Raw genomic sequence first — 57671 nt, 5'->3', positions numbered from 1 at the left:
AAAGCGCCGCGCCAACTCGTTTAACACATCCTGATGATCCAGCTCCAGGTGAGAGAGCATAACCAGCGTATGGAACCAGAGGTCGGCGGTTTCCGAGACCAGAGCCTGGCGCTGCTCGTGGCTGCCGTGTTCTGCATCCTTTGCGGCAAGCAGCGTCTCGGTGGCTTCTTCACCCACTTTTTCGAGTATCTTGTTCAAACCCTTATGATGCAAGGAGGCAACGTAAGAATCTTCAGAAGAAGCGCTGCGCCGCTGCTTTAGTGCCTCGGCGAGGGTGTCCAGTACGGGGGCGTGATTAGACGTTAAAGAGGTATTCATGAGTCTCCTTTACAACAGTGAGCATCATCATTCGTAAGTGAAAGTCCCACCACGTGCGAACGTCCAACCACGTTTATAACAACGCTATTGCCATAACAGTAGCAGCAAGCCAATGGCGGCTGCGCCTAAAATCGGCCAATCTTGAGTAGCGGCCCAACTGACAAGCGGCTGCCAGGCCAGTGCAATCGCTACCAGGAGCAGGCCAATCCGTAAGCGGTGATGGCGTTTTCCTTGATCCGCCATTTGGCGCTGCATGTGATGAATCGAGTCGACCTGTTGGTGACGCTGGCGATGTTCAACTTCCATCCGGGTCAGCGCCTGGTGGGCAAGAACGGGCAGTTCAGGCAACTGATGAGAAAGCTCAGGCGCTTGGCGCTTTAACGACTCCCACAGCCCGCTAATGCCCGCGCGGTCTTTCATCCACTGCTCAAGATAGGGCTTGGCAGTGCTCCATAGATCCAGTTCCGGATAGAGCTGGCGGCCAAGGCCTTCAATATTGAGCAGGGTCTTTTGCAGCAGTACCAACTGAGGCTGGACTTCCATATTAAAGCGCCGAGCCGTTTGAAAAAGCCCTAACAGTACTTGGCCAAAGGAAATGTCTTTTAAAGGCTTTTCAAGGATCGGCTCGCAAACGGTGCGGATGGCCGCGGCAAACTCATTCGCGCGAGTATTCTCGCCCACCCAGCCAGATTCGATGTGCAGCGCGGCGACTTCATAATAGTCTTGATGGAAAAATGCCAAAAGGTTACGCGCGAGATAGTCCTGATCCTCGCGGGTTAAACTGCCCACAATCCCACAGTCGATCGCAATGTATTGAGGATCTTCGGGATTATCGCAATTAACAAAAATATTACCCGGGTGCATATCCGCGTGGAAGAAGTTGTCGCGAAATACCTGGGTAAAAAAGAGTTCTACGCCGCGCTCAGCGAGTTTCTTTAAGTTGACCCCACGGGCGGTCAGCGTCTCCATATCCGCGACGGGTACACCGCGAATACGCTCCTGAACCATCACGTGTCGACGTGTGAAAGGCCAATAAATAGTCGGTACAAACAGCAGCGGCGAATCCTTGAAGTTACGCTTGAGCTGTGAGGTGTTAGCCGCTTCTTTATAAAGGTCCAGTTCGTCGAATAGCGTGGCCTCATAGTCGCGAATCACTTCGACCGGGCGCAGTCGGCGGGCTTCAGGCACCTTGGCAAACAGTTTGGCAACTTGATACATCAGCGCCATGTCCTGGCGCATGATGCGGTCGATACCGGGGCGGATAATTTTAACCACCACCTCTTCGCCGGTATGTAGCTTGGCCGCATGTACCTGAGCGATGGATGCCGAGGCAAGTGGCGCCTGCTCGAATTCAGCGAACGCTACATCAAGTGACATCTCCAGCTCTTTTTCGACCCGGGCGGCGGCAAGTTCGCCCGGAAAGGGCGGCACCTGATCCTGTAGGCGCCTAAGCTCGTTGGCGACATCATCCGGCAAGAGGTCTCGACGCGTGGAGAGCATCTGGCCAAATTTGATAAAAATAGGCCCCAGCGCTTCCAGCGCCAGGCGCAATCGCTCGCCACGACTGCGATGACCAACCGAAAAAAGTCGCAGCGGTGAAAACCATAAAAGCGCTCGCAGCCAAAACGGCAGCCGCTCCATGGGGATCAGAGTGTCTAGCCGGTGGCGCGCAATAATCCAAAGAATTTTGAACAGACGCAGGCTCATGCCGACGGCTCCTGTGAGGCAAGCGATGAGTCACGCACCAGGCGGCGATGGAGTCGGTTAAAGCGGGCTTCCAAACGGTCAGTTGCCACTTCAAGTTCGGTTAAGTGGTCACGCAGCACATCACGCTGCTGACGGCCTGGCAGTAAACGCGCTTCTTCAAATACATACTCTGAGACATCCTGAAGAAGCTCATTTTTGGTACGCAGCCCCCAGCGCGTCAGGCGGCGCACGCCTTCGGCCAACGAGTGAGCGGGGATATCGCCCAACCAATTGGCAAGCTCGGCTTCCCAGTCGATATCCAGGTCAAACAGCAGGTCGCGGGTAGCTTCCAGTAGATGAAGGCGTCCGCGCACCGCGAGCTTGCCGTCAAACATGAGCCGCTCAATGGAGGCGCCGCTGATCCATTCAGAGAAGGTTTCAGGCGTGAGTTCTACCACTGCGTCGACATCGGCTTCGTCTACGTCATCGCCACGGAGTAGGTCAATACCCGCCAAATGGTAATGCAGTACCAGTTGCAGATGCGGCTTTTCCAAACGCACCAAAAGCCGACTGCCCGCCAGGGCCGCTAAGCGAGCCGGTGCGGCAGGGTCGCGAGCGAGCAGGGCATTAAGCGTACGTTCACAACCAGCCAACACAAGTGTCGGGGTTAACAGCATGCTGACCTCGTGATCGTTGATACCACTATCGACGATAACGTCATAACTTGATGCCACGGTGCAGGGCCACAATGCCGCCCGTCAGGTTGGTGTACTCCACCCGCTCAAGGCCTGCTGCTTCCATCATCGCTTTAAGCGTTTCCTGATTCGGGTGCATGCGAATGGACTCCGCTAAATAGCGGTAGCTTTCGCCGTCTCCGGCGACAAGCTCGCCCATTTTAGGCAGCAGGCGGAAAGAGTACTCATCATAGGCTTTAGAAAGCAGCGGGTTATTGGGCTTGGAGAACTCCAGCACCAGCAAGCGGCCACCCGGCTTTAGCACGCGGGCCATGGAGCGTAGCGCGGCGTCTTTGTTGGTCACATTACGCAAGCCGAACGCAATCGTAATACAGTCAAAGCTATTGTCAGGGAAGGGCAAGCACTCAGCGTTGGCCTGAACGTATTCAACATTGCCACCGACGCCATTATCCATCAGCTTGTCGCGGCCAACCTTCAGCATGGAGGCGTTGATGTCGGCAAGCACGACTTTGCCGCGTGGGCCAACAATACGTGAGAACTTAAGGGTTAAATCACCGGTCCCCCCCGCGATATCTAAAACGTGGTGGCCGGGGCGAACGCCCGCACGCTCAATGGTGAAGCGTTTCCAGACACGGTGGATGCCCATCGACATTAAATCGTTCATAACGTCGTAACGGGCGGCGACCGAGTGGAATACATCCGCTACACGTGATGCTTTCTCGTCGACCGGGACTTCTTGATAACCAAAATCGGTGGTGCGCTTTTCCGTGGGGCTCATGGGGCTTTAGCTCCCGAGTTCGAGGCGGTAACAATCGACCAGATGGTCGTCGTATAAAAAGGTTGGCGATATTGTAGCCTTGTCTGCCCCAATTTGTCTGCGCCTGGTCGGATGCGCTGGGTCATGGTTTTTGAGTTTGGTTCTTGGCTTATGGTTCTTGAAGCATGCTTCTCGAATCACAGCTGCTTGAATTGGATACCTGCCGGCTCGCGCGATGCACTGGCTTCTTTTAGCCGCTGCAGATAGTTCTCCCAATAGGCTTTTTGATGCGTGGCGAGTTCAAACAGGTATTCCCAGCTATAAATGCCGCTGTTATGCCCGTCATCAAAGTAAAGCTGTAGCGCATAGTTGCCTGTCTGGACGATGTTTTGTAGCCCAACATCCTTTTTACCGACTTGAAGCACAGCGGTATCACCGCCATGGCCACGTACCTCTGCAGAGGGCGAGTAAACCCGCAAAAACTCTATCGGCAGCCGGAAGCTCTCACCGCTGGCATAGCCAAGCTCAAGTTCGCGGGCCTTTTTATGATAGTGAACCCGGTTGGGGGCGGGAGCGTTCATGCACAAACCTCTTGGCTCATTGCCGAGATAGCTTGCCCACCTTCTGCGCCCCATTGAAACAGGCATCAGTGGGCAAGCGATTTAAGCGATCATTACAGGATATAGCGCGACAGGTCTTCGTCGACAGCCAGTTCACCTAGTTGGGCATTCACATAATTGGCATCAATGACCAGCGGGCTGTCCATATCGCCGCCCTTGAACGAGGCTTCTTCCAGCAAGCGCTCCATCACGGTGTGCAAGCGGCGAGCGCCGATGTTTTCGGTGCCTTCGTTAACCTGCCAGGAGATCTCGGCGATACGCTCAATCCCGTCAGGGGTGAACTCAATACCCAGCCCTTCGGTTGCCAGCAGCGCCTGGTACTGTTTGGTCAATGATGCGGATGGCTCGGTCAGAATGCGCTTGAAGTCGCCCGGCGTTAGCGCATCAAGCTCCACGCGGATCGGCAGACGGCCCTGTAACTCGGGGATCAAGTCAGACGGACGCGCCAAGTGGAAAGCGCCGGATGCGATGAACAGGATATGGTCAGTTTTTACCATGCCGTACTTGGTGGAAACCGTAGAGCCTTCGATCAACGGTAGCAGGTCACGCTGAACACCTTCACGAGAAACTTCACCACCGCTGGATTGTCCGCTGCCCTTGGCAACTTTGTCGATCTCATCGAGGAACACGATGCCGTGCTGCTCTACGGCCTCAACGGCACGCGCTTTGATTTCATCTTCATTCACCAGCTTGCCGGCTTCTTCATCGCGCAGTAGTACCAGCGCTTCTTTGACCGTTACGCGGCGCTGCTCGCGTTTCTGCTGGCCCATGTTGGAAAACAGGCTCTGCAGTTGATTGGTCATCTCTTCCATGCCGGGCGGCGTCATGATGTCGACACCCGCGCTCTGGGAAGATACCTCTATATCTATCTCTTTATCATCCAGCTGGCCTTCGCGCAGTTTTTTGCGAAAGCTTTGACGCGTGCTGGAGTCTTCACGAGGCTTGTCTTCCTGGCCGCGGGGCGGCGGCAGAAGCGCATCAAGCACGCGATCTTCAGCGGCATCGTCGGCACGATGGCCGACTTCCTCTTTGGCATGCTCGCGCACCATTTTCATGGCCGATTCCATCAAATCACGAATGATGGATTCCACATCGCGGCCAACGTAGCCTACCTCGGTAAATTTAGTAGCTTCTACTTTGATAAACGGCGCACGGGCGAGTTTCGCTAAACGGCGCGCAATCTCGGTTTTACCCACACCGGTCGGCCCGATCATCAAAATATTTTTCGGGGTTACTTCAGGACGCAGGTCGTCGTCAAGCTGCATGCGGCGCCAGCGATTGCGCAGCGCAATGGCAACGGCGCGCTTGGCGTCTTGCTGGCCGATGATGTATTGATCAAGCGCGTGGACGATTTCGCGGGGTGTCATCTGAGTCATTAAGTCAGCCTCAACGTTCGTTGGTATTCAGCTCTTCGAGCGTCACGTGATGGTTGGTGAATACACAGATGTCACCGGCAATTTGGAGCGATTTCTCGGTGATTTCACGCGCGGAAAGCTCGGTATTCTCAAGCAGCGCTCGGGCACTTGCCTGGGCAAAGTTGCCGCCTGAGCCAATCGCGATAATGCCGCGTTCAGGCTCAACCACATCGCCGTTGCCGGTAATGATCAGCGAGGCGCTGTGGTCAGCGACGGCAAGCAGCGCTTCCAACCGGCGCAGGGCACGGTCGGTGCGCCAGTCTTTGGCTAGCTCAACGGCCGCCTTGGTCAAGTGACCCTGGTACTTTTCAAGCTGGGCTTCAAAGCGCTCAAACAGCGTAAATGCGTCAGCGGTGCCGCCTGCAAAACCGGCGAGCACCTTGCCACGGTAAAGGCGACGCACCTTGCTGGCGTTGCCTTTCATCACGGTGTTGCCAAGTGATACCTGGCCGTCGCCTGCCAGGGCAACCTGATTACCGCGACGTACGGATACGATAGTGGTCATGGAGATAACTCCTTGGGGGAGGCGTGCTCCCGATAACTGAACGGCCGCTTAAACGATGATAGAGCGACCGCCTATAAAAGACGATGAACAATAAAATGCGGGCGGCTGATAAAAAATCAACCGCCCGCTGGGTAACGCCTACCGCTTTATTCGTTTGAGGCCCGGTTATTAAAATCAGTTTTGCAGCTGTATCAACAAGGGTTCAATGCCTTGCGTGGTCATTAAATCCTGGGCGCGGTTCAACTCGCGTGTGTCTTCGTAAGGGCCTACCTGGACACGGTGCCACGTATCGCCGCCTGCTTGCACTTCGCTGATTTGCGCCAGTAGGCTCAAATTACGTAACCGGCTGCGTAGTTGCTCGGCATCGCTTAGCTCACGAAACGAAGCGGCCTGCAATACGTAGCGATTAGGCGCGCTGGTGCTGGCGGGGGCTGTCGGCTGCGCGGTACTTGCCTGCTCTTCCGGCCGCGTGTTGGCCGCAATCACCTGAGCGATAGGGTCGTCAGTTGATGACGTTTGGGTTGAGGCGCTCTCGGCGGCTTGCACATCAACTTGCTCGGCAACTTCCGGGCGGGTAACGCTTGAAGGAAGCGTGACACCCGGGGCAATGACCTCGGTTTCAGGCAGCAAGGTATAGAACTCGAACGTGGGCATCGAGGGTTCGCTTGCGGTTTCGTTTTCCCTGGCGGCGGCACGCTCGGCACTTTCGGGTTTGGAGAGTACCGTTGCCTGCGGCTGGTCACTTGGCGTGTCCTGCCAGGGCGCCGTGCCGTGCTGGTGCTGAGCAAGGAAAAAACCTGCGGCCATACCGGCAAGACCCCATACCCAGCCCGGCAGGCGAAACCCTCTGCCTTTGGTGGAGCGAGGGGCTTTACGCTGCGAGGTAGCGCCCTGGCGAGGGCGAGCAGGCTTTTTGCGCGGGCTGGCCATGGCTTACATCTCCTCGGGGGCACTAACGCCCATCAAGTCCAGGCCATTACGCAGTACCTGACGGGTTGCCAGACCCAGCGAGAGACGCACGTTACGAAGCGTATCGTCTTCGACCATGACTTTGACCGCGTTGTAGCAGGTATGGAAATCCCCCGCCAGGTCCAGTAGATACTGCGCCACTTGCTGCGGTTCGCGGTTTTTCGCCGCGTTTTGAACCACTTCTGGATAGCGCGCCAGGCGGTTAAGCACGGCTTTTTCCTGGTCGCTTCCCAGCAGCGCGAGGTTGGCAAGCGCCAAGGCATGATCAAAAGGCTGGCCCGCTGCCTCTGTTTTACGCAGCATGCTGCTTACGCGTGCGTGGGCGTACTGAATGTAGTACACCGGGTTGTCGTTGGACTGTGAGCGCGCTAGGTCAATATCGAAAGTTAGCTGTGAGTCGGCGCGGCGTGCAGCGAGGAAGAAGCGCGTGGCATCACGGCCCACTTCATCAATCAGGTCACGCACCGTAACGTAGCTGCCTGCCCGCTTGGAGAGTTTTACTTCAACGCCAGAGCGCGTGACCATCACCATCTGGTGCAGTACGTAGTCGGGCCAGCCTTTGGGAATGCCCACTTCCAGCGCTTGAAGGCCCGCACGCACACGGGTAACGGTCGAGTGGTGGTCGGCCCCCTGCTCGTTAATCACGGTGGTAAAGCCGCGCTGCCATTTATCCAGGTGGTAAGCAACGTCGGGCAGGAAGTAGGTATAGCCGCCTTCACGCTTGCGCATGACGCGGTCTTTGTCATCGCCAAAGTCAGTGGTACGCAGCCACATGGCGCCATCTTCTTCATAGGTGTGGCCGTTGGCGACGAGTTTTTCAGCCGCTTCGTTGACCTTGCCGTCCTGATAAAGCGATGACTCCAGGAAGTACACGTCAAATTCAACGCCGAAAGCCTTTAGGTCCAGATCCTGTTCGCGACGCAGCCAGGCAACGGCAAACTCTTGAATGGCCTCCAGGTCATCAGCGTCTGCCTTAGCGGTTACTTCACGGTCATCGGCAGTGACCGTTTTACCCGCCAGGTAGTCGTTAGCGACATCGGTAATGTATTCGCCGCGATAGCCGTCTTCCGGCCAGCTTTCATCATCAGGGCCCAGATTTTTGGCGCGCGCCTGTACCGAACGGGCCAGGTTGGCAATCTGCGCGCCGGCATCGTTGTAGTAAAACTCACGCGTGACGTCGTAACCGGTTGCTTCCAGCAGGCGGCACAGGCAGTCGCCAATCGCGGCGCCGCGGCCGTGGCCTACGTGTAACGGGCCTGTTGGGTTGGCCGATACAAATTCGACCTGCACTTTTTCCGCCTTACCCACCATGCTGCGGCCAAAGGCGTCGCCGCTATCCAGCACTTGCGCCACAATTTGGGCGGCGGCATCTGCGGCGGCAAAAAAGTTGATAAACCCGGGCCCAGCAATTTCGGTTTTTTGAAGTGCATCGCTTTCTGGCAGCGCGGCAATCAGCGCCTCGGCCAGCTCACGAGGGTTTTTACCAGCAGGCTTGGCCAGCATGAGTGCCAGGTTCGTGGCGTAATCGCCGTGCGCCTTGTCTTTGGTGGGGTCAACTTTGATGTTGGGCTGAAGGTCATCAGGCAGCACGCCTTGGTGCTTAAGCGCATCAATGGCGCCGTTGAGCAGGGAAACAATCGTGTCTTTCATTTAGGTATCCGGGTAACGTCGGTGGCGGCGTGTGCAAGTGCGCACTTACGAAGTGCATCAGCAAAGCGGCCATTATCAGCATTTGGCGCGCAGTTTCAAAGGTGTTGATGCGATCCTTGCATAAGTGCCCTTGGCAATCCTGGCTATTTTCAACGGCGGCGACGCAGGCTAGGCAAGCGTTTGAGGGTCGATATCAATCGACCAGCGCACCTTGCGCGCCTCGCGGTTGGCCTCAAGCCATTGCACCAGCCAACTGGCCGCCACGTGCAATTGACTGCGCTTATTGGCGGTCAGCATCAAGTGCATGTGGTAGCGATTTTGGCGTCGCTCCATGGGCGCAGGCACGGGGCCCAGGCAGTAAGTGGTAAGGCCCGACGTTTTCAGCCACTCGCGCAGCGCTTGGCCTGCCTGTTGCGCTAAGGCAAGGGCCGCCGGTTCCTGGGGGCTTTCGATCCGTAGTAGCGCCATAAACGTGAACGGCGGCAGGTGTGCCTGGCGGCGCTCTTCCAGTAAGTTTCTCGCCAATGCTCCATAGCCCTGTTCGGCCAGCAGCCCTAAGTGAGGGTCATCCGGATGCAGTGTTTGCACCAGTACCCGCCCTTGGTCGGCTGCACGTCCTGCGCGCCCGGCCACCTGTTCCAGCAGCTGCGCGCTATGCTCCAGGGCACGGAAGTCGGCGGCGTAAAGACCGCCGTCAGCATTCACCACAACCACCAGTGTGACGTGAGGCAGATGATGCCCTTTGGCAAGCATCTGCGTACCCACCAGCAGGCAAGGCTCACCCCGCTGAATCTCTTTTAGGATCTGCTCAAAGCTGTCTTTCTTGCGGGTGCTGTCGCGATCAATACGGTGCACGGTGACCTTGGGGAAAAGGCCCTGGAGCGTCTCTTCGGTACGCTCGGTGCCGCTTCCCAGCGCACGTAAGTCGCCGCTGCCGCACTCGGGGCAGGCATCCGGCAGGGCGCGACGGCTATCGCAGTGGTGGCAGGCAAGTAGCGGCGGCTGGCGGTGCAGCGTCATGCGTGAGTCGCACTGGCCGCATTCCGCCATCCAGCCGCAGGCGTGGCAGGCAAGCGACGGCGCAAAGCCGCGCCGGTTGATGAAAATCAGCACCTGCTTGCCCGAACTCAAGGTGCTTTTGATCGCTTTGATAGCACCCGGTAGCAGGCCCCCCTGGCGGCGCTGGTGGCGTAAATCAAGAAGCTCCAGCTTGGCGGGCTGATGACGGCTGGGCCGCTGAGTAAGGCGCAGGTGGCGATAACTACCGGAAAGCGCCTGCTGTAGGCTCTCAAGCGAAGGTGTGGCGCTGCCCAGCAGTAGTGGAATGCCGTGGTAATGAGCGCGTGCAACGGCCAGGTCGCGGGCGTGGTAACGCAGCCCGTCGTGCTGCTTGTAAGAGCCGTCGTGCTCTTCATCGACAATGATCGCGCCTGGGTTGGCAAGCGGGGTAAAGATCGCCGAGCGTGTTCCGATGATAATCAGCGCCCGCCCGTTTGCCGCGGCTTCCCAAACGTCCAGCCGTTCGGGGTCGGTTAAGCCGGAGTGGAGTGCCACCACGGGCACCCGAAAACGGTTTCTAAAGCGCGCCAGGGTTTGCGGCGTCAGGCCGATTTCCGGCACCAATACCAGCGACTGCTTGCCTTTGGCGGCAATTGCTTCAATAAGCTGCAGATACACTTCTGTCTTGCCGCTGCCGGTAACGCCTTCCAGCAGGCAAGGGTGGTAGCTTTCAAGCTTTTCGTGTAGCGCCGCAAGGGCGGTGGCCTGCTCACGATTGAGCGGCAGTGCCGGTGTGGCAAGCAAACTGCCACTCGGCGTCTCGGGGGCGGTCAGGGTGATTTCCTGGTGGGTGACCAGCCCCTTCTTGCCCAGTGCTAGCAGCTGGTCGCGGCTAAAGCCGTGGGCGCTGACAGCCCGTGAAGGCAGGCCGTGCGGATGCTGGCATAAAAGCGCATACAGCTCGGCTTGTTTGGGCGCTCGGCTTAAATCCGGCGGGGTATGCGTTACGGCAAACCACAGCGTTTGCGTGCGCCCAGCCATTGGGTGGCCCTGGCGCAGCCGTGCAGGCAGCGCATGATGGAGCGTATCGCCCAGGCTGTGTTGGTAGTAGCGTGCGGCAAACCGGCATAGCCACAGCCAGTCATTGGGAAGTGGTGCATCATCCAGCGCTTCGCTGACAGCACGTAACTGGCTGCGTGGTAGTTCGCTGGTGGCAGCCAGTTCAACTACCACGCCCACCACTTCGCGCCGCCCAAAGGGTACGCGTACACGAAGCCCAGGCTGCCAGCCGCAAGGGGGAGTGCGGCTGGCGGGCAGGTAATCAAACAGGCGTCGGAGTGGGGACGGCAAGGCGACTTTTAGCACCTGCAAAGAAACAGTGTCAGGCAATTGGCCTCCGGCGATAAATTTTGCTAAAATATGCGGCCGCTCTGAATCTAAACGATCAGACGGTTAACCGGTTAGTAGTTTTTCCAAACCCGTATGCGGTGCCTGGCAACGGATCAGGTGGCGGCATACCGCTTGAGAGATCATCACGATGAGACAAGGTATTCACCCGAATTACAATACGGTCACCGCTAACTGCTCTTGCGGTGCTAGCTTCCAGGTAGGCTCTACTTCTGGCCAGGATTTCTCGCTAGACGTATGCTCCAACTGCCACCCGTTCTACACAGGTAAGCAGAAGCAAGCGACCACCGGTGGCCGTGTAGAGCGCTTCAACAAGCGTTTCGGCGCTGCTGTTAAGCGCGGCTAATCCTGACGGATCAGCCACACTGCAAGTGCGGGTAAAATACCAGGTACTTGTAAGAAAAACCCACGCTACGGCGTGGGTTTTTTTATGGGCGAATTTCTATAAATGCCTGTTTGGATGAACAAATGGCGAGATGGAAGGGTTTTTCATAAATGCTGCGATACAGCAATAAGCAATGCGTTATAGCTAAAATGCTTCTGCATAAGATTCAGCAAATGGTTGGGAAAAGTAATTAACGTGAAGGAAAAATCGCTAAAAAAAGCGTTTTCTTTTTGAGTTGACGGCGCGCTTGAGGCGCCTTGGGTTTTTCTATATTCTGGAAGCACTTATATCTATTTTAGGCTAATTGGACCCTCATTATGACGGATGCAAATAAGCAGGCAGCACTGGACTATCATGCGAAACCGATTCCTGGCAAGCTATCGGTGGAGTTAACCAAACCCACCGCAACAGCCCGGGACTTGGCACTGGCATATAGCCCAGGCGTTGCTGAGCCGGTTCGCGAAATTGCCCGCGATCCTGAAAATGCTTACCGTTATACGGGCAAGGGAAATTTGGTCGCCGTTATTACCGATGGCAGCGCCATTTTAGGCTTGGGGAATCTTGGCCCGCTGGCCAGTAAGCCGGTGATGGAAGGCAAGGGCGTATTGTTCAAGTGCTTTGCCGGGATCAACTCGGTAGATGTTGAAGTAGACGCCGAAAGCCCGCAGGCGTTTATCGACACCGTTGCCCGCATTGCCGATACCTGGGGCGGCATTAATCTTGAAGATATCAAAGCGCCCGAGTGCTTTGAGATTGAAAAAGCGCTGGTTGAGCGCTGCAATATCCCCGTCTTCCACGATGACCAGCACGGCACGGCTATTGTAACGGCTGCGGGTATGCTGAACGCGTTGGAAATCGCTGGTAAAACGATAGATAGCGTGAAGATCGTTTGCATGGGGGCCGGTGCGGCAGCGATTGCCTGCATGCGCCTGCTGGTTTCGTGTGGCGCCAAAAAAGAGAACCTGGTGATGCTGGATCGCCGTGGCGTTATCCATACCGGCCGTGAGGGTATCAATGAGTACAAGGCAGAGTTTGCGCTGGATACTGACATGCGCACGCTGGATGATGCTATCGACGGCGCCGATGTGTTTATTGGACTTTCTGGCCCAGGCTTGCTGTCGGCTGAGCAGGTTAAAAAGATGGCCGCTGACCCGGTGATTTTCGCCTGCACCAACCCGGACCCGGAAATTCATCCTGACGTTGCCCGTGAAGCGCGCCCGGATGTGATTATGGCGACCGGCCGTTCAGACTTCCCAAACCAGGTAAACAACGTGTTGGGCTTTCCGTTTATTTTCCGTGGGGCGTTGGATGTGCGCGCTACACGGATTAACGAAGCCATGAAGCTTGCCGCTGTGCATGCGCTTAAGGATCTGGCCCGCGAGCCGGTTCCCGAGGAAGTGTTGAATGCCTATGAGCGTACGGAAATGAGCTTTGGTCGTGAGTACATTATCCCCACGCCAGTCGATATTCGCTTGCTGGAGCGCGTTTCTTCCGCGGTGGCCCAGGCGGCAGTAGATTCAGGCGTGGCGCGCAAACCGTACCCGGCTCACTACCCGCTCAAAACGATCGATGAGGCTTATGGCCAGTGATGTTTCGGGTGTTGTTTAACACGCCGGTTTAATCGCTACTATCAACGCCCGCACTTGCTGCGGGCGTTGTGCTTTTAAGGAGCGACGTCTAAAGGCTTTTGTACGAAGCTTAGCGAATCGGCGCGTCATGCATGCGAGTCAGCCCTTCCTGTGCGGTAGAGGCAATCAAGCGGCCATCACGGCGATAGATATGACCGCGTGCCAGGCCTCGCGAGTCGCCTGCCCAGGGGGAATCTATGACGTATAAAAGCCACTCATCCAGCCGTGCGTCCTCATGAAGCCATAGCGCGTGGTCAAGGCTTGCGATACGCAGCTTCGGGTCAGTGAACTGAATGCCATGGGGCAGTAAACTGGTGGTCAGCAGATTGAAATCAGAGGCGTAGGAGAGCAAGTGCCGGTGCAGGGCGGGGGCATTGGGTAGCGTGCCTGCAAAGCGGAACCATAAACACTGCCCGGCCGGGTCGCCGCCATCTGGGTTGCCTTTAATATGCAAAAACTCGATAGGGTGGCCCGGAAAGCGTGAGTGCTTGGCGGCGCCGCTCTCAATCAAGGCTTCCGGCGACTCGACTTGAGGCATGGCGCGCTGGTGATGAAAACCTTCTTCAGGGCTGTGAAACGAGGCGCTACAGAAGAAGATCGGTCGGCCTTTTTGAATCGCCGTAACGCGGCGCGTGGTAAAGCTCCCGCCATCGCGTACGTTATCCACCTGATAGACCACGGGGCGGTGCGGGTCGCCAGGGCGAAGAAAGTAACCGTGTTGAGAGTGTGGGTGACGCTCAGCGGGTACTGTACGTGAGGCCGCCGCGAGCGCTTGACCAAGCACCTGTCCGCCATAAAGCTGAGGAAAGCCCAGGTCCTGGCTTTGCCCTCGAAAGAGCGTCTCTTCGAGGACTTCAAGCTCAAGCAGGTTTACTAACGTATTCAGCGCGTCGGTCATTCCAGGTATCCTTGGTGCTATCTATTGTTGCCCATAGTGGCGGACATCACATACGGCGAGGCCGCCGTTGCTACCATCATTTTGCTACCTTAGCGGAGTTTGCCTTGATACGCAGCGATGAATTTTACATGCACCGTGCCCTTGAACAGGCACATTTGGCGGCTGAGGCGGGCGAAGTGCCGGTAGGGGCCGTGGTGGTGAATAGCGAAGGAGAGATTCTTGCCGCTGCCCACAATGCGCCGGTGCTGAGCTGTGACCCAAGCGGCCATGCGGAAATTCGTGCCCTGCGTGAAGCCGGGCAGCAGAGTGCCAACTACCGGCTGGAAGGGTGTACGCTGTATGTCACGCTGGAGCCGTGCATGATGTGCGCGGGCGCCATTGTGCATGCACGCCTAAAGCGTTTGGTTTATGGCGCTGCTGAGCCTCGTACCGGTATGGTGGAATCCAAGGCTAACCTGCTGGCCCAGCCGTGGTTTAATCACCATGTAGAGGTGACGGCGGGCGTGCTGGCGCCATCGGCCAGCAAGTTATTAAAAGCGTTTTTTGCGGCAAGGCGCTAGCGTGTTTTATAGCTCTCTCTGGCGTGTCACTGGATAAACATCACTTGGTGGCCACGCACAATGAGTTGCAGAGCAAAGGCTTGGAGTGCGTGAACGTGGCTATATAACGGTGATATGACCGCGTAGTGGCTTATGCCCCCGCCTCAACCTGCGTAAGCGTCGTGTGCTTTAACGCCACCAGGTCCGCGCTGCCGGTACAAAAACAGGCAACGCGCAGCTGCTCAATGAGCGTTTGAAAGTGCTCGATAACGGCATCGCTTGAGGTGGTGGCGCTGCCCAGCACCGCCGCTGCCTGACCTACCAGATGAGCGCCTAAACAGAGCGCTTTAGCCGCATCAATACCGCTGGCCACCCCGCCTGAAGCGATCAGCGGCATACCGGGCAGTGCCTGGCGCAAATCGTGCAATGCTTGTGAGGTGGGGATTCCCCAGTCGGCGAAGGCCATAGCGATGGCACGCGCTTGTGGCGTGCTGGCGCGCTCACCCTCAACGGCCGCCCAACTGGTGCCACCCGCGCCCGCAACGTCCAGCATCGCCACGCCCGCTTCGGCAAGTTGACGACCCACAGAAACAGACAGCCCAGCCCCCACTTCCTTGACCACCACAGGCACGTCCAGCGCGGCCACGGTGCGCTCAATGGCGGTGAGTATGCCACGCCAGTCGCGATCTCCACCGGTTTGCAGCGCTTCCTGTAGCGGGTTGAGATGAATGATTAGTGCGTTAGCTTCGATCATATCAACCGCGCGGCGGCCATAATCAAGCCCGCGTTCGCCTTTAATTTGGGCGGCTCCCAGGTTGGCCAGCAGTGGGATATCCGGGGCAATTCGGCGCAGTTCACTCGTGAGGCCCCAGTTGGCTTCGCCTTCAATGGCTACGCGTTGTGAACCCACGCCCATGGCAAGGCCCAGCGTTTGAGCGGCCTCTGCCAAGTGCCGGTTGATATCCTTGGCTCGGCTCGCTCCGCCGGTCATCGAACTGATGAGGATGGGTGCTTTTAGAGGTTGCCCGAACAGGTAAGTCCCCAGATCAATATCATCCAGGTTTAATTCCGGCAGCGCACAATGCTCAAAGCGCCAGTGTTCAAAGCCTGGGCGAAGGGTACTAGCGGCCTGGTTTGGGTGTAGCACGATATCCAGATGGTCGTTCTTACGCTGCGTCAGTTCGGTGTCTTTCATCGTCACTCCCTTCAACCTGAACCTGGCGGAAGCCGTCTGCCAAGTAGGAAACAGTACGTGGTCGGTTAGCTGATGGCTGTGCATGCCTTCCGGCGAAGTAATTAATGGTTTTCGATGTAACCAACTCTTATCTATCTAACCCGTTTCTATGGGTCTAACCAGACATGGCCAACTGCTTATCCAACCAGGTTGGCATAAAGTACTCAGGTACAATGCCCTGGTCGCAGGCGCAGGATAAACGCTTGTAATCGCCAGTACGTTTTTACCTGCTATTTGAAAAGCGTAATCCAAACGCCAGAAATTTTCTTTAACCACGAAGGGCAAGGTGGGGGCGAGTTGGAAGGCTCTGTAGTGAGGCTATTGATTCAACGGCGGAATTAACTCAAATGGCAGTAGGAGAGAATCGCTGGTTGCGGTTTGACCTAACTGGAAAAATTGCTGACGGCTGTGCTCAACGTACTCCAGCATCTCGTAGTAGCGCCGGATATTGCGCACATAAATGACCGGCTCACCGCCACGCGCATAGCCGTGGCGCGTTTGGCTATGCCACTCCTGTTGCTGTAACAGGGGAAGCGCCTCGCGAACATCTTGCCAGCGGTTGGGGTCCCCACCGAGCTCTTGGGTAATTTTACGGGCATCGTAAAGGTGACCAAGGCCAACATTGTAGGCCGCCATGGCCATATAAAGACGATCATCTCCGGTAATGCTTTCAGGCAGGCGGTCTTTAAGGCTGCGCAGGTAGCGGGCGCCCCCATCAATGCTTTGCGCCGCGTCTCGGCGGTTATCCACACCCATTTCGCTGGCGGTAGGGTGGGTGAGCATCATAACGCCTCGCACGCCGGTGGGGGACACCGCTTCCGCGTCCCAGTGGGATTCCTGATAACCCACTGCCGCCAGCAGTTTCCAGTCAAATCCTGTGTCACGTGCCGCCTGCTTAAACAGGTCGGTAAACTGGGGTAGGCGCGCATCCAGGTGCGCCAAAAAGGTGCGCGTACCCACATACTCTAAATAATCATCATGACCAAAGTAGCGGTTAACCAGATGGTCGAGCGTGCCATTTTCCTGAAGGGTTTGCAGGAAGTCATTGGCGGCTCCGAGCAGCCCTAAACCGCGGCCGCGAGGAAGCGCCCATACCATGGAAAGCGGGTCGCCCATTAAAAATCCGCGCTCTACATCGGGGAAAAAGAGTCGGTTAAGCCGGAACTGATGATCAAAAATAACCGCTGCGTCGAGTACGCCGCTCTCGACCTGGACAAGCAGTTCATCGACATCCAATGCGTGAGACTCTTTCCAGCTTAAGTCAGCGTAGTCGCGCTGCAACTCGCGCAGCGCTTCGCTGGTACCTGCCTGGCTTAGCGTGCCAATCTCAAGGCCTACCAGGTCGCTGGGTGCCTTTATGCCGTGTAAACCGCGCCGGTACACCAGTAGTGGTTGCATTTGAATGATGGGGCGCGTGTAGTGCACATCGGATGCGTCAGGGAGTAGTGGTAGGGCGGCAGCGCCAAAATCGCCTTGTTCACGCACGGCCGACAAGACGCTTTCAGGGTGATGTTTGGCGTTGAGATTGAGGCTTACTCCCAAATACTCGGCAAACTGATGCATCAGCTCATACTCAAACCCAGTGGGTCCCTGGCGACCCTCGTAGTAAGTCGTGGGCGTGTTGCGCGTCTGAGCCGTGATAAAATCTTTTGCTTGGATATGCGTTAAATGCTCGCCAGGTGGTACCTTGGGCAAGGTGGGCGCAAGCACCAATAAGATAATGATAATAAAGGTTAAATAGAGGCGAGTGTGCGCTAAGAAATGGGCATGGATCAATGTCAGCATAAGGTCTTGTCGGGATGAAACAAGCAGCCACAATACCCAGCCATCGTCATGCTGTCACCTTGTTGATTTCGTGTGGCCGCCGCTTTCCAGTATCATAGGGTCCAATGAGTGTCATTTTAAGGGGCCGCTTGGCGGCCTGCTATTTCCCTGCACGAATTCTCCCTGCTCTAGAGGCTTCAGGATATGCTCGAATTGCGAGGCGCGCCCGCCCTTTCTACCTTCCGTCATACACGGTTGCTAACGGTGCTGCGTGAACGTGTTCCCGAGGTGGAGGCGCTGTCTGCCCACTATGTTCATTTGATTGACCACCGTGAAGAACTCAGTGATGCCTCTCACGAGCGTTTGGCGCAACTGTTGGATTACGGCACCCCCACCCATGCCGAGATACCTGCCGACGCTCAACGTTTTCTGGTCGTACCGCGGTTAGGCACCCAGTCGCCCTGGTCATCCAAAGCGACGGATATTGCGCATAACTGTGGGCTGTCGGGCATTCGCCGGATAGAGCGTGGTGTTGATTATCGGGTAGGGTTTAGCCGTGCGCCCAGCGAAGAGAGCCTGGCTGCGCTGATGGCACTGTTGCACGACCGAATGACCGAAACCGTGCTTAATGATGCGGCTGAAGCGGCGGCGCTATTTGCTCATCACGACCCGGCACCGCTGGGTAGCGTGGATATTTTAAACAGCGGGCGCGAGGCGCTGGTAACCGCTAACCGTGAATTGGGCCTGGCGCTTGCCGATGACGAAGTCGACTACCTGGTCGATGCCTTTAACGAGCTTCAGCGCAACCCCACCGACATTGAGCTAATGATGTTCGCCCAGGCGAACTCTGAGCACTGCCGGCATAAAATCTTCAACGCGGATTGGATCATTGACGGCGAGCCGCAGACCCATTCGCTGTTCAAGATGATCAAGAACACCTTTGCGACCTCCCCTGAAAACGTCTTGTCGGCCTATAGCGATAACGCTGCGGTTATCAAAGGCAGCCAGGCGGGGCGTTTTTATCCCACGCCGCTGACCGGTGCTGAGGGAGAGCGTGCGCTGTACGGGACACATCAGGAGCCGATTCATATCCTGATGAAGGTGGAAACCCATAACCATCCGACTGCGATTGCGCCGTTCCCTGGTGCGGCGACAGGCTCGGGTGGTGAGATTCGCGATGAAGGCGCCACCGGTATCGGCGGCAAACCGAAAGCGGGCCTTTCCGGTTTTACCGTTTCCAACCTGCGTATCCCCGAGTTTGTACAGCCTTGGGAAGCGTTTGATTATGGCAAGCCCGAGCGCATGCAGTCCGCCCTTGCCATCATGCTGGAAGGCCCGATTGGCGGCGCGGCGTTTAATAACGAGTTTGGCCGCCCAAACCTTACCGGTTACTTCCGTACCTATGAGCAGGACACCCTCAACGAGGGCGGCATTGAGCGTCGCGGCTTCCACAAGCCGATCATGCTGGCGGGCGGTTACGGTAATATTCGCGCCCAGCACGTTCAAAAGGGCGATATTCCTGTTGGCGGTAAGCTGATTGTGATGGGTGGCCCGGCGATGTTGATCGGCCTGGGCGGCGGCGCGGCCTCGAGCATGTCTTCTGGCACCTCAAGTGCCGACCTGGACTTTGCTTCGGTACAGCGTGAAAACCCGGAAATCGAGCGACGCGCTCAGGAAGTGATTGACCGCTGCTGGGCAATGGGAGACAAAAACCCGATCTGCTTTATCCACGATGTGGGGGCGGGTGGTCTTTCCAACGCGCTGCCGGAGCTTGTTAAAGACGGCAACCGGGGTGGGCTGTTCGATTTACGGGCGGTGCCTAATGCTGAGCCGGGTATGAGCCCGCTTGAAATCTGGTGTAACGAAGCGCAGGAACGCTACGTACTGGCCGTTGCAGCTGAAGACCTGGCAACGTTTGATGCGTTGTGTAAGCGCGAGCGTTGCCCCTATGCGGTGGTGGGTGAAGCGCAGGCTGACCACCATCTTGAAGTGCGCGATGGCCACTTCAACAGCAAGCCGATTGACCTGCCCATGAGCGTGCTGTTCGGTAAAGCGCCGAAAATGCAGCGCAGCTTTGAGCGCCATGCACCAGAGCTTTCCGGTGTAATGCTGGATAATCTCGACCTGCGCGAGGCGCTTGATCGCGTTCTACGCCTGCCTGCCGTGGCCTCCAAAAGCTTCTTGATTACCATTGGCGACCGCTCTATTACAGGCCAGGTGGCGCGTGACCAAATGGTCGGCCCTTGGCAGGTGCCGGTTGCGGATGTAGCGGTCACAACGGCCAGTTATGACACCCATGCCGGTGAAGCGATGGCGATGGGGGAACGTCCGCCGGTTGCCTTGATTGACCCCGCCGCTAGCGCACGCCTGGCGGTCGCCGAGGCGATTACGAATCTCGCGGCAGCGCCCATAGCCAAGCTAAGCGATATCAAGCTTTCGGCTAACTGGATGAGCGCCGCTGATCACCCTGGCGAAAACCAGGCGCTTTATGATGCGGTTCACGCGGTGGGGATGGAGCTTTGCCCGGCGTTAGGTATTGCGGTGCCGGTCGGCAAAGACTCCATGTCGATGCGTACCTCCTGGCAGGATGTGAGTGACCAAGGGGATAGCGAAGAGAAAAGCGTTACATCACCGCTGTCGGTGGTGATTACCGGCTTCGCGCCTGTGACTGACGCGATGGCAACCCTGACGCCACAGATTAACCTGGATCAGGATGAGTCGGATCTTATTCTGATCGACCTGGGGAGCGGTCAAAATCGCTTGGGCGGCTCTGCGCTGGCGCAGGTATATGGTCAGGTAGGCGATACCTGCCCGGATGTCGACGACCCAGAAGATATCAAAGCCTTCTTTGAGGTGATTCAGGGGCTTAATCGTGACGGTAAGCTGTTGGCGTACCATGACCGTAGCGATGGCGGCTTGTTGGTCACGCTGTTGGAAATGGCCTTTGCGGCGCACGCCGGCCTTGAGATCAAACTCGACTGGATGATTGACGAACCCGTTGAAGCGCTTAATGCGCTGTTCTCGGAAGAGCTTGGCGCGGTGATTCAGGTCAACCGCGAGCACACCGAAGAGGTGTTGGCGCAATTTGCAGTCGCGGGTATTGAAACCTGTGGTGTCATCGCCCGGCCGCGTTACGACGACCAGGTGCGGGTAACCCTGTTTGAAGAGCCGCTGCTGGAAACCACGCGCCAACTGACACAGCGTACCTGGTCTGAAACCAGCTATCGCCTGCAGGCACTGCGCGATAATCCCGAGTGCGCTAAAAACGAGTTCGACAGCCTGCTCGATACGCGTGACCCTGGCCTCTCGGCGACGCCCACGTTTGATATTAATGAGGATGTCAGCGCGCCGTTTATCAATCTGGCCAAGCCCGCTGTTGCGGTACTGCGTGAGCAGGGCGTTAATGGCCAGGTCGAGATGGGCTGGGCATTTGATAAAGCCGGCTTTGAAGCGATTGATGTTCACATGAGTGACATTCTGGAAGGCCGTGTTGCGCTTGATGAGTTCAAAGGGCTCGTTGCCTGTGGCGGTTTCTCTTACGGCGATGTGTTAGGCGCGGGTGGTGGTTGGGCGAAATCCGTGCTGTTTAACGAGCGGGCACGCGATCAGTTTGCCGCCTTCTTTACCCGCGAAGACAGCTTCTCGCTGGGCGTGTGTAACGGATGCCAGATGCTTTCGCAGTTGAAGTCGTTGATCCCGGGGGCTGAAAACTGGCCAGGCTTTGTGCGTAACGAGTCCGAGCAGTTTGAGGCGCGGGTAGCCATGCTGCGCGTTGAAAAAACGCCCTCGGTTCTACTGGCTGGCATGGAAGGTTCCCTGCTGCCTATTGCGGTGGCCCATGGGGAAGGCCGTGCTGAGTTCCGCGATGCCGCGCACCTGCGTAGCATGCAATCCAGCAATCAGATTGCGCTTCGCTACATTGATAACTATGGGCAGGTGACCACGCGCTATCCGGCTAACCCTAACGGTTCGCCGTCAGGTATTACCGGGTTAACCACCTCCGATGGCCGCGTCACGATCATGATGCCTCACCCGGAGCGCGTTACCCGCGCGGTCACCAACTCTTGGCGTCCGGCAGAGTGGACAGAAGATGGTGCCTGGCTGCGCATGTTCCGCAACGCGCGTGTTTGGGTCGGTTAATACCGCACACCGTTAAGCCATACGTAACACATAACGGCGGCCCAAGGGCCGCCGTTATGGCTAACGCTGTTCCTGATTGCTCTTGCCCGCTTGAGCCAGCAAAGTAATTTTCTGGCTGTTGGAGTTATATGCCACCACCTGCTTTACGCCCTTACCAAACGGACGCGGTGAAACGTGTTGTTACGCATTTTCGCGCGTCCAGCGAACCCGCGGTGGTGGTATTACCTACGGGAAGCGGGAAGTCGTTGGTGATTGCCGAACTGGCCCGCTTGGCGAGAGGTCGCGTATTGGTATTGGCGCATGTACGCGAGCTGGTGGAGCAGAATCACGCCAAGTATCAGGCCTATGGGCTTAAAGCCGATATCTTCAGCGCGGGTTTAAAGCGCAAGGAGGCGTCGCGCCAGGTCGTGTTTGGCTCGGTGCAGTCGGTAGTGCGTAATCTGGAGGCGTTCAATGATGAAGGCTTCACTCTGCTGGTCATTGATGAGTGCCACCGGGTGTCGCTTGATAAAGACGCAAGCTACCGCCAGGTGATTGATCACCTGCGGGCACAAAACGCGAAGTTGAAAGTGTTAGGGCTGACCGCGACGCCTTACCGGCTAGGCCAAGGGTTTATCTACCATCGCCATTACCACGGCATGGTGCGCGGCAGTGACGCAAGCTTTTTTCGTGACTGCGTGTTCGAACAGCCGCTGCGCTTGATGGTAAAGCAAGGCTATCTTGCCGAACCCAAACGCCTGGATATGGCGATTGAAGGGTATGATTTTTCCATGCTGGCGCCTGCAGAAAACGGCCATTACCGTGAAGCCGAGTTAAATCGCGTCGTGGCAGGCAATCGCGCCACCCCCATGATTATCAGTCAGATTGTTGAGCGCGCCACTGAGCGGCATGGGGTGATGATATTTGCAGCAACTGTCGCCCACGCTGAAGAGATCATGGGGTATTTGCCTGCCGACCAGGCAGCGCTGATTACTGGCGCGACCCCGTCGGCAGAGCGTACTGAGCTGATTAATGCCTTTAAGGCGCGTGAGCTTAAATACCTGGTGAATGTCTCGGTACTGACGACCGGCTTTGATGCGCCGCATGTGGATTTGATTGCGATGCTTCGGCCTACGGAGTCGGTCAGCCTTTACCAGCAGATTGCGGGCCGGGGGCTTCGGCTCTCGCCGGGGAAGCAGGATTGCCTTATTTTGGATTACGCGGGCAACCCCTGGGACCTTTACGCACCAGAAGTGGGCGAGCCAAAGCCGCCGGGCGACAATGAGCCGGTGCAGGTTGAATGCCCGGCCTGCGGCCACGCTAATCTGTTTTGGGGCAAGCGCGACGGCGAACTGGTCATTGAGCATTTTGGGCGCCGCTGCCAAGGGCTGCTTGACGATGATAAAGGCAAGCGCCACCAGTGTGATTTTCGCTTTCGCTTCAAGGTGTGCGATAGCTGTGGCGCTGAAAATGATATTGCGGCGCGTCGCTGTCACGGTTGCGAACAGCTGCTGGTGGATGCGGATGACAAGCTTAAAGATGCACTCAAATTAAAAGATGCCCGTGTATTACGGGTAAGTGGCATGCAGTTGGACGCAACCCTTAATGGCCGAGGCCTGCCGCGTCTGAAAGTGACCTATTACGATGAGGATGGCACAACACTCTCTGAGTGGTTTGCTTTGGAAACCCCCGCCCAGCGCCGCGCCTTTTATGCCGCCTTTTTGCGTCGGCATTTGCGCGCTCCGGGCGCGCCCTGGCAACCCCTCAAGCCAGAGGACGTTATTAGCGAGCAGCGCCGCTTGCGCCATCCGGATTTTGTGGTTGGGCGCAAGGTGGGCCGACATTTCCAGATTCGCGACAAGCTCTTCGACTACGAAGGACGCTATCGTAAAGCTGCCGAAGCAGGCTAACGCACCGTGCGCCAGGCGCAACGTCAGGTGCTGACTTTGTTACACTGCTTTCTAATGCCCACTGACCAAGAGATACCGACTGAGTGAGCGACACACAAAACGCCACCGCTGATCCTGAACGCATGGCGACGTTGGCACAAGAGCCCGTCGTCGAAGCGCTTGGGCGGTTGTTCGATGAGCCGATTACTCAACTGCCGGAGGATTTGTATATTCCTCCCGAGGCGCTGCGCGTTTTTCTGGAAACCTTTGAAGGACCGCTGGATCTCTTGCTTTACCTTATTCGTCGGCAAAATTTAGATATCTTGACGATCAACGTGGCCGCGATTACCCATCAGTACATTGAGTACGTAGAGCTGATGCAGGCGATGGAGATCGAGCTTGCCGGTGAGTACTTGCTGATGGCCGCGATGTTGGCGGAAATTAAATCGCGCTCGCTACTGCCTCGGCCGCCCAAAGCGGAGGGCGAAGATGAAGAGGACCCTCGGGCAGAGCTGATTCGTCGCCTGCAAGAGTACGAGCGTTTAAAAGCCGCTGCTGAAACGCTGGATACGTTGCCTCGTGTAGGGCGTGATTGGTTTAGCGTGCAGGCGGGTTTGCCCCCGCTTGAGTCGCGGGTGATTCACCCGGATGTAGAACTGGACGAACTGCTGAGTGCGCTTTCCGATATCCTTAAACGTGCCGAATTAACCCAGTCCCATCAGATTAGCCGTGAGGTACTGTCTACCCGTGAGCGTATGCTCAAGATCATGGAGCAGCTCAGCGAAGACAGCGCGCACCAACGCTACACGCCTTTTGAAGCCCTGTTTATCCTGGAAGAGGGGCGGGCAGGCGTGGTCGTCACCTTTATGGCTATTTTGGAGCTAGCGAAGGAGGCAATGATCGAAATTGTCCAGAATGCACCGCTTTCTCCTATCCATGTGCGGGCGCGCAGCGGCGCGATAGTCGATGATGAAGAAGCCGCTTTTGAAACGCTTGCTTTAGAGGAAGCAGGCGGCGCCTTTGAAGAGCCTGCCTTTGAGCCTGATGAGGAGGCACCGTGAAGGACACCACCTTAGACAACATTATAGAAGCCGCGCTGCTCGCCGCAGGCGAACCGTTGGATGTCGAGCGGCTCGAAACCCTGTTTATCGACGATGAGTGCCCGCCGAGACGAGAGTTGCGTGACGCCTTAGCGCGCCTTGCTCTGCGCCATAAAGAGGGCGCGTTAGAGTTGGTGGAAACCGCATCAGGGTTTCAACTGCGTATTCAACCACGCCTTGCGCATTGGGTGTCACGCCTCTGGGACGAACGCCCCCAGCGCTATTCGCGTGCGCTGCTTGAAACCCTGTCGTTGATTGCCTACCGGCAGCCTGTTACCCGTGGTGATATCGAAGAAGTACGCGGGGTCAGCGTGAGCAGTTCGATCATGCGCACCTTAATGGAGCGTGGATGGGTTCGTGTGGTTGGCCACCGCGATGTGCCCGGACGGCCCGCCGTCTATGCCACTACACGAAGCTTTCTGGACGATTTTGGCCTGAAAACGCTGGATGCACTTCCCCCCATGCATGAATTGGTTAATTGGGAGGAAAGAGAAGAGGCTGAGTTACCGGTTTCACAAGAGGCTCTCCTTGAAGAGGAGGGTGAGGAATCAAGGCCCAAAGAAACACTGGACGAAGCGCCAGAAAGCGTGCAGGATGCGCCACCCAAGACGGCTGAGAGAGCCGACGACCACGCCGAGACGGCGTTAACCCAGCCGCTAAGTTTTGCTGATTTAGAAGCTCGACTTGCGGCACGTGCGCAGCGCCCACATGATGACAGCGCACGCACGCAGACCAATGATATGAGGTCAGACGATCATGACTCAGAGTAACCACACCCCTCCCGTTAGTGAAAAACTCCAGAAAGTGCTTGCCCGAGCGGGACTGGGTTCGCGGCGCGAAATGGAAACCGCTATTTCTGATGGCCGAGTAAAGGTCAACAGCCAGGTCGCCAAGCTGGGTGACCGCGTTGAAATGCGCGATAACGTAAGTTTCGATGACCGCCCCGTTACACTGCGACCCGAGAACGAAGCGCCGCGTCGCGTCATCATGTACAACAAGCCAGAAGGCGAGCTGTGCACGCGTAAAGACCCGGAAGGCCGTCGTACCGTATTTGAGCGTTTGCCACGGCTAAAAGGCGAGCGCTGGATTGCCATTGGCCGACTGGATATCAATACCAGCGGTCTGCTGCTTTTCACGACCGATGGCGAGCTTGCCAACCGGTTAATGCACCCCTCAACCCAGGTTGAGCGTGAATACGCCGTGCGCGTAATGGGTGAAGTAAAGCGCGAACACATCGTAGCGATGGTGGATGGCGTTATGCTGGAAGATGGCCCTGCGCGCTTTACCGATGTGCAAGAGTTTGGTGGTGAAGGTATCAACACCTGGTTCCACGTCGTCATTCTTGAGGGACGTAACCGCGAGGTGCGCCGCCTGTGGGAGTCTCAAGAGCTAACGGTTAGCCGCCTGAAGCGTGTGCGTTACGGCAACATCTTTATTGATAAGCGTGCTAAAGCGGGAGAATGGATAGAGCTTTCGCAAGACGAAGTCGATGATCTCGCCACGATCGCTAACCTTGAAACACGTAAGGTGCCTGAGCTGACGCCGGACGAGAAGAACCGTTGGAGCCGCGACAAAAATAAGCGTCGTCCGGTACAGACAATGCGCAAGCCTAAACGCCGCTAATTTTATAACTACCCAAACCAGGGGTGGAAAATTGGTTCGCACTGGCCAGCCATCAATCGCTTGATGGCTGGCTTTTAAGTATCTGGGTACCTTAAAACGATCGTTGTTGTAGCAGGCATGATCGTGGCGGCAGAGACTCGCATGGGCCATGAAACCCGCTTTAATTACACTGCGGGAGAAAGTTAAAAACTTCTTGCCATGGCTAATCATGGTCTGTACTATATGCATCCGTTCGAAGGGGTCGTTAGCTCAGTTGGTAGAGCAGTTGACTTTTAATCAATTGGTCGTAGGTTCGAATCCTACACGACCCACCATCGAACAGCGCGTCATTAGACATATCGCTATGTCAGCACGGTAAGCAAAAATTTGGGTCGTTAGCTCAGTTGGTAGAGCAGTTGACTTTTAATCAATTGGTCGTAGGTTCGAATCCTACACGACCCACCAAATTCAACGCCCTTGGTAGCTTGCTGCCAGGGGCGTTTTGCTGTGTGCCTGATGCGTACAGCCGCACAATATACCACTTGCAGAAGACAACAATTTGCCACCACAATGGCTTCATGCAATGTGATTAAGCAACGTTTATTAGAGAAAGCTGTTAAGAGAAAACAGCGTAGAGAAATAGTTAGTAGCGCAGTAGGCCACCGCGAGAGACGCAGCGGCCTGTTGCAATCGCGAGCGGCATGTGTGGATGACACAGGTCGCGACTAGTGTTTAACAGGGGGATTCCCTGTTCGTCACAGTGGTAGACACGATGACTATTATGACTTCTCAAGCTGAGCTTGATGCTCCGCTCCCTAGCCCGTATTGCCCTACTCGTATTCCCGCAGAAGACCAGGCGCGTGTCGAAGAGATAAAGCAGTTGCTGCACACGCACAATGCCGTCCTGGTCGCGCACTACTACACCGATGACGCTATCCAACAGTTAGCGGAAGAAACCGGTGGCTGCGTGGCAGACTCCCTTGAAATGGCGCGCTTTGGCGCTCGACATGACGCTACCACACTGATTGTGGCGGGTGTGCGTTTTATGGGGGAAACAGCCAAAATCCTTTCGCCTGAAAAACGTGTATTGATGCCCACGTTGGAGGCAACCTGTTCGCTGGATATTGGCTGCCCGGTAGATACGTTCAGCGCCTTTTGCGATGCGAACCCCGACCGAACCGTGGTGGTGTATGCCAATACATCAGCAGCTGTCAAAGCACGAGCTGACTGGGTGGTGACGTCATCCATTGCCGTTGACGTGATTGAGCACTTGCAGGCAAAAGGTGAAAAAATCCTTTGGGCACCGGATAAGCATCTGGGGGGATATATTCAGAAAAAAACCGGCGCTGATATGCTGATGTGGGACGGCGCCTGTATTGTGCATGAAGAGTTCAAGGCGAAAGGTATTGAGGACTTAAAACGCCTTTATCCTGATGCGGCGGTGCTGGTGCATCCTGAATCGCCGGACGCGGTGGTCAATATGGCGGATGTGGCGGGGTCGACGTCCCAGTTAATCAAGGCCGCTCAAACATTGCCCAATAACCAGCTTATCGTGGCAACAGATCGCGGCATTTTCTTTAAGATGCAGCAAGCGGTGCCGGGCAAGACATTGTTCGAAGCGCCGACAGCAGGGAATGGCGCTACCTGCCGAAGCTGCGCACACTGCCCGTGGATGGCCATGAATGCACTGGATAATCTGGCGGATGCGCTGCGCTACGGCAGTGGGGAAATTCATGTTGATGAGTCGCTACGCCAGAAAGCGCTAAAGCCGCTTGAGCGTATGCTGAATTTCAACGCTAAATAGGACAGCTTCACGCTGTGATCAGCCCATAAAACTCCTGGCCCTTCGCAGGCTAGGAGCTTTATGTGTGTCATTCATTTCAAAACGTTACGTCGTTAAAAGTCATCCAGCGCTTTACGGTATTCAATAAAGGCTTCTCGGCGCTGTTCAATGCGTGCAAGGGCTTGCTGGTCGTTCTCTTGCTCGGCCGCGTTGCGCGCCAGTGAGAGTTGCTGAATGCCTCGGTCAACTCGTCCTGTCAGCTGTAAATGCTCGGCGCGCGCCAAATGCCCCCAACCGTTGTGCCCGCTTCGCCCAGCGGCTTCAGCCAGCAGGTTAAAGCCTGGAGGGGATTCAGGGTTTTGCGCTGTTATGTTACGCAGGAGCTGATAAGCGGCTTCTGGGTCTCGCTGCAGCTGTGCCTCTGCCAAAATCAGTTGGGCGGGCAGATAAGATGGCATCAGCCTCAAAAGGCGCTGGCTTCGGGTAATGGCTTCATCATAGCGTTGGGCATCCAGCGCGACGCTTGCCGCAGACGCAGGCAGCATGCCGTAATCCGGTAGCTCAGTGGCCAGTTGATCGAGCATTTGTAAGGCTTGATCCGTTTGACCATTACGCGCAGTTATTAATGCCTCTAGATAGCGTCGTGCCGGCTCTTCTGCGTCATCCTGGGCAAGGCGGGAAGCGGCTTGTTGCGGGGAGTTTTGGTAAATGCTCAATAGGGCGCGAGCGCGCATCATGTCGTAAAGCGTATTGCTGGTATAGGTGCTGGCCACACTGAGCTGCGAGGCACGCCCTTGTGCATCGCTTAAGCGGCTATCTGAAACTGGGTGGGTCAATAGAAACTCAGGCGGGTTGCCGCCTTGTAGTCGCGCCAAGCGTTGCATGGCAGAAAACATGCGGACCATAGCATGAGGGTCGTAGCCAGCATCGGCCATCGCCTGTAAGCCGATACGGTCAGCCTCTTGCTCAAAACGTCTTGAGTAGCTGAGCTGGTCCTGGATCAGGGCAGCCTGTGAGCCCATGGCGGCGGCAAGGCCCGCTTCGCCACCTCCGCTGGCCGCTACCAGCATGCCCGCTAGCATGGCCGCCATGGCAGGAAGTTGTGTCTGTTCTGCTCGCGCGCTGCCTCGGGCGTAGTGGCGCTGTGATAAGTGGCCAAGCTCATGAGCAATCACCGAGACAAAAGCACCTTCATCTTCAGCAAAGGCAAAAAGCCCGGAATTGATTCCCACCACGCCACCGGGAACGGCAAAGGCATTGAGTGATCGGTTATCGACCATCACCATCGTCGTTTGCAGGTCTCCCAATTGGCTGTATGGCAGCAGGCGCGCCACAAGGCTTTCCAGGTAATCGCTTACGATAGGGTCTTGCCATTGAGGCGCCTGGGCCCGGAACTGACGTAGCCATGCTCGGCCCAAACGGAACTCTTCACTGCTGGCTGATGACGAGGGACCGCCAAGCGTGGGCAGATGATAGTCATTGAGTGCGTAGCTTGGCGGGCTTGAGACGCTAATGCTGCAAGCAACAATTAGCGCGCAGAGCCCGCGGGGATAAGCAGTCCGTATGTGCGGCATGGCATCCTCATTGATAAGGGTAAAGCGCAGCGGTTACCGCTGTGACATTGATTGATGCTGTAAAGTGCCGTTAAATCAAGTGAACAGTGATCATCGCAACATAAACAGTTTATGCAACAATGGCGAGATCATGCAGGCATTTTTAGGGAGCAGGTATGTCTGAATCATCCGTACGTTTTCATCCAGACGTGGTGCTTGATGCGTGTGGACTGCCGTGTCCGATGCCGTTACTCAAGACTAAGCAGGCGTTAGCCGGTTTGGCGGCTGGGCAGTTGCTTGAAGTGCGTGCCACTGATGCAGGCTCATGGCGCGATATAGCGTCGTTTACTGATCAAGGCAATCATGAGATGGCGGCGCGAGAGCAGCATGAAGGCACGTACTTTTTTTGGATACGTAAGGCGGGAGACGCACACTAATGACCATGCGTACTATTCTTAAAAGCTGGGTTGAACGCTATTTTTCTGATGAAGAAGCGCTCGTCTTATTGCTGGTATTGGTGGCTGGCTTTACGGCCATTATCTGGTTTGGCCACATGCTGGCGCCGTTTTTTACCGCACTGGTTCTGGCTTTTCTGCTGCAAGGGGTGGTGAGCGCTTTAACGCGAAGAGGGATACCTCATCTTTTAGCCGTTACTCTTATTTTTCTAGCCTTTATCAGTGCTTTGTTAACCCTTGCGTTCATTTTAATGCCGCTGATTTGGAATCAGTTGGTCGGGTTTGTACATGAAACGCCGCGAATGTTTGCCAGCGGCCAGGGGTGGTTGGATGAGATGCAGGCGCGCTACCCAAACCTGGTTACGCCTGATCAAATGCAGAGCTGGATCGGTGTAGCAAGCCGTGAAATTAGCCAGCTAGGCCAGCGTGCGCTGACGCTCTCCTTGGCCTCTTTGGGTAATGTCATGTCGCTGATTATTTACCTCGTCCTCGTGCCCATTCTGGTCTTCTTTATGCTGAAGGACCGCGAGGCGCTGGTTGGGTTCGCGGTTTCGCTGTTGCCACAAAAGCGTGCGCTGTTAACGCGCATCTGGCAGGAAATGGATCATCAGATTGCGAATTATATTCGGGGCAAGTTCATCGAAATCATCATTGTGGGTACGGTAGCGTTTGGCACCTTTACCTTTTTTGGCTTGCCGTATACAGCGCTGCTGGCTGTTCTGGTGGGCTTTTCGGTGCTGGTGCCTTTTATCGGCGCTGCGGTGGCTACACTGCCGGTCATGGCGGTAGCAGGTTTTCATTTTGGATTAAGCGATCAATTTATTTATGTGCTGGTTGCCTATGGCGTGATTCAGGCACTGGATGGAAACGTTCTGTCGCCAGTGCTGTTTTCTGAAACCAATAATATTCATCCCGTTTCCATTATTGTCGCGGTGCTTTTCTTTGGCGGTATTTGGGGCTTCTGGGGCGTGTTTTTCGCCATTCCGTTGGCCACACTGCTAAAAGCGTTGGTCTACGCTTGGCCGCGGGGTGTTCGTGAGCAGAATGGGGAAGAGGGTATTATCCAGGCGGAGTCATAAGACCGTATAGCCGCTGCCCGGGTGTTAACAATGCCCTTGGCTTAACACGCTGAGTCTTTTGAAAAGTTAACGCCCGCTCGGTGACGACACCGGGCGGGCGTTTTTATTAACGACTCGCGTGTAGTGCTTCAGCGGCAGCCAGCACTTCCTCTACGTGGCCTGGCACTTTAACGCCACGCCATTCGTTGGCAAGGTTGCCTGCTGCATCTATTAAGAAAGTACTGCGCTCAATGCCAAGATGCTCCTTGCCGTACATTTTTTTAAGTTTGATAACATCAAATATCGTACAGACGGTTTCATCCTTGTCGGAAATGAGCGGGAAGTTAAAATCCTGCTTGGCTTTAAAATTTTCCTGGGCACGCAAACCGTCCCGAGACACCCCTAAAATAACCGTATTGGCGTTATCGAACGCTTTTTTATGGTCGCGGAAATCGCCGCCTTCGGTGGTGCAGCCGGGTGTGCTGGCCTTGGGATAAAAATAGATAACGACCTGTTTGCCACGTAGTTCCGACAGTGTGATTGTCGTATCGCCCGTCGCACTTGCAGAAAAGTCGGGGACAGGTTGGCCTAATTCGATATGCATGCAGACTCCTAATCGTTGACGACTTATAGGGTGATTACACGCAACCTGAGGCAGCATGTCAAAGGCATGATAGGTGTGCATCACAAACTCACAGCGGTTTGCGCTGTACAGGCTCGAATCGCCTGAGTACCATTTACCCTCTGTAGGCCCAAACGGGCAGTCGCCATGATGCGTAAAAGAGTGGTTCGGCGCCTTGTCTGGATGTCCATGTTGGGCTTGGTCTCATAATTTTGTAGATGAGGAATAAACGGATGATCACAGGCAGCATCGTCGCCCTGGCGACGCCGATGAAAGTCAATGGCGACATCGACTGGGAGGCGCTTCGTCGTCTGGTGAACTTCCACCTTGATAACGGAACAGACGGCATCGTTGCCGCAGGCACCACTGGCGAGCCCACGACCATGACGTTTGCAGAGCACTTTGACGTGATCCGCAGTGTGGTGGAAGAGGTCAACGGACGCATTCCGGTGATCGCCGGTACGGGTGCTAATGCGACGTCTGAAGCCGTTGAGCTTGCTCGGTACGCCAGTGAAGTAGGGGCTGATTACTGTTTGTCCGTTTGCCCCTATTATAATAAGCCGACTCAGGAAGGCTTGTACCAGCACTTTAAGGCGGTGGCAGAAGGCAGCAAACTACCGGTTATCATGTATAACGTGCCGGGGCGTACCTGCTCTGACCTGTACAATGAAACGGTTGTACGCTTGGCAGGCGTTGATAACATCATCGGTTTGAAAGATGCCACTGGAAACCTTGAGCGCGCAGAAGATCTAATTTCGCGCTTAAAGGGCAGTGACTTTATGCTGTATTCCGGTGATGACGCGACGGCCTGCGAGTTTATGCTGATGGGTGGGCATGGTGATATTTCGGTGACGGCGAACGTTGCCCCTAAGGCAATGCATGAGCTATGTGCGGCCGCTGTCGCTGGCGATGCAGATAAAGCGCATCAAATTAATACCCGTTTAATGCCGTTGCATACTAATCTGGGCATTGAATCCAATCCTATACCGGTAAAATGGGCGCTTAACCGGATGGGGTATATGGATGCAGGTATTCGTTTGCCACTGACATGGTTATCCGAGAAGTACCACGCCACTGTCAGTGAAGCGCTGCAACTGGCGGGCGTGATTGAGGAGTAATGCTCTTTCATTACACCCAGCGCGATACCCTTTGTTACCGGGAGCACAGTGATGTGCTGCCGGTTAACTGATTTGTTGACTGTTAAGGTGGCTTGATGAGCTTTGTGCTTGAAAAACGTGCGCTTAAATGGATACCGCTGGCACTCGTAACGGCTGTCGCTCTGGCAGGTTGCGCGCGCGATGGTTATTACCACGACCGTAACCTGGATTATACAGAAGCCGCTCCGGCGCCCCCTCTGGTGCTGCCAGAGACCCGCAATGCGCAGCGCTATCAGGATGCACTGCCCGTTCCTCAAGCAGCCATGCAGGGTGCCCGCATCGAAGAAACTGCGGAAATACGCGCTCCTCAGTCGTTATCGATTGGCAGTGGTCTAGAGCCCGAATACGTAGAACGCCGGGAAGCAGGTAGCCAAAGCTGGCTAGTGGTGGCGGCCGATACGGGCGCCGTCTGGCCGCAGTTGGAGTCCTTTGCGCGTAGCCGTCAACTAGGTGTGGAGCAAAGCGATGCGTCGCAGGGCGTTATCGTAACGTCGCAGGCCGATTTACGTCTGCAAAGTGCCATGCGTTCTGGCAGCAGTGAAGTGCGCTGTGAACGTGGTGGCCAGACCATGACGAGCTGCCTCGACGCCTTGGAAGAGTTTCTGGGGGCGCGTAGTGCGTCACAGAGCGTGGCTTCCTCCTGGAATGCCCAGCGCTTGAATACCCAGCAAACGCTACAGCTTCGTCAGCAGGGTGATGAGTGGGAAGCTGTCATTCCCCAGCCGATTGATCGTGTTTGGGCTGAACTCAATCACTATCTCGCGTTGGATTTCACCCTACAAGGTCAGCGTAATCTGCTCGCTACCAGCCCGGAGCGTCATGAATTTCTGGTGGAATACATGACCGAGACTGAGCGTGGTCGCAACCCGCTGCAAATTGTATTTAGTGCCGATGTGCGCAAGATGCCCCAGGAAATACGTATTGTGCTGCAGCCCGATGGCAATCAGACCATTTTACGCGCGGTGAATGCCAGTGAGCGTGAGTTTAATGCCGATGACCAGCGTGAGCTGTTAGAACGTGTTGCTGGCTATTTACGTTAATCTGTTTATTTGATCCCTTTCGGAGCTGTCATGGAAAAGCGCCAAGAACTTTATGCCGGTAAGGCAAAATCTGTATATCACACCGATGATCCGGATCTGCTGGTGCTGCAGTTTCGTGATGACACCAGCGCTTTTGATGGTAAGAAGAAAGAAGCGTTGGCCCGTAAAGGGATGGTCAATAACGTCTTCAACGCGTTTATTATGGAGCGTTTGCAAGAGGCCGGTATCCCTACGCATTTTGAAAAACAACTCTCCGATACCGAGAGTCTTGTTAAAAAAATGCAGATGATTCCGGTCGAGTGTGTGGTACGCAACATCGCTGCGGGTGGGCTGGTAAAACGCCTGGGCGTTGAAGAAGGTGTTGCACTTACGCCGCCTACCTTTGAGTTGTTCTTGAAGAACGACGAAAAAGGCGACCCGATGATCAACGAGTCGTTGGCAGAAACCTTTGGTTGGGCAACGCCCGAGCAGCTGGGCAAGATGAAAACGCTGACCTTCAAGGTTAACCACGTGTTAAAGCAACTGTTTGCCGAAGGCGATATGCTGCTGGTGGATTACAAGCTTGAGTTTGGCGTTTTCAAGGGTGAAGTGGTATTGGGCGATGAGTTCTCACCGGACGGCTGTCGTCTATGGGATGCCAATACCCGAGAGAAGCTGGATAAAGACCGCTTCCGCCAAGGCCTGGGCGGTGTGATCGAAGCCTACGAAGAAGTAGGTCGGCGTCTGGGAATCACCTTTCCTGCCTGATCGCCCGTACTAGCCAGTCATGATGTCGATAGCCACCACCTCTAACGTGGTGGCTTCGTCGTTGTGTAGGGCTCGAAACTTCACATCGACATCGCGCAGCCTAACGCCGTAGACACGCCCAGGCTCCTCGCTTTGCTTGTAAGCGGGGCGTGGGTCTTGCCCAAGCACTTGCTCGATCAAGGCATACAAGCTTGCGCTATCAACGCGGCGTGCCAACGTATCCAGCGCATCGTGGCTGAACGTGACGGGCAGCAATACGGGGGCTTGCGGCGCAAAACCGGCGACAGCTTCAGGGCGTGCTTCGGCCCAGGGCAGGTAGGGCTTGATATCGACCACCGGGGTGCCGCTCACCAAATCGCAGCCTTCGAGTCTTAAACGAACCCCTTGGTGTGTGTCGATACCGACAAGCGTTACCAGCGAGAGGCCCAGCCGATTAGGTCGGTGGGTACTGCGGCTGGCAAATACGCCTACCTTGCGGTTGCCCCCAAGCCGTGGTGGGCGTACTAATGGCGTCCAACGCTCTGGGCTTTGATGAAAAATAAATGACACCCAAAGATGGCTAAAATCCTCCAGCCCACGCACCGTCAAGGGGTCGTTATAGGGTGCCGTTAGCACGAGACTGGCGTTGGCCGCCTGCGCCAGGCCCGGTTGGCGGGGGATGCCAAACTTGTCCGGGTAGTCGCTAACAACGTAACCGATAGGCGTCAGCGTAAAGGACGCACTTTCAGGGGCATTGTGCATGCTACTGCCTTATGCTGAGATAGGCGGCCAAGTATAAAGCAGGCTGACGTTATACGCCGAATGCTTGATCCCCATTTCGATAACTGCTTAGAGGTGATGCATGCCAACGACCGAGGAGCTTTCTGCGCCAAAAGTCCCGGCGGCGAGGGTGACCTACCGCGCCGCTTTAGCGCGCGACGCCGCGGACCAGACAGAAGTGTTTTACCATGCGGTCATGCAAGGCGCAGCTAGCCACTATGAGCTTAGCCAGCGGCGCGCCTGGGCCAATGCGCTGCCCCGTGAAGCCAGCGCCTGGGCGGTTCGCCACGCGCTTTACACCACGCTGGTGGCGGTGTGCGACGGGCGCTGTGTGGGCTTCCTTGAGCTTGATGTGAAGGAAGGGCGTATCGAAACGCTGTATGTGTGGCCCTCGCTGACCGGGCGTGGTATTGGCACCACACTGTTGATTCATGCTGAGCGTATGCTGTTGGAGCAGGGAGTTGATCGCATAGAGATTGAGGCGAGCCTGATGCTTTATGACCGCCTGCTGCGCCGAGGCTGGGAAAACCTGGGCGAGCAGTGGGTTGAACGAAGCGGTGAGTCACTTCAGCGCTATCGGATGGAAAAGCGCCTGAGTGCGATTGAAACCTGAGCTTGAGACTAAATCTGACCCTGGCTATACGCTATAGCTGCGGGTAATTCGCATGGAGAGATCAATGGACTGGATATCTTTGGTCAGCGCGCCGCTGGAAATACAGTCGATCCCCGTATCGGCAATCGCTTTGAGCGTAGCTGCATCGACATTGCCTGAGGCCTCAAGCGTGGCGCGCCCGCCGTTCAGTTCGACTGCTACGTACAAATCTTCAAGTGCGAAATTATCCAGCATGATGATGTCAGCCCCGGCCGCCAATGCCTGGTCAAGCTCTTCAAAGGTCTCTACTTCCACCTCTACCGGCACATCCTTGGCAAGTGCCCTTGCATGACTCACCGCGGCCTTGATGCCGCCGCATGCCGAAATGTGGTTCTCCTTGATTAAGAATGCATCCCAAAGACCGATTCGATGATTGTGGCCTCCGCCACACGTAACGGCGTATTTTTGCGCCAAACGCAGGCCGGGAAGCGTTTTGCGGGTATCGAGCAGGCGAACGCCGGTACCCTCAATCAAGTTGACGTAGCGGCGCGTTGCGGTTGCCGTGGCAGACAGCGTTTGTAACATGTTGAGCGCCGCGCGCTCCCCGGTTAACAAACTACGTGCCGGGCCTTCCAGTTCCAAAAAGCCTTGGCCTTCATCCAGCAAGTCACCGTCAGCGGCTAGCCAGCGAAGCGTGACGCGCGCATCCAACTGCTGAAAAATTTCATCGACCCACGCAGTCCCACACAGCACCGCAGACTCACGGGTAATCACCGTCGCCGTTGCCCTCTGGTCCTCGGGAATTAGCTGGGCAGTAATATCGCCTGAGCCTATATCTTCGTTAAGCAGGCGAGTCACGCAGGTGCTGATCTCTTCAGCTAGCGCATTTTGGTTATTCATGGCGGTGAGCTCTCTGGGCATGATCAAATGAGACCGGCATTATAGTAAAAGAGGGCCGCTAATGAGAGCAGTGAAAAGAGCGCGACGTAAAGGAGACTTTGTGGGTGATTAATGACCAGACACACGACGGCTGGTGGGGCAGGGCGCGCAGGGTTGACTCGCCCAATTATGATGCGCGACCTACTGATGACGTATCGTTATTGGTACTGCATGCGATCAGTTTACCTCCTGGGCAATTTAGTGGTGATGCGATAGAGGCGCTGTTCACTAATCAACTGGCAACGGACCAGCACCCTTTTTTTGCCGAGATTGCCCATTTACGCGTTTCAGCGCACCTGCTTATCCGGCGTGATGGTGAGTGCGTGCAGTTCGTGAATACGGATCAGCGCGCCTGGCACGCTGGGCGTTCACGCTGGTGGGATAGCCACGCCATGCAGTGGCGGCAGGCATTGAATGACATTTCACTGGGCATTGAGTTGGAAGGTGATGACATAACGCCTTTTACCAAGGCGCAGTACCACGCGCTGGCAGAAGTCACTCAGTGGTTAATGGTTCGCTACCCAGCGCTTGATGCGTCACGAATGACGGGCCATGCGCATATCGCGCCGCTGCGTAAAACGGACCCAGGGCCCGCCTTTGATTGGGCCTACTTTTACCAATGTTTGGCGAAAATCCACCTTGATACGCTTTAAAAAGAGCGATTAAGTTGTTCAACGACAAGAAAATAAAACGGTAGTTTAGCTACACTGCCTACGCATAAAGAGTAATAGGAAGCACTGTCGAAGCGTCTATGTTGCAGTGCAATAGTTTGTTTTCGATACGCTTTTCCACTACTCCGGAATTGGCAGCGTGGCGACTTTGCGGTATCTTCCTATATACAAAAGGCTAACTTTTACGACATTTATGTAGCTTTACTACATTCAGTGGTCTGTAGCTCGTTGAATATAGAGCTAAAAAAACATTAGCGTTACCGCGCAAATGCTTTTCTGCGGTGGCCATCAATCACCGCAGCTGCCCCAAACCCGTACGGGTTGGCGGGGCTCATGTCATTTATCGTCATTCGGAGAGACCTCTATGAGTCTGGAGACAAGAGAAGATCTCGATCCGGTCGAAACCACGGAGTGGCTGGAATCCCTGGAATCGGTGCTGGATCGTGAGGGCGAAGATCGCGCCCGTTACCTGATGACCCGCCTGGCGGATCGATTGCGCCGGGACGGGATGAAGGTGCCCTTCTCGGTGACAACCCCGCACCGCAACACGATTCCGCTGCATCGTGAAGCGCGGATGCCTGGTGATCTGTTCATGGAGCGTCGCATTCGCTCCTTGATTCGCTACAACGCGATCGCCCAGGTCATTCGTAATAACCGGGCCAACCCCGGGCTTGGCGGCCACATTGCCAGCTTTATGTCATCGGCAACCCTTTATGATGTGGGCTTTAACCACTTCTTCCGTGCGCCTAAGGATGACTTCGCTGGCGACCTGATCTACATCCAGGGTCACGTAGCACCGGGCATTTACGCACGCTCTTTCCTGGAAGGTCGTCTGTCTGAAGATCAGATGGATAGATTCCGTCAGGAAGTAGATGGCGATGGCTTGTCATCGTATCCGCACCCTTGGCTGATGCCGGATTACTGGCAGTTCCCGACCGTCTCCATGGGCCTTGGCCCAATCCAGGCGATCTACCAGGCCCACGTGATGAAGTACCTGCATCATCGTGAAATGAAAGACATGTACGATCGCAAGATCTGGTGTTTCATGGGCGATGGCGAGTGTGATGAGCCGGAATCCCTGGGTGCCATCTCACTGGCAGGTCGTGAGAACCTGGATAACCTGATCTTCGTTATCAACTGTAACTTGCAGCGTCTGGACGGTCCTGTACGCGGTAACTCCCGCGTTATGGACGAGTTTGAAGGCGTTTTCCGTGGTGCCGGTTGGAACGTAATTAAAGTTGTTTGGGGTCGTCACTGGGATCCGTTGTTTGAGAAGGATAGTAAAGGCGTCCTTCAAAAACGTATGGATGAAGCGGTCGACGGTGAGTACCAGAACTACAAGGCTAACGGCGGCTCTTATACCCGTGAGCACTTCTTTGGTAAGTATCCTGAAACCGAAGAAATGGTTAAAGATCTTTCCGATGATGATATCTGGAAGCTCAATCGCGGTGGCCACGACCCGTTCAAGGTCTATGCGGCCTACCATGAAGCCGTTAACTCCACTAACGGTAAGCCGACGGTTATTCTGGCGCATACGGTAAAAGGTTACGGTATGGGTAGCGGCGATGGCGAAGCAGCCAACGAAGCGCACCAGGTGAAAAGCATGGAGTACGAAGCACTGCGGACCTTCCGCGACCGCTTCGGTATTCCGCTTTCCGATGAGCAGCTCAAGGAAGTGCCTTACTATAAGCCGGAAGATGATTCGCCCGAGCTTAAGTATATGCACCTGCAACGCGAGCGCTTAAACGGCTACCTGCCCAGCCGCAAAAGCGATTTTGAAGCGTTGGAAATCCCCACGCTTGAAGACAAAACCTTCGCCACGCAAATGGCCGGTTCAAAAGGTCGTGAAGTATCGACCACCATGTCCTTTGTGCGCGTGCTCAATGGCTTGGTTAAAGACAAGAAGCTTGGCAAGCTGGTCGTTCCGATTATCCCTGATGAAGCGCGTACCTTCGGTATGGAAGGTATGTTCCGTCAGCTCGGCATTTATACCGCCGAAGGCCAGAAGTATGAGCCGATGGATAAAGGCCAAATCATGTACTACCGCGAGGACCAGAAAGGTCAGGTTCTCGAAGAAGGTATTACGGAAGCCGGCGCGATGTCAGCGTGGATGGCGGCTGCCACGTCTTACAGCAATAACCACCTGACGCTGTTGCCGTTCTACATCTACTACTCGATGTTTGGCTTCCAGCGCATTGGCGACTTGGCTTGGGCCGCAGGTGACCTGCAGGCACGTGGCTTTATGGTCGGTGGTACCGCCGGGCGTACGACGCTTAACGGCGAAGGTTTGCAGCACCAGGATGGCCACAGCTTAATCCAGGCGTCGACTATTCCCAACTGCCGTAGCTACGACCCCACGTACGGTCACGAAGTCGCTGTCATCGTTCAGGATGGTTTGAAGCGCATGTTCACTGATAAAGAGAACTGCTTCTACTACCTGACCGTGATGAACGAGAACTACGAGCATCCGGAGCTTGAAAACGTACCGGTCGACGATATCGTCAAAGGTATGTACCTGCTGCGTGAGACGAAGGGCGACAAGGGCCGCGTTCAGCTGATGGGGTCTGGCACCATTCTGCGTGAAGTGGAAGCCGCCGCTGAGCTGCTCGAACAAGACTGGGGTGTTGGCGCTGACATCTGGAGCGTGACCAGCTTTAACGAACTGCGTCGTGAAGCGCTGCTGCTTGAGCGTGAATCCTTCCTGAGTCCGGACGCTGAGGCCAATAAGCCGCACGTGACGAAATGTCTGGAAGGCCGTGACGGTCCGGTCATTGCTTCGACGGACTACATGAAGCTCTATGCGGATCAGGTCCGTGCATGGGTACCAGGCGACTATACTGTTCTGGGTACCGATGGCTATGGTCGTTCGGACACGCGTAAGAAGCTGCGTTACTTCTTCGAGGTAGATCGCTACTTCGTTGTTGTAGCGGCCCTGCGTGCACTGGCTGAGCGTGGCGAGATTGAACGTAAGCAGGTTGGCGAAGCCATGAACAAATATGGCATCGACGCTAACAAGCCGAACCCGCTGACCAGCTAAACCGCTGCCCGGCGGGTTAAGTACCCGCCGGCTCGATCCGATTTGAAAGGAGCGCGACCTTGAGTAGCGAAATCATCAAAGTGCCCGACATCGGCGGTAGCGAAGGTGTCGAAATCATCGAGATCGCGGTGTCGGAAGGCGACGTCATTGCAGCGGAAGACACCCTGATCACGCTGGAGTCTGATAAAGCCAGCATGGATATCCCGGCCCCGAAGGGCGGTAAAGTCGTTAAAGTGCTGGTTAAAGAAGGCGATACCGTTTCCGAAGGTGACGATATCGTTGAGCTGGAAGCGGAAGGCGGCGGCGATACCGAGGAAGAGGACGACAAGCAAGCGTCCGAACCCGAGCAGAAAGAAGCCCCTGCGGCCGAAGAGAAGCCCAAGGCCGAGCAGAAAAGCGCCAAGAAATCCGGTGGCGGTAAGCATACCGTGGATATCAAGGTGCCGGACCTAGGCGGCTCTGACAATGTTGAGATCATCGAAGTCACGGTGGGTGAAGGCGATAGTATCGATGCTGAAGATACGCTGATCACCCTGGAGTCTGATAAAGCCTCCATGGACGTGCCGAGCCCGCATACCGGTAAAATTGTCGCGTTTACCGTTAAAGAAGGCGACACGGTTTCTGAAGGCGATGTTATCGGCCAGATGGAAGTCGAAGGTGAAGGTGGCGACGAGGCCGACGGTGAAGCGCCTGCTGAGGAAGAGGCGAGCGCCTCCAGCAGCGAGCCTGAAGATACCCGCAGCGACGACAGCGAAGACGACGCGGCCAGCGGCGAGCCAGAGCGCAAGGAGATCCGCGTTCCGGATATTTCCGGCTCTACCGACGTACCGATTATTGAGATCGGTGTGGCAGTAGGCGATGAGATCAGCGAAGAAGATCCGTTGATCACGCTGGAATCTGATAAAGCCTCCATGGATGTTCCCAGCCCCTATAAAGGCAAGCTCCTTGAGCTGACCGTTAAAGAGGGTGATACCGTTTCTGAAGGCGATATCATTGGTTATATGGAAGTAGCGGGCGCGAAGAAAGCCGCTTCCAAGCCAGCGCCGAAGAAGGAGACTGCTCAGAAAACCGCTGAGAAGAGCACTGCCAAGCAGGGCGCATCAACCGTAGGCGGTACGCCCAGCCCTGAAGCGCAAATGGCCGCGCACAAGCCGCGTGATGGCAAGTTGGTACACGCAGGCCCAGCCGTGCGTATGCTGGCCCGCGAGTTTGGCGTCGACATTGGCCTGGTTAAGCCCAGCGGCCCCAAAGAGCGCGTGCTCAAAGAGGACGTTCAGGCCTATGTGAAGCAGGTCATTGCGAACCAGGGCAAGGCGCAAGCATCGGGCGGAGCAGCTGCCGCCCCGGGTGGCGCCGGTATTCCGCCGATTCCGGACGTCGACTTCAGTCAGTTCGGTGAAGTGGAAGAGAAGCCGATGGGTCGCCTGTTGAAAATGGGCGCGACCAATCTGCATCGTAGCTGGCTCAACGTGCCCCACGTGACCCAGTTTGACGAAGCGGATATCACCGAGCTTGAGAACTTCCGTAAGTCGATAAAAGCCGAAGCCGAAGCGCAGGGGGCCAAGTTAACCCCGCTGCCCTTCCTGGTGAAAGCGTGTGCTTTTGCGCTGCGTAAGTTCCCGCAGTTTAATGTCAGCTTAAAAGGCGACGGCGAAACGCTGGTATGGAAGAACTACGTTCATATCGGTATTGCTGTTGATACCCCTGATGGCTTGATGGTGCCGGTACTGCGTGATGCCGATAAGAAGTCCTTGATCGAGATTGCCAAGGACATGGCAGAGCTGGGTAAAAAGGCACAAACCAAGAAGCTCAAGCGGGAAGAGATGACCGGTGGCTGTTTCACTATTTCGAGCCTGGGTTCGATTGGTGGCACGGCGTTTACGCCGATCGTGAATGCGCCTGAGGTAGCTATTTTGGGTGTTTCCAAAGCCCAAATGAAGCCGGTTTGGGATGGCGGTGCCTTCCAACCGCGCTTAATGATGCCGCTGTCGCTTTCCTATGATCACCGGGCAATTAACGGTGCGGATGCTGCGCGTTTCACGGCATTCCTGGCGGATGTGTTGACCGATATTCGCCGCTTGTTGCTGTAATCAGGTTATCGGCATGATGTGGATTGTCGTGGCGCCGTTTGATGCGGTATCACGGCAATTCACGCAGCAGTATATGAGAAAATAGCTGCAAATTAGGTTTAGTCAACGGCGCCCAGTGATGGGCGCCGTTTGCGTTTAGCACTTCAAACGAGGCGGCCGGTGCGCCTGGCGTGCATCACTTGGCTGTTTTATTTAAAAAAATCTTACAAAAATACCCTTCTCAGGCTTTTGGGGAGTTGTGCCGCATGAGTGGCCCGGTTATTGTCGGTTAATTCATTTTATTGCGTTTTACTTTCAAGGAGCAGTGGCCATGCGTTTAATCCTGTTGGGTGCCCCCGGCGCGGGGAAAGGGACTCAAGCTCAATATATTTGCGAGCAGTTCAAGATTCCTCAGATTTCCACCGGGGATATGCTACGCGCGGCAATCAAAGACGGCACCGAGCTGGGGCTAAAAGTTAAAGAGATAATGAACAGTGGTGGCCTGGTGTCCGATCAGATCATTATTGACTTGGTGAAAGAGCGTATCAGCCAGCCAGATTGCGAGAACGGGTTCCTGTTTGACGGGTTCCCGCGGACCATCCCTCAGGCCGATGCCATGAAAGAGGGTGGCGTGAAGATTGACCACGTGCTTGAGATCGCTGTCCCGGATGAAGAAATTGTCAACCGCTTGGCGGGGCGCCGCGTTCACCCGGCATCCGGGCGTGTTTACCACGTCGATCATAATCCGCCTAAAGAGCCTGGCAAAGACGATGTAACGGGCGAGCAGCTTATTCAGCGTGAAGATGACCAGGAATCAACCGTGCGTAACCGCTTGTCGGTTTATCACGATCAAACGGCACCGCTGGTGGATTACTACCAGCAGTGGGCAAACAAGGACGCTGAAGCAGCGCCCCAGTACCACCGTGTTGAAGGCGTAGGCAGCGTTGCCGATATTACGCGCCAGGTAAAAGAAGCCCTTGGCTGATTAAACGATGCTCGCTAAGCCGATGGCCCGCCAAGCGCGGGCCATCGTCGTATGGGCGCACTAAAGGTATAATGTTCGACTACTTATCACGAGTGCGGAATTGCTATGTCGTTACACCTTCTTGCGCTAGATGCCTCATCCAGCGCCTGCTCGGTAGCACTGCTACGTCAGAACGGCGCTGACCGCGAATGTCTAGCGCGCTACGAGATGACGCCGCGTGCGCATACTCGGCGGTTAATGCCGATGGTGGACGAGCTGTTAGCGCAAGCGCAGATTACACCGGCGGCGCTCGACGCCATTGCCTTTGGACAAGGGCCGGGCTCATTTACCGGGCTGAGAATCGCTACCGGAACGGCACAAGGCCTGGCCTTTGGTTTGGACCGCCCATTACTCGGCGTCTCAACGCTCAAGGCGTTGGCTCTCCAGGCCCATCGGCGCTTTCACTTTCGCTATATCGTCACTGCTCTGGATGCGCGTATGGGCGAGATCTACGCGGCCACATGGCACTGTTTGAACGATAGCGTGAGTCTGGAACAAGCTGAAGCCGTGTTGGCCCCGGAAGCGTTTTCACTACCTGAAGCTGAAACTGACTGGGTCGGTGTAGGCTCAGGTTTTACGCTTTGGGAGCGCTTTGCAGCCACGGTGCAAGTGAGCATGAGCCAGCACCTGGTTGATATGGAGCCTCGCGCTGAAGAGATGGCCTGGTTGGGTGCCGATGATTTTGCGGCAGGGTTAGGTCAGCCGGCGCATCTGGCTCAGCCGGTGTATTTGCGCAATAACGTTGCCTGGAAAAAGCCGGCATGAGCCTGCCTGAAAAGGCCGTACTCCCAGAAGGACTGGCGCTTACGTATTGCGAGGGACGTTTAGTACTGGCAGGGGATGAAAAACGCTATGGAAAACCGCTAAGCGTTGATTTTGCCGCAGGTAAAGCAGCCCATCGGCGTCAGTTTGGCGGTGGGCGAGGCCAACTGGTTGCCAAGGCGTGCGGGCTTGCTAAAGGTGTGACGCCAAGCGTTGTCGATGCGACGGCGGGGCTTGGGCGGGACGCCTTTGTACTGGCCGCACTGGGCGCTCATGTGCTGTTGGTTGAGCGTGTCGGCGCGATTGCCGCGCTGTTGGAAGACGGCCTGCTGAGAGCCGCTAAAGCGCATGATATCGCTGATATCATCGCTCGCATGACCTTGCGCCATGGCGACGCGGCTCAGTCGCTTGAAGCGTTGGTTGCCGAGGCCGCGTTTGATCCACAGGTCGTGCACCTGGACCCGATGTTTCCGCATCGGGAAAAGTCGGCGCTGGTCAAAAAAGAGATGCGCCTGTTTCGCGAATTGGCGGGCGATGACGATGATGCGTCGCGTTTGTTGGAAGCCGCTCTGGAGGTAGCGACACACCGGGTGGTGGTAAAGCGTCCCCGTAAAGCCCCTCCGATTGCAGGCCCTGCGCCTCAGCATGTGTTGGAGGGAAAGACCAGCCGCTATGATCTCTATGTTAAGCAGTCGCTTCATCGTTGAGTCGATACCCATTACGCATTAACGAGGTATTTCATCAGGAGCAGAGCGCTATGAAGTATCAGCCCCTGACATGGCATGCGGGCAATCGATTTACCCTGCTGCCCGAGGCGTCTCGCTTTCTACCCGCCATGCTTGAAGCCATCAACCACGCCAATCACTATGTGTTGGTTGAGCTTTACTTGATGGAGTCGGGAGCGCTTGCTGACCAGGTGATACAAGCACTGACAACGGCAGCCCAGCGGGGTGTAAGGGTGTATCTGCTGTTGGATGGTTTTGGTTCCAAGGGGCTTGCCAGCAGCGACCGCGAGCGGCTTCTTGACGCGGGCGTGGCGCTGCGCTTTTTCAATCCGGTGGGGCTCCACTCACTGGCTCGGAACCTTAGTCGTGACCACCGCAAAATTATTGTGGTCGATGGACAAATAGCCTTTACCGGTGGGTTTGGCGCCGTCGATGAATTCCTAGAGGCATGGTACGACATTGCCGTGCGTATTGAAGGCCCGGTCATCGCCGACTGGGAGATGCTTTTTCGCACCCTTTGGCGTTCGCGCTTAACACGCGCAGAGGATAAGCGTCCTCCGGCGCCTCTTCCTCAACAGCGCCAGGCAGAGGCGTTTGAAGGCGGGGCAATCGGCCGAGCCATACAGGGCCGAGGCTACCGGTACCAGGCGATTCGTCACTCGCTTTATCGCCGGGTGCATGGCGTTCAAGGGCGTCTTTGGCTCTGTACGCCCTATTTCGTGCCTACGTTTACACTGCGCCGTCGCTTGGCGCGGGCTGCAAAGCGGGGCGTGGACGTACGCCTTTTGCTGCCCGGCGCGAAGCATGACCACCCCAGCGTGCGTTACGCAGGACAACGTTTTTATCAGTCGATGCTTAAAGCGGGCGTACGCATTTACGAATTCCAGCCGACGTTTATTCATGCCAAATTTGTACTCGCGGATGACTGGGTGAGTATTGGCTCGTGTAACTTCGATCACTGGAATCTGCACTGGAACCTGGAGGCCAATCAGGAAGTGATGGACGAGCGGCTTGCTCAGGATGTGTGCGCTATGTTTGAGCGTAATTTTTCGGCCAGCAAGGAAGTGCTGGCCGAGGAGTGGGCCGCGCGCTCCTGGAAGCAGCGCGCCTTTGAATGGATATTTGGTACGCTGGATTCAGTGATTACCCGGCTTAAGTAACGATACCGGGTTGAATGAACACTGACTTAGCGGCGCTTGCGGCTCTTGGCAGGCGTTTTTTTGCGCGGCTTGGGTTTGGGCGTTTCCGGTGGAACGCGGTAATGCAAATACAAATCAAGCACGAGCTCTGGCAATTGTGCTACCAGGCTTTCCTGGTGTGCCGTGTCGCTTGCCATCTCGGCCATGTCGGGCTCATCATCAAATAGCCCGGAAAGCAGCATAAAGGGCAAAAGCAGTGTTGCCGCGGCTTCTTCATCCTCCTGGAACCAAGCGCTTTCATCGCTGAAGACGCCTTCCATAAAGCCCGCGCACCAGTCGCCAATCGGTGTTTCTTCCGCAGGCAGCCCATCCAGGGTTAAATCAAAAGGCAGTTCAGGAAGCCCGCCTTGCTCCAGCACGGCCATTGCATTGTTGCGCAGCAGGGTTAGCAGGTTAACAATTTCATTGCGCTCGTTATCATCGGTATAGCGCGGTTCGCCTTGGAACAGCTCAACGAGCCACTGAGTCGGTGATACTTCGCTGGGGGCTACCGCGAGTGCCACGAGAAAGCCGTGGGCGGAGATCAAGTCCAGCGCGTCTTCATCGACCTGGTCTGAGTCGAGGAAATCATCCAGCCTGTCGAGCTGCTCATCGGTCAGCAGTGGCTGCGGAGGGACAGTCTCTGGCGCGTTTGCATCGTCGGGGCGCTCTGCCATAGCAAGCCTCATGAGTTGGGTCGTTTAAAAAATGATACTAATGGGTAACCATCATTTAGGCATTCATTAATGACAAGTTTATCACTAATAGGCGCATCGCTAACGGGTACATTGCCGCTGCCGCCCTGGCCGGAAGATGAATTAGCGGCGCTGTCACCCGAGGCGCTACAAAAAGCGGCATTAAGCCGGGTCGAGCAAGCGTGGCAGCGCTGCCTGGAAGTGTATCCGCAGTTGCCGCGGCCCCGGGTATGGTTTGATTTAAAGGGCGCTTCAGCGGGACAAGCCCATTGGGGACGCGGTGGCCTGCGGTTTAATTTTATTTTGCTTAGTGACAATCGTACTGCGTTTTTTAACGATGTGATTCCGCATGAGATGGCGCATTGGCTGGTGTTTCATCTACGTGACGGGCGACGCTTAAAACCACACGGGCAAGAGTGGAAAACCGTGATGCGGGACTTGTTTGGGCTAGCCCCTCACGTTACCCACCGCTTCGACGTTCATAAGGCTCAGCCTGCACCTTACCGCTATCAGTGCGCCTGCCGTGAGCACCTGTTGACGGCTAGGCGTCATGCGCTAGTTAACAAGGGGCGCCGCTATCGTTGTCGTCATTGCCAGGAGACGTTGGTCTATATCGCTTACGACAATCATTGAAAGCCATCCAGGTTGCTGTTTTTTAAATAAAAAATGTTAATACCAATGTCTAAGAGGAAGCCGCCTAAGGGAGGTTTATGCTAGGGGAACATTCAGTGGTGTCGGGGCAACAAAGAATAATACCGACTACATTCCTATTGAGAGTGCGTTTCTACGGACATGAGGCAACTATGAGCGAACATCAAAACGTCTATCCGGTGCGCGATGCTATCGCCGCCAACGCCTGGGCCGATAAAGAAAAGTTCACGGCCATGTACCAGCAGTCCAAGGATGATCCCGAAGGTTTCTGGGCAGAGCAGGCCAAGCGTCTTGATTGGATTAAAGTGCCAACCATCATCAAGAACACCTCATTTAAACGGGATAATGTGGATATTCGGTGGTTTGAGGACGGCGTACTCAACGTGAGTGCCAACTGCCTTGACCGGCACCTTGAACAGCGCGGCGATCAAACGGCGATTATCTGGGAAGGCGATAATCCTGATGAATCCAAGCATATTACCTATCGTGAACTGCATGAGCGTACCTGCCAATTGGCCAATGCCCTGAAATCGCTGGGTGTTGAGAAAGGCGATACGGTGACGATGTACATGCCCATGATCCCTGAAGCGGCCATGGCAATGCTTGCTTGTGCGCGGATTGGTGCGGTTCACTCGGTCGTCTTTGGTGGCTTTTCGCCCGATGCTGTAGCCCAGCGGATTGTTGGTGCCGATTCCAAACTGATTATTACCGCCGACGAGTCAGTGCGTGGTGGCAAACACGTGCCGCTCAAGGAGAACGTCGATTCAGCACTTACTCGCGAAGGCACCGACGTCTGCAAGAATGTGCTGGTCGTAAAACGTACCGGTGGTGACATCGACTGGAAGGAAGGCCGCGATCTCTGGTTTGATGAATTGGTTGATCGACAGCAAGCGGTGTGCGACGCCGAGCCGGTGGGCGCCGAAGATCCGTTGTTTATCCTGTATACGTCTGGCTCAACAGGTGCGCCTAAAGGCCTTAAGCACACGACGGGTGGCTACCTTACCTACGCCGCCATGACTCACCAGTATGTGTTTGATTACCAGGAGGGTGAGGTCTATTGGTGCAGCGCTGATGTGGGCTGGGTGACCGGACACAGCTATATCGTCTACGGGCCGCTTGCCAACGGAGCGACCACGTTGATGTTTGAAGGCGTGCCCAGCTATCCGACTCACGGGCGCTTGGGTGAAATTGTTGATAAGCATAAGGTCAACATTCTGTACACCGCGCCCACTGCCGTGCGTGCCCTGATGGCCCATGGTGACAACGTGATGAGCACCAGCTCACGCGACAGCCTGCGCCTGCTGGGTTCGGTAGGCGAGCCGATTAACCCGGAAGCCTGGGAGTGGTTCTATCGGGTGATTGGCAACGAAAACTGCCCGATTGTGGATACCTGGTGGCAAACGGAAACCGGCGGCATCATGATTTCTCCGCTGCCAGGCGCAATGGATCTAAAGCCTGGCTCTGCCACGTTGCCCTTCTTTGGTGTACAGCCAGCCCTGGTGGACAACGAAGGCCACCAGCTTGAAGGCGCCGCCGAAGGCAATCTGGTGATCCTTGATTCCTGGCCGGGGCAGGCGCGCTCTATCTGGGGCGATCACGAACGCTTTGTGCAGACCTACTTCTCCACCTACGATGGCATGTACTTCACCGGCGACGGCTGCCGTCGTGATGAAGATGGCTATTACTGGATTACCGGACGTGTGGATGACGTGCTTAATGTGTCGGGCCATCGCATGGGCACCGCAGAAATAGAGTCCTCGCTGGTTGCGCACTCGGCGGTGGCTGAAGCGGCGGTGGTAGGTTTCCCCCACGATATCAAGGGGCAGGGCATCTATATCTATGTAACACTGAACGATAGTATTGAGCCATCTGATGAGCTTAAGAAAGAGCTGACCCAGTGGGTACGTAAAGATATCGGGCCTATTGCCTCCCCCGATGTGATCCAATGGGCGCCGGGGCTGCCTAAAACGCGCTCGGGCAAGATTATGCGGCGTATCTTGCGCAAGATTGCGGCCAACGAATGTGATGGCTTGGGGGACACAAGCACGCTGGCTGATCCCTCAGTGGTTGACGAATTGATTGAGCATCGAGCCAATCAATAGTAGCTTACTACTCAGTGGCTTAAGCGTGATGAGTGCTACGTAAGTTGATGAGTGTCAGCCAAAAAGAGCGCAAATAGCAGCATGCTGCGCTTATGCGTTGTAGTGCCGACCAGAGGGTCGGCACTGTTGCGTTTAAAAGGGTGACATAATGATGACAAAATATGCAGGTATGCTTGGGCATGAAGAAACCTTGGGGTACCATGCGTTGACCGTTTGAGCCTAGCGTCGTAGCGGCACGTATTTCCGCTGCACGAGGAACCGGAGGAATATCCATGGCAGTAGCCCATAAGTTTATCGTTGCAGACGACCATCCGCTGTTTCGTGCAGCGCTCACTCAGGCCTTGCGCCAATTAGCCCCGCAGGCTGAGATTGTCGAAGCCGACACCATGGAAGCCACAACGGAAGTGGTTAATCGCCATCCTGATGCCGACCTGATCTTGCTGGACTTGCACATGCCAGGTGCGCATGGCTTTTCAGGGCTCATTCAGTTGCGTGGCCAAATGCCGGATATTCCGGTGGCGGTGGTGTCGGGCAGTGATGAACCTTACGTCGTGCGGCGGGCAATTGACTACGGTGCTTCGGGCTTTATTCCTAAATCATCGTCGTTGCAGCTGATTGCTGAAGCGGTAGGCGAAATTCTTCAGGGTGAAGTCTGGCTGCCAGAGGCGTTGGCTAACGTGTTGGAAGAGACCAGTGAAGAGGAGTCGCGCTTTGCTGAAGCGATTGCTTCGTTAACGCCCCAGCAGTTTCGTGTGTTGAATATGCTAACCGAAGGGCTGCTCAATAAGCAGATTGCCTACGAGCTCAACGTTTCTGAAGCAACGATTAAAGCTCATGTGACGGCGATTTTACGCAAGCTGGGCGTTCATTCGCGCACACAAGCGGTCATTGCGGCGCAAAAACTGGAAGTCGAGCCGCCTAAAGTTGAGTCATAAACGCTCTCGTGGCGTGATTAAAAAAACCGCTTACGCACAACGTAAGCGGTTTTTTTCTGCGGTACATATAGGCTAGGTATTGGCCCGGCTGGCCTGTAACGTGCGGGTCAATAGCGCGCGAAGGGCGGCAGGTTTTACCGGTTTCAGCAGCAGTTGATAGCCGTCGCGTTTGACCTTATCCGCAACGGCTTCGGTACGGTCAGCGGTAATCACAATGCCGGGCACCGCGCCCGATAAACGCTCGCTCAGTGCGTCCAGAGCCATCAAGCCGGTCACTTCATTGTCCAGGTGATAGTCAGCGAGGATCGCATCCGGGTCGCCATCCATGTTGCGCAGGATGGATTTAGCGCCCCCAATGCTGGTGGCGGTAAAGACTTCACACCCCCAGCCGCTGAGCATGGCGGTCATGCCTTCCAAAATCAGGGTTTCATTGTCGATACACACAATGCGCGCACCGGCTAGCTTATTGCCGCTGCGCCGGTTGGTAGGCTCTTGCTCGGCAGCGGTGATTGCCCTGGCCGCTACCACAGGCACGCTGACGGAGAACACGGTACCAGTACCTTCCCAAGAGCGAACCTTAATCGGATGGTCAAGCACTCGGCTCATGCGGTCAGCAATAGAGAGCCCAAGCCCCAGGCCTTTTTCACTCTCCTTGTGACGCGATACCTGATCCAGACGGCGGAACTCCTGAAAGATTTCCGTGAGCTTGGACTCGGGGATGCCGGGGCCGCTGTCCCAGACTTCTATTAAAAGCCGCTGCCCTTGGCGACGACAGCCCAGCAGCACATGCCCATCCTGCGTATAACGCACCGCGTTGGAAAGGAAGTTTTGCACGATCCGACGCAGCATCTGCGGGTCCGAATCAACCCATAGCTGGGTTGGCACAACGTTGAGATCCAGGCCGCGGTTATCGGCCATGACTTCAAATTCAGCGCGCAGCGGGCGGAATATATCGGCGAGTGCAAAGTGGCTGCGGCGCGGTGTCAGCGCGCCAGCGTCCAGTTTGGAGATATCCAGCAACGTGCTCAACAGCTCTTCAGCGGCCTGTAGCGAGTTATCAATATGCCCGATGGTACGCTGTGTATCCGGAGTGGTTACGTTTTGCATAAGCGCTGACGTAAACAGCCGAGCAGCATTCAGCGGCTGCAATAAATCGTGGCTTGCTGCTGCCAAAAAGCGTGTTTTAGAGGCGTTGGCATCTTCCGCCAGTTGCTTGGCCTGGCGCAGGGCCTGCTCGGCCTCGGCGCGAACACGGTTCTCCTGACGCAGGGCGGCGTTGGCTTCAGAAAGTGCTTGGGTGCGCTCGCGAACGCGCTCTTCTAGTGTTTCATTGGTCTCCTCAAGCGCTATTTCAGCTTGTCGACGCTCGGTAATGTCTTGATAAAGCGAGAAAAAGCCCAGAATCGACTGGCTGTCGCCAAAGTGAGGGGTATAGGTCACCAGCATATGGCGCATGACATCGTTGACGTGCATGGAGACTTCAAAACTTACCCGTTCTCCATTCAGTGCTCGGGCGACCCAAGGGCCACGCTCTTCTGACTGCTTAAGTGACAGCACATCCTCAAAGCGCCGACCAATCACCGCATTACGATCAATGTTAAATGCTTGCTCATAGGCGCGGTTGGTAAACAGGTAGCGGCACTCTTTATCAAAGTAGGCAATGAGCGCAGGGACATTATCGGTGTAAATACGGATATTGTTTTCGGAACGAATCAGTGCCTCTTCAATCCGCTTTTGCTGGGTAATATCCTGGTACGTGTAAACAAATCCACCGCCGGGCATCGGATTACCCTGAACTTCCAGCACGCTGCCATCCTGACGATAGCGCACGTAGCGGTGAGGGTGACCTTCGCGAATATTATCCAGCAGTAGCTGGACATGCTCTTCGGGGTCGCCCGGGCCATATTCGCTGTTATGAGCGTTATAGCGGAAGATGCGATCAATTGGCGCGCCGACGCGAATTAAATGGTCGGGAAAGCGGAACAGCTCAAGATAGCGTTGGTTCCAGACGACCAGGCACAGATTTTGGTCAACAACGCTAATCCCCTGGTTAATGTTTTCGATAGTGGCCTGCAGCAGTGCCCGGTTGAACTCCAGTACCTGTGACGCTTCATCCACAATAGAGATAACATCGGAAATGCCGATTCCGCGTCCTTGTAGCGCTGAGTTAACGACAATGCGTGCCGAGGATGCGCCGAGTACCGAGGCAAGAAACCGCTCGGTAAATTGAATAACATCAATGGAGGCACGTGTGCTGTAGTCCAGTGGCTTGCCCAGGCGGCGCGCGTAATCCTCAAATGCCCGTTCCACCTGGCTTGCGCCCAAAAAGCGCTCACATAATACTTTTAGGTCGCCCACCGTCGTGGCACCTGTCCACGGGCGGTTCACCGAGGTCTGGCGCGTTTCAACACTATCGACAAATAGCGAGGCCTGGATACGCTCAACCACTCGCTGCGAGGTCACCTGGGAGATGAAGATATAGCAAAACAGGTTAACGCCCAGCGATAGCATGACGCCGTGGGTAAAGCTATCCCCCAGGTTCAGGCCAAAAAGGGCGGTGGGAGAGAGCCAAGCAATCCCCATCGGGCCGTCAGAGAGCCATGCCAGGGGCAGCACGCCGGCATTCGTCATGGCGGGCAACAAGAGGCTGTAAACCCAGATGGCAAAGCCTGCGTTCATCCCCACGATAACGCCCAACCGGTTACCGCGTTTCCAGTAAAGCCCGCCAATGACCGCAGGGGCAAACTGCGCGGCGGCCGCAAAGGAGAGCATGCCGATAGAAGCAAGCGAAGTGAGCTCGGCGATGAGTCGGTAAAAGCCGTAGGACATCGCCAACACGACAGCAATGGTGATGCGACGGGCTCGCAGGACCAGGCGTCCGTAGTCACGGGCTTTGGTATCAAACCAGCGCAACCGGAACAGGGCCGGGATAACAATTTCATTAGAAATCATGATGGAAACGGCGACTGCTGCAACAATCACCATGCCGGTGGCGGCTGAAAAACCGCCAATGAAGGTCAGCAGCGTTAACCACTCATGGCCCGAGGCCATGGAAAGCGCCAACACATAGGTGTCTGGCTCGACGCCGCTCTCTGAAAAGAGCAGTAACCCGGCTGCGGCCAAGGGCACAACGAAAAAAGCGATAGCCAACAGATACAGCGGAAACAGCCAGCGGGCTTTGGTGGCGTCATCCGGGTGAATATTTTCAACCACGGCGACATGAAATTGACGTGGCAGGCAGAGAATCGCCAGCATCGCGAGCAGCGTTTGTGCCCAAAAGCTTTGGCCGAAGTCCTGGTTGGCGAGCTGGCGCTGAAGGCCAAGCTGGCTCTCTGCGTGCCCCATTAGCTCGCTTAAGCCATCGAACATGCCCCAGGTAACAAAGGCGCCTAGCACAATAAATGCGACAAGTTTGACGATGGATTCAAACGCGACGGCATGAATCAAGCCTTCATGGTGCTCGGTCGCATCGGTATGACGGGTACCAAACAAAATGGCAAACACTGCCATAATAACGGCTATATAAAAGGCGGTGTCGCCAAAGAGCGGGCTTCCCACGCTATCGCTGGCATCGGTTAGCACGCTAAACGTGGACGAGACAGCCTTTAGCTGTAGCGCGATATAGGGAAGCGTTCCGATCAGCGCGACCAGGCTTGCAAACGCGGCAAGCGACTGCGTCTTTCCATAGCGCGAGGCGATAAAGTCCGCGATAGAAGTGACGTTTTGGTGTTTGGCAACGCGGATCATTTTGGCTAGAACCGGCCAAAACAGTAAAAATGTCAGGATAGGACCAACAAAAATACTCGCAAAGGACCAGCCTGCCGTGGCTGCCTGGCCTACCGCGCCGTAAAATGTCCAGGAGGTGCAGTAAATGGCCAGCGCCAGGCTATATATGAAGGGACGTCGGTGGCTGGCGCCGTGGGTGCGGGCACGGCGGTCGCCGTGCCAGGCAATACCGAAGAGAATCGCGATATAAAGAAAGGATACCGCGACCAGCAGCCCACCGTGAAACATGCCTATTTCCCCCACCAACGTTTATCTCGCCCAGCGAGCGGCGCGTGTAAAGAGCCCCATTCTAGGCGAAGAGCAACGCTTGCGTCTCTCCTATGCGTCGGCATTCCCGCATACGGTGGCTAACAGCGTGGATGTTTCGCGCAAGAGACGAAGTTCGCTCAACTGCGCCTCGCCAGCCTCGTTGCTTAGCGGCACCAGTTCACGGCTTTCGCAGTTCAGCAAGTAGGGCTGAGTAGACACAAAATCAGTATGACGGCGAATGAACTGGTAAAGAATAAACTCCACCACCTGATCACCTTCAATATCGCGGGTAATAATGTTGTCGCTATCCACCACGCTAAACTGGGTCGTGATGGGGAAAACAAACGTCCATGGGCGCCATACTTCTGTTCCGGTAGCACTACTGACGATGACGGATGATTCAGGTAACTGGTGTTGTTTGTGCTCAAACCACGAGTACTCCACGTGAATCTGATAACCGAGCATACCCAGCCCCGCAAACACCGGCACTATCCATTTAGGAAGCCGGTTGCGAGATAGATTGCGCAGAATCAAACCAATCCCCGCAGCGGCCAGTGCAGCAAAAATAGCGGCAATCAAGTGCCATATCATAAAGCGATTTCCTGAAAGAGAACGGGCTTCCCAAAGGAAGCCCGGTTCGACATGGGTTCCGTGAAATGCGCTCTGGCGAGCGCATTCAGGAACGATTATGGCTTAGTGATCAACTGCGGCACCAGCACCTTTTGGATAGCGTACGCTTTGCACTAGCTCCTGGATCTCTTTAGGCGGCGGCGCCGTCATGCTAGAGACAAGGAAGGCAACGGCAAAGTTGATCATGGCACCCACCGCACCGAAGGAGAGCGGGGAGATACCGAACAGCCAGTTATCCTGCGTATTGGGCAGCATGTTGGTGCCCGGGATAAAGAACCAGCCGAGGTAGGTAAAGATATACAGCAGGGTACACGCCAGGCCTGACAGCATACCGGCCACGGCTCCGGTGCTGTTCATGCGAGTTGAGAAAATACCCATCATCAGTACCGGGAACAGCGAGGCGCCGGCAATGCCGAAGGCCAGGGCGACGGTCTGTGCCGCAAACCCTGGCGGGTTCAAGCCAAGATAGGTGGCCAGCAAGATAGCCCCGCCCATTGAGATGCGTGCTGCTAACATCTCCTTCTTCTCACTGATATTCGGATTGATCGTGTTCTTGATTAAGTCATGACTGATCGCCGACGAGATAGCGAGAAGCAGACCCGCCGCTGTCGAGAGGGCGGCCGCAATACCGCCCGCTGCGATCAAGCCAATTACCCAGGCGGGTAGGTTGGCGATTTCTGGGTTAGCCAGAACCAGAATGTCATTGTTGACTGTCAGCTCATTGCCTTCCCAGCCGCGACTATCAGCGATAACGTCAAACTCAGCGTTGGCATCGTTATAGAACTGGATGCGGCCGTCATCGTTAAAGTCAAAGAACGTGATCAGGCCAGTCTCTTCCCAGGTACGGAACCACTCAGGACGATCTTCGTAGAAGATTGGCTCGGCACTGGCCTCCTCATAATTCTCAACCTGGCCGGTTAGCTCAGGATAAACGGTGGTCATCAGGTTCAGACGTGCCATGGAGGCTACGGCTGGCGCTGTTAAGTACAACAGCGCGATGAAGACCAGCGCCCAGCCCGCAGACCAGCGTGCGTCAGCCACCTTGGGAACCGTGAAGAAGCGAATGATAACGTGGGGAAGACCAGCGGTACCGATCATTAGCGAGAGCGTGAACAGCACCATATTCAGCTTGTTGTCGACGTCGGCGGTGTAATCCTGAAACCCAAGTGCCATGACGACATCATCAAGCTTTTGCAGCAATGGCAGGCCAGATTCCGTGTGGGAGCTGAACATACCGAACATGGGGATGGGGTTGCCCGTCAACTGCATGGAAATGAACACAGCCGGGATGGTGTAGGCCACAATCAGTACGATGTACTGGGCGACCTGAGTATAAGTGATGCCTTTCATACCGCCGAAGACGGCGTACAGGAAAACAATCCCCGCAGCGATCCAGATGCCCCAGGTGCTAGGTACTTCCAGAAAGCGTGAGAAGGCAACGCCAGCCCCGGTCATTTGCCCGATTACATAAGTAACCGATGCGATAATCAGGCAGATAACCGCGACGACCCGAGCGGTACGGCTATAGAAGCGCTCACCGATAAAGTCTGGAACGGTAAACTTGCCGAATTTACGCAGGTAGGGAGCGAGCAGCATAGCCAGAATAACGAAGCCGCCGGTCCAGCCCATCAGGTAGGTTGAGTTGGCGTAACCGCCGGAGGCGATCAGGCCCGCCATGGAAATAAACGAGGCCGCTGACATCCAGTCGGCCGCTGTGGCCATACCGTTAGTGATCGGGTGAACACCACCGCCAGCCACATAGAACTCTTTTGTGGAGCCCGCGCGCGCCCATATCGCGATACCGATATAGAGCGCAAAGGAGGCACCTACAAAAAGCAGGTTGATTGCAAATTGGCTCATTCTGACTTACTCCTCAAGGCCAAATTTCTTATCGAGCTGATTCATTCTCCAGGCGTAGAAGAAGATCAGAGCAATAAAGGTAAGGATCGAGCCCTGCTGAGCAAACCAGAAGCCCAGGTCTGTTCCCCCTATGTGAATGCTTGCTAGAAGCGGTCTAAACAAAATCGCACATCCGTAAGACACGAATGCCCACACAATAAGGCACCCAGTAATTAAACGAACGTTGGCTTTCCAGTATTCCGCAGCATTGGATTTGTCATCTGCCATTGTGTTGCTCTCCACTTGTGTTTTTAGGTTTGGAAAGTTCACCAGGAATAGCGTTTAGCATGTCAGGGTAATGGCACGCTAAAACTACCTACCGCTTGGTCTTGCCTCTTGGTTGGTTATTGGTTATTGCCGTTGATACAAGCGTT

Annotated in this window: 47 protein-coding genes and 2 tRNA genes (1 of these 49 running past the window's edge); 27 read left to right on the top strand and 22 right to left on the bottom strand. The window is 55.6% G+C overall.

Features of this window, described 5'->3' with window-relative positions:
• From ACT3RQ_RS13840 to ACT3RQ_RS13795, 10 genes are all read right to left on the bottom strand, one after another.
• A protein-coding gene (locus tag ACT3RQ_RS13840; RefSeq protein ID WP_444680679.1) for a phosphoribosyl-ATP diphosphatase crosses the window boundary here: on the bottom strand, positions 1-318 show its 5' portion. 42 nt of this gene lie to the left of the window's left edge; 318 of the gene's 360 nt are visible here — the first part of the coding sequence; its start codon is at positions 316-318; its stop codon lies off the left edge, out of view.
• 84 nt (positions 319-402) lie between these two features.
• A complete protein-coding gene (gene ubiB / locus ACT3RQ_RS13835; protein WP_193053295.1) occupies positions 403-2025 on the bottom strand; it encodes a ubiquinone biosynthesis regulatory protein kinase UbiB in 1623 nt (540 codons plus the stop codon).
• Positions 2022-2681 (bottom strand): ubiquinone biosynthesis accessory factor UbiJ, encoded by a 660-nt coding sequence (locus ACT3RQ_RS13830; protein WP_087105919.1) that lies wholly within the window; start codon positions 2679-2681, stop codon positions 2022-2024. The genes ubiB and ACT3RQ_RS13830 overlap by 4 nt, the downstream gene beginning before the upstream one ends.
• 40 nt (positions 2682-2721) lie before the next feature.
• Entirely contained in the window at positions 2722-3477 is a 756-nt protein-coding gene (gene ubiE / locus ACT3RQ_RS13825) for a bifunctional demethylmenaquinone methyltransferase/2-methoxy-6-polyprenyl-1,4-benzoquinol methylase UbiE (RefSeq protein ID WP_172117386.1), read from the bottom strand.
• Between the two features lie 176 nt (positions 3478-3653).
• Positions 3654-4037 carry a gamma-butyrobetaine hydroxylase-like domain-containing protein gene (locus ACT3RQ_RS13820; protein ID WP_444680678.1) on the bottom strand — a complete coding sequence of 128 codons (384 nt, stop codon included), beginning with the start codon at positions 4035-4037 and terminating at the stop codon, positions 3654-3656.
• 92 nt (positions 4038-4129) lie between these two features.
• Positions 4130-5452 (bottom strand): ATP-dependent protease ATPase subunit HslU, encoded by a 1323-nt coding sequence (hslU, locus tag ACT3RQ_RS13815; RefSeq protein WP_172117388.1) that lies wholly within the window; start codon positions 5450-5452, stop codon positions 4130-4132.
• A 10-nt stretch (positions 5453-5462) separates the two neighbouring features.
• Positions 5463-5996, bottom strand: a complete 534-nt coding sequence (hslV, locus tag ACT3RQ_RS13810) for an ATP-dependent protease subunit HslV (RefSeq protein WP_172117389.1) — start codon at positions 5994-5996, stop codon at positions 5463-5465.
• A 174-nt stretch (positions 5997-6170) separates the two neighbouring features.
• Positions 6171-6926, bottom strand: coding sequence for an SPOR domain-containing protein (locus ACT3RQ_RS13805; protein WP_193056849.1), 756 nt, complete (start codon positions 6924-6926; stop codon positions 6171-6173).
• A 3-nt stretch (positions 6927-6929) separates the two neighbouring features.
• A complete protein-coding gene (argS, locus tag ACT3RQ_RS13800) occupies positions 6930-8615 on the bottom strand; it encodes an arginine--tRNA ligase (RefSeq protein ID WP_444680677.1) in 1686 nt (561 codons plus the stop codon).
• A 168-nt stretch (positions 8616-8783) separates the two neighbouring features.
• Positions 8784-11003 (bottom strand): primosomal protein N', encoded by a 2220-nt coding sequence (locus tag ACT3RQ_RS13795; RefSeq protein WP_444680676.1) that lies wholly within the window; start codon positions 11001-11003, stop codon positions 8784-8786.
• A gap of 148 nt (positions 11004-11151) precedes the next feature.
• Between ACT3RQ_RS13795 and rpmE the strand changes: the two genes are divergently transcribed.
• Together rpmE and ACT3RQ_RS13785 are read left to right on the top strand one after the other, a co-directional pair.
• Positions 11152-11367: a 50S ribosomal protein L31 gene (rpmE, locus tag ACT3RQ_RS13790; RefSeq protein ID WP_087105934.1), complete on the top strand. Its 216-nt coding sequence runs from the start codon at positions 11152-11154 to the stop codon at positions 11365-11367.
• A 356-nt stretch (positions 11368-11723) separates the two neighbouring features.
• Positions 11724-12995 (top strand): malic enzyme-like NAD(P)-binding protein, encoded by a 1272-nt coding sequence (locus ACT3RQ_RS13785; RefSeq protein WP_172117393.1) that lies wholly within the window; start codon positions 11724-11726, stop codon positions 12993-12995.
• 109 nt (positions 12996-13104) lie between these two features.
• Here ACT3RQ_RS13785 and ACT3RQ_RS13780 read toward each other — a convergent pair whose 3' ends face one another.
• Positions 13105-13932 (bottom strand): acyl-CoA thioesterase, encoded by an 828-nt coding sequence (locus ACT3RQ_RS13780; protein WP_193053291.1) that lies wholly within the window; start codon positions 13930-13932, stop codon positions 13105-13107.
• Positions 13933-14039: 107 nt separating this feature from the next.
• Between ACT3RQ_RS13780 and tadA the strand changes: the two genes are divergently transcribed.
• Complete coding sequence (tadA, locus tag ACT3RQ_RS13775; protein ID WP_217883834.1) at positions 14040-14492, top strand: tRNA adenosine(34) deaminase TadA; 453 nt, start codon at positions 14040-14042, stop codon at positions 14490-14492.
• A 130-nt stretch (positions 14493-14622) separates the two neighbouring features.
• On the opposite strand, the gene fni is transcribed toward tadA, so the two are convergent.
• Entirely contained in the window at positions 14623-15666 is a 1044-nt protein-coding gene (fni, locus tag ACT3RQ_RS13770) for a type 2 isopentenyl-diphosphate Delta-isomerase (RefSeq protein ID WP_193053290.1), read from the bottom strand.
• A gap of 357 nt (positions 15667-16023) precedes the next feature.
• Positions 16024-17490, bottom strand: a complete 1467-nt coding sequence (mltF, locus tag ACT3RQ_RS13765; protein ID WP_444680675.1) for a membrane-bound lytic murein transglycosylase MltF — start codon at positions 17488-17490, stop codon at positions 16024-16026.
• A 183-nt stretch (positions 17491-17673) separates the two neighbouring features.
• Between mltF and purL the strand changes: the two genes are divergently transcribed.
• The 8 genes from purL (at position 17674) to nadA (ending at position 27983) form a co-directional block, all read left to right on the top strand.
• Positions 17674-21609, top strand: coding sequence for a phosphoribosylformylglycinamidine synthase (gene purL / locus ACT3RQ_RS13760; protein ID WP_444680674.1), 3936 nt, complete (start codon positions 17674-17676; stop codon positions 21607-21609).
• A gap of 128 nt (positions 21610-21737) precedes the next feature.
• Positions 21738-23498, top strand: a complete 1761-nt coding sequence (locus ACT3RQ_RS13755) for a DEAD/DEAH box helicase (RefSeq protein WP_444680673.1) — start codon at positions 21738-21740, stop codon at positions 23496-23498.
• A 122-nt stretch (positions 23499-23620) separates the two neighbouring features.
• On the top strand, positions 23621-24538 hold the full coding sequence (locus tag ACT3RQ_RS13750; protein WP_444680704.1) for a segregation and condensation protein A: 918 nt from the start codon (positions 23621-23623) through the stop codon (positions 24536-24538).
• Positions 24535-25347: an SMC-Scp complex subunit ScpB gene (scpB, locus tag ACT3RQ_RS13745; protein WP_444680672.1), complete on the top strand. Its 813-nt coding sequence runs from the start codon at positions 24535-24537 to the stop codon at positions 25345-25347. Before ACT3RQ_RS13750 ends, scpB begins: the two co-directional genes overlap by 4 nt.
• Positions 25334-26200, top strand: coding sequence for a 23S rRNA pseudouridine(2605) synthase RluB (gene rluB, locus ACT3RQ_RS13740; RefSeq protein ID WP_444680671.1), 867 nt, complete (start codon positions 25334-25336; stop codon positions 26198-26200). The genes scpB and rluB overlap by 14 nt, the downstream gene beginning before the upstream one ends.
• 238 nt (positions 26201-26438) lie before the next feature.
• Positions 26439-26514 (top strand) — tRNA-Lys (locus ACT3RQ_RS13735).
• Between the two features lie 54 nt (positions 26515-26568).
• A tRNA-Lys gene (locus tag ACT3RQ_RS13730) sits at positions 26569-26644 on the top strand.
• Positions 26645-26951: 307 nt separating this feature from the next.
• Entirely contained in the window at positions 26952-27983 is a 1032-nt protein-coding gene (gene nadA / locus ACT3RQ_RS13725; RefSeq protein WP_444680670.1) for a quinolinate synthase NadA, read from the top strand.
• A 92-nt stretch (positions 27984-28075) separates the two neighbouring features.
• On the opposite strand, the gene ACT3RQ_RS13720 is transcribed toward nadA, so the two are convergent.
• Positions 28076-29536: a M48 family metalloprotease gene (locus ACT3RQ_RS13720; RefSeq protein ID WP_444680669.1), complete on the bottom strand. Its 1461-nt coding sequence runs from the start codon at positions 29534-29536 to the stop codon at positions 28076-28078.
• Positions 29537-29691: 155 nt separating this feature from the next.
• On the opposite strand from ACT3RQ_RS13720, the gene ACT3RQ_RS13715 reads away from it, so the two are divergent.
• Both ACT3RQ_RS13715 and ACT3RQ_RS13710 read left to right on the top strand, forming a co-directional pair.
• Positions 29692-29952 (top strand): sulfurtransferase TusA family protein, encoded by a 261-nt coding sequence (locus ACT3RQ_RS13715; RefSeq protein WP_444639078.1) that lies wholly within the window; start codon positions 29692-29694, stop codon positions 29950-29952.
• On the top strand, positions 29952-31049 hold the full coding sequence (locus ACT3RQ_RS13710; RefSeq protein ID WP_193056861.1) for an AI-2E family transporter: 1098 nt from the start codon (positions 29952-29954) through the stop codon (positions 31047-31049). Before ACT3RQ_RS13715 ends, ACT3RQ_RS13710 begins: the two co-directional genes overlap by 1 nt.
• A gap of 106 nt (positions 31050-31155) precedes the next feature.
• Here the strand turns inward: ACT3RQ_RS13710 and ACT3RQ_RS13705 are convergent, their stop codons facing one another.
• The gene (locus ACT3RQ_RS13705) at positions 31156-31632 is read right to left on the bottom strand and encodes a peroxiredoxin (RefSeq protein WP_193053283.1); all 477 of its coding nucleotides are present in this window, start codon (positions 31630-31632) and stop codon (positions 31156-31158) included.
• A 251-nt stretch (positions 31633-31883) separates the two neighbouring features.
• On the opposite strand from ACT3RQ_RS13705, the gene dapA reads away from it, so the two are divergent.
• The 3 genes from dapA (at position 31884) to purC (ending at position 34594) form a co-directional block, all read left to right on the top strand.
• A complete protein-coding gene (gene dapA, locus ACT3RQ_RS13700; RefSeq protein ID WP_172117405.1) occupies positions 31884-32768 on the top strand; it encodes a 4-hydroxy-tetrahydrodipicolinate synthase in 885 nt (294 codons plus the stop codon).
• A 95-nt stretch (positions 32769-32863) separates the two neighbouring features.
• The gene (locus tag ACT3RQ_RS13695) at positions 32864-33847 is read left to right on the top strand and encodes a lipoprotein, NlpB (protein ID WP_444680668.1); all 984 of its coding nucleotides are present in this window, start codon (positions 32864-32866) and stop codon (positions 33845-33847) included.
• A gap of 30 nt (positions 33848-33877) precedes the next feature.
• Positions 33878-34594, top strand: a complete 717-nt coding sequence (gene purC / locus ACT3RQ_RS13690; RefSeq protein ID WP_192527624.1) for a phosphoribosylaminoimidazolesuccinocarboxamide synthase — start codon at positions 33878-33880, stop codon at positions 34592-34594.
• Positions 34595-34603: 9 nt separating this feature from the next.
• Here the strand turns inward: purC and tsaA are convergent, their stop codons facing one another.
• Positions 34604-35335 (bottom strand): tRNA (N6-threonylcarbamoyladenosine(37)-N6)-methyltransferase TrmO, encoded by a 732-nt coding sequence (gene tsaA / locus ACT3RQ_RS13685; RefSeq protein WP_193053280.1) that lies wholly within the window; start codon positions 35333-35335, stop codon positions 34604-34606.
• A 100-nt stretch (positions 35336-35435) separates the two neighbouring features.
• Here tsaA and ACT3RQ_RS13680 point away from each other — a divergent pair, with 100 nt between their 5' ends.
• On the top strand, positions 35436-35966 hold the full coding sequence (locus tag ACT3RQ_RS13680; protein ID WP_444680667.1) for a GNAT family N-acetyltransferase: 531 nt from the start codon (positions 35436-35438) through the stop codon (positions 35964-35966).
• 24 nt (positions 35967-35990) lie between these two features.
• On the opposite strand, the gene nadC is transcribed toward ACT3RQ_RS13680, so the two are convergent.
• Positions 35991-36845: a carboxylating nicotinate-nucleotide diphosphorylase gene (nadC, locus tag ACT3RQ_RS13675; RefSeq protein ID WP_444680666.1), complete on the bottom strand. Its 855-nt coding sequence runs from the start codon at positions 36843-36845 to the stop codon at positions 35991-35993.
• Between the two features lie 107 nt (positions 36846-36952).
• Between nadC and ampD the strand changes: the two genes are divergently transcribed.
• The 7 genes from ampD (at position 36953) to ACT3RQ_RS13640 (ending at position 46332) form a co-directional block, all read left to right on the top strand.
• Positions 36953-37537 (top strand): 1,6-anhydro-N-acetylmuramyl-L-alanine amidase AmpD, encoded by a 585-nt coding sequence (ampD, locus tag ACT3RQ_RS13670; protein WP_193053326.1) that lies wholly within the window; start codon positions 36953-36955, stop codon positions 37535-37537.
• Positions 37538-37919: 382 nt separating this feature from the next.
• Positions 37920-40592 (top strand): pyruvate dehydrogenase (acetyl-transferring), homodimeric type, encoded by a 2673-nt coding sequence (aceE, locus tag ACT3RQ_RS13665; RefSeq protein WP_444680665.1) that lies wholly within the window; start codon positions 37920-37922, stop codon positions 40590-40592.
• Between the two features lie 59 nt (positions 40593-40651).
• Positions 40652-42682, top strand: coding sequence for a pyruvate dehydrogenase complex dihydrolipoyllysine-residue acetyltransferase (aceF, locus tag ACT3RQ_RS13660; RefSeq protein WP_444680664.1), 2031 nt, complete (start codon positions 40652-40654; stop codon positions 42680-42682).
• A gap of 310 nt (positions 42683-42992) precedes the next feature.
• Positions 42993-43646, top strand: a complete 654-nt coding sequence (adk, locus tag ACT3RQ_RS13655; protein WP_172117413.1) for an adenylate kinase — start codon at positions 42993-42995, stop codon at positions 43644-43646.
• Positions 43647-43751: 105 nt separating this feature from the next.
• On the top strand, positions 43752-44450 hold the full coding sequence (gene tsaB, locus ACT3RQ_RS13650; protein WP_444639071.1) for a tRNA (adenosine(37)-N6)-threonylcarbamoyltransferase complex dimerization subunit type 1 TsaB: 699 nt from the start codon (positions 43752-43754) through the stop codon (positions 44448-44450).
• Positions 44447-45154 (top strand): class I SAM-dependent methyltransferase, encoded by a 708-nt coding sequence (locus ACT3RQ_RS13645; RefSeq protein ID WP_444680663.1) that lies wholly within the window; start codon positions 44447-44449, stop codon positions 45152-45154. Before tsaB ends, ACT3RQ_RS13645 begins: the two co-directional genes overlap by 4 nt.
• Positions 45155-45204: 50 nt before the next feature.
• Positions 45205-46332 carry a phospholipase D-like domain-containing protein gene (locus ACT3RQ_RS13640; protein WP_444680662.1) on the top strand — a complete coding sequence of 376 codons (1128 nt, stop codon included), beginning with the start codon at positions 45205-45207 and terminating at the stop codon, positions 46330-46332.
• Between the two features lie 26 nt (positions 46333-46358).
• Here the strand turns inward: ACT3RQ_RS13640 and ACT3RQ_RS13635 are convergent, their stop codons facing one another.
• Complete coding sequence (locus ACT3RQ_RS13635; RefSeq protein WP_444680661.1) at positions 46359-47027, bottom strand: YecA/YgfB family protein; 669 nt, start codon at positions 47025-47027, stop codon at positions 46359-46361.
• 69 nt (positions 47028-47096) lie between these two features.
• Between ACT3RQ_RS13635 and ACT3RQ_RS13630 the strand changes: the two genes are divergently transcribed.
• From ACT3RQ_RS13630 to ACT3RQ_RS13620, 3 genes are all read left to right on the top strand, one after another.
• Positions 47097-47678 (top strand): SprT family zinc-dependent metalloprotease, encoded by a 582-nt coding sequence (locus tag ACT3RQ_RS13630; protein ID WP_444639069.1) that lies wholly within the window; start codon positions 47097-47099, stop codon positions 47676-47678.
• Between the two features lie 170 nt (positions 47679-47848).
• Positions 47849-49798, top strand: a complete 1950-nt coding sequence (acs, locus tag ACT3RQ_RS13625) for an acetate--CoA ligase (protein ID WP_172117419.1) — start codon at positions 47849-47851, stop codon at positions 49796-49798.
• 272 nt (positions 49799-50070) lie between these two features.
• Positions 50071-50733 carry a LuxR C-terminal-related transcriptional regulator gene (locus tag ACT3RQ_RS13620; RefSeq protein ID WP_016916171.1) on the top strand — a complete coding sequence of 221 codons (663 nt, stop codon included), beginning with the start codon at positions 50071-50073 and terminating at the stop codon, positions 50731-50733.
• A gap of 72 nt (positions 50734-50805) precedes the next feature.
• On the opposite strand, the gene ACT3RQ_RS13615 is transcribed toward ACT3RQ_RS13620, so the two are convergent.
• The 4 genes from ACT3RQ_RS13615 to ACT3RQ_RS13600 all read right to left on the bottom strand — a co-directional run bounded on the left by ACT3RQ_RS13615 (position 50806) and on the right by ACT3RQ_RS13600 (position 57525).
• Entirely contained in the window at positions 50806-54747 is a 3942-nt protein-coding gene (locus ACT3RQ_RS13615) for a hybrid sensor histidine kinase/response regulator (RefSeq protein WP_444680660.1), read from the bottom strand.
• A gap of 90 nt (positions 54748-54837) precedes the next feature.
• Positions 54838-55359, bottom strand: coding sequence for a hypothetical protein (locus ACT3RQ_RS13610; RefSeq protein WP_172117421.1), 522 nt, complete (start codon positions 55357-55359; stop codon positions 54838-54840).
• Between the two features lie 102 nt (positions 55360-55461).
• A complete protein-coding gene (locus tag ACT3RQ_RS13605) occupies positions 55462-57258 on the bottom strand; it encodes a sodium:solute symporter family protein (protein ID WP_444680659.1) in 1797 nt (598 codons plus the stop codon).
• A 6-nt stretch (positions 57259-57264) separates the two neighbouring features.
• Positions 57265-57525: a DUF4212 domain-containing protein gene (locus tag ACT3RQ_RS13600; protein WP_172117423.1), complete on the bottom strand. Its 261-nt coding sequence runs from the start codon at positions 57523-57525 to the stop codon at positions 57265-57267.
• Between the last annotated feature and the right edge of the window lie 146 nt (positions 57526-57671).

Origin of the sequence: Halomonas sp. AOP43-D1-4, assembly GCF_052446175.1 — a bacterium.
In the GTDB taxonomy this organism is placed as follows: domain Bacteria; phylum Pseudomonadota; class Gammaproteobacteria; order Pseudomonadales; family Halomonadaceae; genus Vreelandella; species Vreelandella citrativorans.
Note: the sequence above shows the minus strand (reverse complement) of the source record. Positions and strands in the feature narration are given on the sequence as shown.

Bases quoted from the DNA above. Each gene is read 5' to 3' on its own strand.
- ubiB (WP_193053295.1), bottom strand. From the start codon at position 2,025: ATGAGCCTGCGTCTGTTCAAAATTCTTTGGATTATTGCGCGCCACCGG.
- ACT3RQ_RS13830 (WP_087105919.1), bottom strand. From the start codon at position 2,681: ATGCTGTTAACCCCGACACTTGTGTTGGCTGGTTGTGAACGTACGCTT.
- ubiE (WP_172117386.1), bottom strand. From the start codon at position 3,477: ATGAGCCCCACGGAAAAGCGCACCACCGATTTTGGTTATCAAGAAGTC.
- ACT3RQ_RS13820 (WP_444680678.1), bottom strand. From the start codon at position 4,037: ATGAACGCTCCCGCCCCCAACCGGGTTCACTATCATAAAAAGGCCCGC.
- hslU (WP_172117388.1), bottom strand. From the start codon at position 5,452: ATGACTCAGATGACACCCCGCGAAATCGTCCACGCGCTTGATCAATAC.
- hslV (WP_172117389.1), bottom strand. From the start codon at position 5,996: ATGACCACTATCGTATCCGTACGTCGCGGTAATCAGGTTGCCCTGGCA.
- ACT3RQ_RS13805 (WP_193056849.1), bottom strand. From the start codon at position 6,926: ATGGCCAGCCCGCGCAAAAAGCCTGCTCGCCCTCGCCAGGGCGCTACC.
- argS (WP_444680677.1), bottom strand. From the start codon at position 8,615: ATGAAAGACACGATTGTTTCCCTGCTCAACGGCGCCATTGATGCGCTT.
- rpmE (WP_087105934.1), top strand. From the start codon at position 11,152: ATGAGACAAGGTATTCACCCGAATTACAATACGGTCACCGCTAACTGC.
- ACT3RQ_RS13785 (WP_172117393.1), top strand. From the start codon at position 11,724: ATGACGGATGCAAATAAGCAGGCAGCACTGGACTATCATGCGAAACCG.
- ACT3RQ_RS13780 (WP_193053291.1), bottom strand. From the start codon at position 13,932: ATGACCGACGCGCTGAATACGTTAGTAAACCTGCTTGAGCTTGAAGTC.
- fni (WP_193053290.1), bottom strand. From the start codon at position 15,666: ATGAAAGACACCGAACTGACGCAGCGTAAGAACGACCATCTGGATATC.
- mltF (WP_444680675.1), bottom strand. From the start codon at position 17,490: ATGCTGACATTGATCCATGCCCATTTCTTAGCGCACACTCGCCTCTAT.
- purL (WP_444680674.1), top strand. From the start codon at position 17,674: ATGCTCGAATTGCGAGGCGCGCCCGCCCTTTCTACCTTCCGTCATACA.
- ACT3RQ_RS13755 (WP_444680673.1), top strand. From the start codon at position 21,738: ATGCCACCACCTGCTTTACGCCCTTACCAAACGGACGCGGTGAAACGT.
- ACT3RQ_RS13750 (WP_444680704.1), top strand. From the start codon at position 23,621: ATGGCGACGTTGGCACAAGAGCCCGTCGTCGAAGCGCTTGGGCGGTTG.
- rluB (WP_444680671.1), top strand. From the start codon at position 25,334: ATGACTCAGAGTAACCACACCCCTCCCGTTAGTGAAAAACTCCAGAAA.
- nadA (WP_444680670.1), top strand. From the start codon at position 26,952: ATGACTATTATGACTTCTCAAGCTGAGCTTGATGCTCCGCTCCCTAGC.
- ACT3RQ_RS13720 (WP_444680669.1), bottom strand. From the start codon at position 29,536: ATGCCGCACATACGGACTGCTTATCCCCGCGGGCTCTGCGCGCTAATT.
- ACT3RQ_RS13715 (WP_444639078.1), top strand. From the start codon at position 29,692: ATGTCTGAATCATCCGTACGTTTTCATCCAGACGTGGTGCTTGATGCG.
- ACT3RQ_RS13710 (WP_193056861.1), top strand. From the start codon at position 29,952: ATGACCATGCGTACTATTCTTAAAAGCTGGGTTGAACGCTATTTTTCT.
- ACT3RQ_RS13705 (WP_193053283.1), bottom strand. From the start codon at position 31,632: ATGCATATCGAATTAGGCCAACCTGTCCCCGACTTTTCTGCAAGTGCG.
- dapA (WP_172117405.1), top strand. From the start codon at position 31,884: ATGATCACAGGCAGCATCGTCGCCCTGGCGACGCCGATGAAAGTCAAT.
- ACT3RQ_RS13695 (WP_444680668.1), top strand. From the start codon at position 32,864: ATGAGCTTTGTGCTTGAAAAACGTGCGCTTAAATGGATACCGCTGGCA.
- purC (WP_192527624.1), top strand. From the start codon at position 33,878: ATGGAAAAGCGCCAAGAACTTTATGCCGGTAAGGCAAAATCTGTATAT.
- tsaA (WP_193053280.1), bottom strand. From the start codon at position 35,335: ATGCACAATGCCCCTGAAAGTGCGTCCTTTACGCTGACGCCTATCGGT.
- ACT3RQ_RS13680 (WP_444680667.1), top strand. From the start codon at position 35,436: ATGCCAACGACCGAGGAGCTTTCTGCGCCAAAAGTCCCGGCGGCGAGG.
- nadC (WP_444680666.1), bottom strand. From the start codon at position 36,845: ATGAATAACCAAAATGCGCTAGCTGAAGAGATCAGCACCTGCGTGACT.
- aceE (WP_444680665.1), top strand. From the start codon at position 37,920: ATGAGTCTGGAGACAAGAGAAGATCTCGATCCGGTCGAAACCACGGAG.
- adk (WP_172117413.1), top strand. From the start codon at position 42,993: ATGCGTTTAATCCTGTTGGGTGCCCCCGGCGCGGGGAAAGGGACTCAA.
- tsaB (WP_444639071.1), top strand. From the start codon at position 43,752: ATGTCGTTACACCTTCTTGCGCTAGATGCCTCATCCAGCGCCTGCTCG.
- ACT3RQ_RS13645 (WP_444680663.1), top strand. From the start codon at position 44,447: ATGAGCCTGCCTGAAAAGGCCGTACTCCCAGAAGGACTGGCGCTTACG.
- ACT3RQ_RS13640 (WP_444680662.1), top strand. From the start codon at position 45,205: ATGAAGTATCAGCCCCTGACATGGCATGCGGGCAATCGATTTACCCTG.
- ACT3RQ_RS13635 (WP_444680661.1), bottom strand. From the start codon at position 47,027: ATGGCAGAGCGCCCCGACGATGCAAACGCGCCAGAGACTGTCCCTCCG.
- ACT3RQ_RS13630 (WP_444639069.1), top strand. From the start codon at position 47,097: ATGACAAGTTTATCACTAATAGGCGCATCGCTAACGGGTACATTGCCG.
- acs (WP_172117419.1), top strand. From the start codon at position 47,849: ATGAGCGAACATCAAAACGTCTATCCGGTGCGCGATGCTATCGCCGCC.
- ACT3RQ_RS13620 (WP_016916171.1), top strand. From the start codon at position 50,071: ATGGCAGTAGCCCATAAGTTTATCGTTGCAGACGACCATCCGCTGTTT.
- ACT3RQ_RS13615 (WP_444680660.1), bottom strand. From the start codon at position 54,747: ATGTTTCACGGTGGGCTGCTGGTCGCGGTATCCTTTCTTTATATCGCG.
- ACT3RQ_RS13610 (WP_172117421.1), bottom strand. From the start codon at position 55,359: ATGATATGGCACTTGATTGCCGCTATTTTTGCTGCACTGGCCGCTGCG.
- ACT3RQ_RS13605 (WP_444680659.1), bottom strand. From the start codon at position 57,258: ATGAGCCAATTTGCAATCAACCTGCTTTTTGTAGGTGCCTCCTTTGCG.
- ACT3RQ_RS13600 (WP_172117423.1), bottom strand. From the start codon at position 57,525: ATGGCAGATGACAAATCCAATGCTGCGGAATACTGGAAAGCCAACGTT.